The sequence below is a fragment of the Streptomyces sp. NPDC054794 genome (assembly GCF_053611585.1).
The window spans coordinates 55540-101894 of the sequence record NZ_JBSHAQ010000035.1 but is presented as its reverse complement, the minus strand read 5'-3'; the positions used below and the strand labels follow the sequence as shown (position 1 = coordinate 101894).

At 72.1% G+C, this 46355-nt stretch carries 42 protein-coding genes and 2 pseudogenes (1 of these 44 running past the window's edge); 23 read left to right on the top strand and 21 right to left on the bottom strand.

Features of this window, described 5'->3' with window-relative positions; translation table 11 throughout:
• Nucleotides 1-551 precede the first annotated feature (551 nt).
• From ACWGKT_RS31590 to ACWGKT_RS31575, 4 genes and pseudogenes are all read left to right on the top strand, one after another.
• Nucleotides 552-914, top strand: a complete 363-nt coding sequence (locus ACWGKT_RS31590) for an effector-associated constant component EACC1 (RefSeq protein ID WP_453276362.1) — start codon at nt 552-554, stop codon at nt 912-914.
• Nucleotides 914-4018 (top strand): caspase, EACC1-associated type, encoded by a 3105-nt coding sequence (locus ACWGKT_RS31585; protein WP_453276361.1) that lies wholly within the window; start codon nt 914-916, stop codon nt 4016-4018. Before ACWGKT_RS31590 ends, ACWGKT_RS31585 begins: the two co-directional genes overlap by 1 nt.
• Before the next feature lie 854 nt (nt 4019-4872).
• Nucleotides 4873-5118: pseudogene (locus tag ACWGKT_RS31580) on the top strand (ABC transporter permease); the annotation flags it as partial.
• Between the two features lie 190 nt (nt 5119-5308).
• Nucleotides 5309-5836 carry a hypothetical protein gene (locus ACWGKT_RS31575; protein WP_453276360.1) on the top strand — a complete coding sequence of 176 codons (528 nt, stop codon included), beginning with the start codon at nt 5309-5311 and terminating at the stop codon, nt 5834-5836.
• Between the two features lie 55 nt (nt 5837-5891).
• Here ACWGKT_RS31575 and hemC read toward each other — a convergent pair whose 3' ends face one another.
• From hemC to ACWGKT_RS31540, 7 genes are all read right to left on the bottom strand, one after another.
• On the bottom strand, nt 5892-6827 hold the full coding sequence (gene hemC, locus ACWGKT_RS31570; protein ID WP_453276359.1) for a hydroxymethylbilane synthase: 936 nt from the start codon (nt 6825-6827) through the stop codon (nt 5892-5894).
• A gap of 21 nt (nt 6828-6848) precedes the next feature.
• Complete coding sequence (locus tag ACWGKT_RS31565) at nt 6849-7703, bottom strand: hypothetical protein (protein ID WP_453276358.1); 855 nt, start codon at nt 7701-7703, stop codon at nt 6849-6851.
• Nucleotides 7704-7745: 42 nt separating this feature from the next.
• Entirely contained in the window at nt 7746-9203 is a 1458-nt protein-coding gene (locus tag ACWGKT_RS31560) for an MGH1-like glycoside hydrolase domain-containing protein (RefSeq protein ID WP_453276357.1), read from the bottom strand.
• Nucleotides 9204-9397: 194 nt separating this feature from the next.
• A complete protein-coding gene (locus tag ACWGKT_RS31555; protein ID WP_453276356.1) occupies nt 9398-10174 on the bottom strand; it encodes an NPP1 family protein in 777 nt (258 codons plus the stop codon).
• A gap of 163 nt (nt 10175-10337) precedes the next feature.
• A complete protein-coding gene (locus ACWGKT_RS31550) occupies nt 10338-11300 on the bottom strand; it encodes an ATP-dependent DNA ligase (RefSeq protein ID WP_453276371.1) in 963 nt (320 codons plus the stop codon).
• Between the two features lie 286 nt (nt 11301-11586).
• On the bottom strand, nt 11587-12354 hold the full coding sequence (locus tag ACWGKT_RS31545) for a DUF2690 domain-containing protein (protein ID WP_453276355.1): 768 nt from the start codon (nt 12352-12354) through the stop codon (nt 11587-11589).
• A gap of 194 nt (nt 12355-12548) precedes the next feature.
• Nucleotides 12549-13058 carry an SH3 domain-containing protein gene (locus ACWGKT_RS31540; RefSeq protein ID WP_453276354.1) on the bottom strand — a complete coding sequence of 170 codons (510 nt, stop codon included), beginning with the start codon at nt 13056-13058 and terminating at the stop codon, nt 12549-12551.
• Between the two features lie 142 nt (nt 13059-13200).
• On the opposite strand from ACWGKT_RS31540, the pseudogene ACWGKT_RS31535 reads away from it, so the two are divergent.
• The 4 genes and pseudogenes from ACWGKT_RS31535 to ACWGKT_RS31520 all read left to right on the top strand — a co-directional run.
• Nucleotides 13201-13293 (top strand): annotated as a pseudogene (locus ACWGKT_RS31535) (MarR family transcriptional regulator); the annotation flags it as partial.
• A gap of 77 nt (nt 13294-13370) precedes the next feature.
• Nucleotides 13371-13751 carry a DoxX family protein gene (locus ACWGKT_RS31530; RefSeq protein WP_356141410.1) on the top strand — a complete coding sequence of 127 codons (381 nt, stop codon included), beginning with the start codon at nt 13371-13373 and terminating at the stop codon, nt 13749-13751.
• A complete protein-coding gene (locus ACWGKT_RS31525) occupies nt 13748-14215 on the top strand; it encodes a peroxiredoxin (RefSeq protein ID WP_268835459.1) in 468 nt (155 codons plus the stop codon). Before ACWGKT_RS31530 ends, ACWGKT_RS31525 begins: the two co-directional genes overlap by 4 nt.
• Nucleotides 14216-14269: 54 nt before the next feature.
• Complete coding sequence (locus ACWGKT_RS31520) at nt 14270-16624, top strand: SpoIIE family protein phosphatase (protein ID WP_453276353.1); 2355 nt, start codon at nt 14270-14272, stop codon at nt 16622-16624.
• Here the strand turns inward: ACWGKT_RS31520 and ACWGKT_RS31515 are convergent, their stop codons facing one another.
• Both ACWGKT_RS31515 and ACWGKT_RS31510 read right to left on the bottom strand, forming a co-directional pair.
• Nucleotides 16625-17059 (bottom strand): cupin domain-containing protein, encoded by a 435-nt coding sequence (locus tag ACWGKT_RS31515; protein ID WP_356141404.1) that lies wholly within the window; start codon nt 17057-17059, stop codon nt 16625-16627.
• 136 nt (nt 17060-17195) lie between these two features.
• Nucleotides 17196-18071 (bottom strand): oxidoreductase, encoded by an 876-nt coding sequence (locus tag ACWGKT_RS31510; protein WP_356141402.1) that lies wholly within the window; start codon nt 18069-18071, stop codon nt 17196-17198.
• A gap of 159 nt (nt 18072-18230) precedes the next feature.
• On the opposite strand from ACWGKT_RS31510, the gene ACWGKT_RS31505 reads away from it, so the two are divergent.
• The gene (locus ACWGKT_RS31505) at nt 18231-19151 is read left to right on the top strand and encodes a helix-turn-helix domain-containing protein (RefSeq protein WP_453276352.1); all 921 of its coding nucleotides are present in this window, start codon (nt 18231-18233) and stop codon (nt 19149-19151) included.
• Nucleotides 19152-19233: 82 nt separating this feature from the next.
• The gene (locus tag ACWGKT_RS31500) at nt 19234-20223 is read left to right on the top strand and encodes a TauD/TfdA dioxygenase family protein (protein ID WP_453276370.1); all 990 of its coding nucleotides are present in this window, start codon (nt 19234-19236) and stop codon (nt 20221-20223) included.
• A 6-nt stretch (nt 20224-20229) separates the two neighbouring features.
• Here ACWGKT_RS31500 and ACWGKT_RS31495 read toward each other — a convergent pair whose 3' ends face one another.
• Together ACWGKT_RS31495 and ACWGKT_RS31490 are read right to left on the bottom strand one after the other, a co-directional pair.
• Nucleotides 20230-21288 (bottom strand): LLM class flavin-dependent oxidoreductase, encoded by a 1059-nt coding sequence (locus ACWGKT_RS31495; RefSeq protein ID WP_453276351.1) that lies wholly within the window; start codon nt 21286-21288, stop codon nt 20230-20232.
• 82 nt (nt 21289-21370) lie between these two features.
• On the bottom strand, nt 21371-22888 hold the full coding sequence (locus ACWGKT_RS31490; RefSeq protein WP_453276350.1) for a metallophosphoesterase family protein: 1518 nt from the start codon (nt 22886-22888) through the stop codon (nt 21371-21373).
• A gap of 316 nt (nt 22889-23204) precedes the next feature.
• Here ACWGKT_RS31490 and ACWGKT_RS31485 point away from each other — a divergent pair, with 316 nt between their 5' ends.
• Nucleotides 23205-25592, top strand: coding sequence for a M4 family metallopeptidase (locus tag ACWGKT_RS31485; protein ID WP_453276349.1), 2388 nt, complete (start codon nt 23205-23207; stop codon nt 25590-25592).
• Between the two features lie 58 nt (nt 25593-25650).
• On the opposite strand, the gene ACWGKT_RS31480 is transcribed toward ACWGKT_RS31485, so the two are convergent.
• From ACWGKT_RS31480 to ACWGKT_RS31465, 4 genes are all read right to left on the bottom strand, one after another.
• The gene (locus ACWGKT_RS31480; protein WP_453276348.1) at nt 25651-26850 is read right to left on the bottom strand and encodes a glycoside hydrolase family 64 protein; all 1200 of its coding nucleotides are present in this window, start codon (nt 26848-26850) and stop codon (nt 25651-25653) included.
• A 210-nt stretch (nt 26851-27060) separates the two neighbouring features.
• Nucleotides 27061-27816, bottom strand: a complete 756-nt coding sequence (locus ACWGKT_RS31475) for a dienelactone hydrolase family protein (protein ID WP_453276347.1) — start codon at nt 27814-27816, stop codon at nt 27061-27063.
• Nucleotides 27817-27948: 132 nt separating this feature from the next.
• The gene (locus tag ACWGKT_RS31470) at nt 27949-28569 is read right to left on the bottom strand and encodes an L-threonylcarbamoyladenylate synthase (protein ID WP_356141388.1); all 621 of its coding nucleotides are present in this window, start codon (nt 28567-28569) and stop codon (nt 27949-27951) included.
• A gap of 9 nt (nt 28570-28578) precedes the next feature.
• Entirely contained in the window at nt 28579-28728 is a 150-nt protein-coding gene (locus ACWGKT_RS31465; protein WP_356141386.1) for a hypothetical protein, read from the bottom strand.
• Nucleotides 28729-29056: 328 nt separating this feature from the next.
• Here ACWGKT_RS31465 and ACWGKT_RS31460 point away from each other — a divergent pair, with 328 nt between their 5' ends.
• The gene (locus ACWGKT_RS31460) at nt 29057-30562 is read left to right on the top strand and encodes a helix-turn-helix domain-containing protein (protein ID WP_453276369.1); all 1506 of its coding nucleotides are present in this window, start codon (nt 29057-29059) and stop codon (nt 30560-30562) included.
• Between the two features lie 150 nt (nt 30563-30712).
• Here ACWGKT_RS31460 and ACWGKT_RS31455 read toward each other — a convergent pair whose 3' ends face one another.
• From ACWGKT_RS31455 to ACWGKT_RS31430, 6 genes are read right to left on the bottom strand one after another with little or no spacing between them, the layout of a single operon-like run.
• A complete protein-coding gene (locus tag ACWGKT_RS31455; protein ID WP_453276346.1) occupies nt 30713-31945 on the bottom strand; it encodes a cytochrome P450 family protein in 1233 nt (410 codons plus the stop codon).
• Nucleotides 31942-33180 (bottom strand): cytochrome P450, encoded by a 1239-nt coding sequence (locus ACWGKT_RS31450; protein ID WP_453276345.1) that lies wholly within the window; start codon nt 33178-33180, stop codon nt 31942-31944. Before ACWGKT_RS31450 ends, ACWGKT_RS31455 begins: the two co-directional genes overlap by 4 nt.
• Nucleotides 33177-33800, bottom strand: a complete 624-nt coding sequence (locus tag ACWGKT_RS31445) for a GTP-binding protein (protein ID WP_356141378.1) — start codon at nt 33798-33800, stop codon at nt 33177-33179. The genes ACWGKT_RS31450 and ACWGKT_RS31445 overlap by 4 nt, the downstream gene beginning before the upstream one ends.
• Nucleotides 33772-34134, bottom strand: a complete 363-nt coding sequence (locus tag ACWGKT_RS31440; RefSeq protein ID WP_235458597.1) for a DUF742 domain-containing protein — start codon at nt 34132-34134, stop codon at nt 33772-33774. The genes ACWGKT_RS31445 and ACWGKT_RS31440 overlap by 29 nt, the downstream gene beginning before the upstream one ends.
• A complete protein-coding gene (locus ACWGKT_RS31435) occupies nt 34131-34553 on the bottom strand; it encodes a roadblock/LC7 domain-containing protein (protein WP_453276344.1) in 423 nt (140 codons plus the stop codon). The genes ACWGKT_RS31440 and ACWGKT_RS31435 overlap by 4 nt, the downstream gene beginning before the upstream one ends.
• Nucleotides 34550-36091, bottom strand: coding sequence for an ATP-binding protein (locus tag ACWGKT_RS31430; protein WP_453276343.1), 1542 nt, complete (start codon nt 36089-36091; stop codon nt 34550-34552). The genes ACWGKT_RS31435 and ACWGKT_RS31430 overlap by 4 nt, the downstream gene beginning before the upstream one ends.
• A 330-nt stretch (nt 36092-36421) precedes the next feature.
• On the opposite strand from ACWGKT_RS31430, the gene ACWGKT_RS31425 reads away from it, so the two are divergent.
• The 11 genes from ACWGKT_RS31425 to hypB form a co-directional block, all read left to right on the top strand.
• On the top strand, nt 36422-38119 hold the full coding sequence (locus ACWGKT_RS31425) for an enoyl-CoA hydratase-related protein (RefSeq protein WP_453276342.1): 1698 nt from the start codon (nt 36422-36424) through the stop codon (nt 38117-38119).
• 196 nt (nt 38120-38315) lie between these two features.
• Nucleotides 38316-39404, top strand: coding sequence for an NADH-quinone oxidoreductase subunit B family protein (locus tag ACWGKT_RS31420; protein ID WP_235458593.1), 1089 nt, complete (start codon nt 38316-38318; stop codon nt 39402-39404).
• Nucleotides 39405-39472: 68 nt separating this feature from the next.
• Nucleotides 39473-41257: a nickel-dependent hydrogenase large subunit gene (locus tag ACWGKT_RS31415; protein ID WP_356141372.1), complete on the top strand. Its 1785-nt coding sequence runs from the start codon at nt 39473-39475 to the stop codon at nt 41255-41257.
• On the top strand, nt 41254-41790 hold the full coding sequence (locus ACWGKT_RS31410; RefSeq protein ID WP_356141370.1) for a hypothetical protein: 537 nt from the start codon (nt 41254-41256) through the stop codon (nt 41788-41790). Before ACWGKT_RS31415 ends, ACWGKT_RS31410 begins: the two co-directional genes overlap by 4 nt.
• Nucleotides 41787-42473: a DUF5947 family protein gene (locus ACWGKT_RS31405; RefSeq protein ID WP_453276341.1), complete on the top strand. Its 687-nt coding sequence runs from the start codon at nt 41787-41789 to the stop codon at nt 42471-42473. Before ACWGKT_RS31410 ends, ACWGKT_RS31405 begins: the two co-directional genes overlap by 4 nt.
• A complete protein-coding gene (locus ACWGKT_RS31400) occupies nt 42470-43141 on the top strand; it encodes a DUF6084 family protein (protein ID WP_356141366.1) in 672 nt (223 codons plus the stop codon). The genes ACWGKT_RS31405 and ACWGKT_RS31400 overlap by 4 nt, the downstream gene beginning before the upstream one ends.
• Nucleotides 43138-44550 carry a hypothetical protein gene (locus ACWGKT_RS31395; RefSeq protein WP_453276340.1) on the top strand — a complete coding sequence of 471 codons (1413 nt, stop codon included), beginning with the start codon at nt 43138-43140 and terminating at the stop codon, nt 44548-44550. Before ACWGKT_RS31400 ends, ACWGKT_RS31395 begins: the two co-directional genes overlap by 4 nt.
• Nucleotides 44547-45086, top strand: coding sequence for a hydrogenase maturation protease (locus ACWGKT_RS31390; RefSeq protein ID WP_356141362.1), 540 nt, complete (start codon nt 44547-44549; stop codon nt 45084-45086). The genes ACWGKT_RS31395 and ACWGKT_RS31390 overlap by 4 nt, the downstream gene beginning before the upstream one ends.
• 11 nt (nt 45087-45097) lie before the next feature.
• Complete coding sequence (locus ACWGKT_RS31385; RefSeq protein ID WP_374294825.1) at nt 45098-45202, top strand: DUF6893 family small protein; 105 nt, start codon at nt 45098-45100, stop codon at nt 45200-45202.
• 142 nt (nt 45203-45344) lie between these two features.
• Nucleotides 45345-45740: a hydrogenase maturation nickel metallochaperone HypA/HybF gene (locus ACWGKT_RS31380; RefSeq protein ID WP_453276339.1), complete on the top strand. Its 396-nt coding sequence runs from the start codon at nt 45345-45347 to the stop codon at nt 45738-45740.
• Nucleotides 45741-45743: 3 nt separating this feature from the next.
• On the top strand, nt 45744-46355 hold the 5' portion of the coding sequence (hypB, locus tag ACWGKT_RS31375; RefSeq protein ID WP_453276338.1) for a hydrogenase nickel incorporation protein HypB. The gene runs 174 nt beyond the window's last position; 612 of the gene's 786 nt are visible here — the first part of the coding sequence; it begins with the start codon at nt 45744-45746; the stop codon falls past the right edge of the window.

Sequence of the window (46355 nt, the reverse complement as noted above, 5' to 3'; positions counted from 1 at the left end):
TCAGCCCCCAGCAAGGCAGTTGACTCCTACCACCGGCCTACGACCAACCCGACCTGCCGTCAACCCGCACCACGACCGGATTTAACGAACTACCGGTAACTGCTGACGTTGTGGTCCAGTTCCCACCGCGCGATGTGAGCTGCCAGAGCACCGGGCGACTTGGGGGCACCGGCATGGGGCAGGTGATCAGTTGCAGACCGGGCCGAGCATGCACGGCGAGAGACGACACGGGGTTCTACGGGATGACCCGGGCCAACCTGCTTGGCCCGCGGAGTTATTGCCGCATGAGCGAGACTTGACCGAGCCCAGCGCGAAGCCGCGAACCTCAGCAAGGCCGCAGCACTCCGCATCGGCCAGGGCGCTGGCCGTGCCAAGGCTGTGAGGATCAGCCCCTGCGTGCGAGGGGTCTGTATGGCCGTATCCAACTGCGGGTATGCGATGGTCTCAAGGCGATGACCGCATCTGATGGCACAAGTCCAGCTCCTGAGCGTCGCTTCACCTCTACTCTGGATCCTCTGTGGGCAAGTAGTGCACGTCGGAAATGGTGGGGCATGCGCATCCAGGTTTTGGCCGAGAGCGACGAGCAGGCGCTGGCAGATCTTCAGTCCTGGCTGGGGCGGGATCCTGGTACGGCCGGGCTGCGAGTCGAGCCGGTGACCGGCGACGGCCGGACGACCATGGGGGTATTGGAAGCGCTCGACGTGGTTCTCGGCAATGTCACCAGCATCGCGAACTTCGCCGTCGCCTACGCGACGTGGCGTACGACCCGGCCGACCGGGACGGCCCACGGGGCGAGGACGCTGGTGCACAGCGGCAGCGCGGTCGACATTGGTCACCTCTCGGCGGAAGAACTCGCCGAGCTGCTGCGGCGCCTGGACGGTGACGAAGACAGCACGCCTTCTGGTTCTTCCTGATGGCGCTCGAGCAGACCGGGTCCCGCGCCGTCCTGTTCGGAGTCCACGCCTACCAGCACCTGTCAGCTTTGGACGGCGTCCGCCACAACGTTCCCGCCCTACGGGACCGGCTGACCGCGCAAGAAGCGGGAGGCTTCGCCGGGGAGCACTGTGTGGCAGTACCCGCCAACAGCGCGCCACAGGCATTCCTGGACGCCGTGCAGGAAGCCGCGGATCACGCGCGTGGTCTGCTGCTGGTGTACTACGCCGGGCACGGGCACTTCGGCCGTGACGGTCGCGCCCTGCTGCTGGGAACCCAGGCTTCCCGACCGGACCGCCCGCACCACTCGGTTCCGTACGAAGAGATACGGGCGATCGTGGCCGGCTCCCGGGCCCGGCACCGCGTTGTGGTGGTCGACTGCTGCTTCAGCGGTGCCGCCCTGCACATGAACGGACAGGACGACGACCGGTCGAGACCGGAGTTCGACATCGACGGCGCATGCGTACTGACCTCTTCGGCCGAGACCGAGCGGTCACTGTGCCTGCGGGACGGCAGCGTCTTCACACGGGAGCTGGTCCTTCTCCTGCGCGACGGCCTCACCGGAGAACTTCCTGGCGGTCGCCGCGGGGAAGACCTGCCCGTGCTGACGATCGCCGACGTTTACGATGTGCTGCGCGAGCGGTTGAAGGGGCGCACCGTGGAGGGCCACCGGGTGCCGGCCCCCCGGATGAGCACCCGCGACAGCGGCCACCGCATTCCCCTCGCCGCCAACCGGGCCCACACCTCGCACGCGTCGTCCCCGCCCCTCGCGGGATCAGCCGCCCCGGTGCCCGGCTCGTCGGCCAAGGCGCACACGGCTTACGCGGCCACCCGGTATTTCACCGGCCGGGAGGACGAGCTGACGGCGCTGACCTGGGCGGCCGAGCAGCCGGCTGCGGTGTGCGTCGTGCATGGACGCGGTGGCCAGGGCAAGACCGAATTGCTGCGCTCCGCAGCCGCCCGTATGGGGCATCGCTTCCCCGGCGGCTGCCTGGAGATCGACCTGCGCGGCTGGACGCCCGGCGAACAGCCCCGCGACCCGCACATGGTTATCGCCGAGCAACTCCACCACATGGGCTACGGCCCCGAGCGCATCCCGGCAGACCTGACCGCGCGTACCGAAACCTGGCGCTTGCAGCTCGTACAGCATCCTGTACTCCTGCTGCTGGACAACGCCTACGACGCTACGCAACTGGCGCCCCTCCTGCCGTCCGCCGGCTCACCGAGCGTCGTCATGATCTCCAGCCGGTCGGAATTACCCGAGATCAGCGCACACCTGCGGTGCGAACTGCGCCCTCTGTCCACCGAAGACTGCGTCACGGTCTGGCACAAGATGGGGATCTCGCAGGACGTCGGCGATCTCGGTCAGCTGGCCGACCGCATCAACGGCAGTCCTCTCGCCCTGGGACCCGTCGGCACCCGCCTGCTGCGCGGAGCCCACCCCACAGCCATCCTCGCCTCGCTGGCCAGCCCGGACCGCTACACAGCCTTCCCCAGCCTGGACGCCGCCGAACGCGACGCCTTCAACAGCGCCTACACGGCACTCGACACCGACCTGCGCAACCTGATCCACCACTGTGCCTGGCACCCGGGCCCCGACTTCGCTCCCGACTCCCTCGCCGCCATGGCCCAACGCCCCGAACACGAGGTCGAAGTCCGACTCACCGAGATCGAACAGATTCTGATCCGCAAGAACAACCGCTACAGCCTCCACGACAGCAGCCTCGCCTACGCCCGCCAGACAGCCGCACGCCACTGCACGCAGGACGAAGAACAATCCAGCAGATCCCGGCTCTACCACCATCTGCGCACCCGGCTCCGCTATGCCCGAGACACCCTGGACACAAGCGGGTCCCAGGAGGAGCGAGAAGCGCGAATCGCACGCAAGTGGCTCGATACGCACACCCAGGAACTCCAGTCCGCCGCACACGCCTCCAACACGGACAAGTGGCAGGACGCAGCCGAGTTCCTCAATGCCGTCGGTACAGCGCTCTGCCTGGACCATCGATACATTGAGGCCGAAGGGATCTTCCGGACGGTCCTGAGCATCACAGTCCCTGGGTCTCTTGACCAAGCCAATGCCAACCGGACGGTTGGTGATATCTACCTGGTACAGGGCCGCTACGACGACGCAACCACCGGCTTCCGTGACGCCCTGGCCATCTACCAGGCTATCGGCAGCCGCCATGGCCAGGCGGACGCCACCCAGGGCCTCGGCGAAATCCACCGGCTGCAGGATCGCCATGTCGAAGCCACCACCGCCTTCCGTGGCGCCCTGACCATCTATCAAGCCCTCGGCAACCGCCATGGCCAAGCGGACGCCACCCGGGGTCTCGGCTGCATCCACGTGTCGCAGGGCCGCTACGACGACGCCACCACCGCCTTCCGTGACGCCCTGACCACCTACCAAGCCCTCGGCAACCGCCATGGCCAAGCGGACGCGATCTACAGCCTCGGCGAGGCCCACTTGCCGCAGGGTCGCTATGACGACGCAACCACTGCCTTCCGTGACGCCCTGGCCATCTGCCAAGCCCTCGGCAACCGCCATGGCCAAGCCAACGCCACCCGGGGTCTCGGCGACGTCCACCGGCTGCAGGGTCGCTACGACGACGCAACCACCGCCTTCCATGACGCCCTGGCCATCTACCAAGCCCTCGGCAACCGCCATGGCCAGGCGGACGCCATCCGGGGTCTCGGCGACGTCCACCGGCTGCAGGGTCGCTACGACGACGCAACCACCGCCTTCCGTGACGCCCTGGCCATCTACCAAGCTATCGGCAGCCGCCATGGCCAGGCGGACGCGATCTACAGCCTCGGCGAGGCCCACTTGCCGCAGGGCCGCTATGACGACGCCACCACCGCCTTCCGTGACGCCCTGGCCATCTACCAAGCCCTCGGCAGCCGCCATGGCCAGGCGGACGCCATCCGGGGTCTCGGCGACGTCCACCGGCTGCAGGGCCACTACGGCGAAGCTATCGGGGGGATTCAGAAAGCTAGAGATCTTTACATCGAGCTTGGCGTCACAGAGTGGGCCGATCGCTGCCAACTGGCTGCGATCAAGATCGAAGCCGCCAGAGTGGAGTAAGTGCGAGTCCTGGGTGAGCCGTCGGTGCGAACCTCAGGCAAGCGGAATCGACCACCGCTTAATCCACTCAACAACGGGCAAGGAGCGTTCACTCCAAACCTCCTGAGCCGGCATGCCGAACCCGGCGTGCCTCCTAGAACGATCAACCCGCTGCATACTGCGAGAGCCTCCCGTCGACTCACCAGAGCATCTAAGTTATTGCCGCATGTACCAGGCTTGACTGGGGGCAGCACGAGGCCGCGAACCTCATAAGGCCGTCCTGCTCCGCATCGGCCAGGAAGTTGGCTGTAAGGATCAGCCGCTGCGCACAGGAATGGGGCGGTTGGACCAGTCCTTGCAAAGGTCTGCCAACGCGGCTTGACATGGATCAAGCCGTCGTCCCTCAGGACCACCCGCCCGTAGCCCGTTGGGCACCGGGGTCAGGAATGGAGGGATCAAGGAGCTCATTCCAGGGGTGAGCACTCCTGGGAAAGCACTCAGGGCGTACGACGCCCTGCCCCGTTGTCATGTCCGCGCCGTGCGTCTGGCTCATCCACAGGAGCAGCGGCCTGATCCACGTCATGCGCTCCCGCTCGCACGCGGTGGGGGAGTGGCGCTGGCGCACTGAGTGTGCCGATCTCGGGGGCCCCGGAGCTGCACCAGTCGGGCAGGAGGCTCCCTGGTTCGTCTCGAACAGGTGGCTTAGCTTGGCCGTCGCCCCCCGAGCCCGCAGTACCCGTTCGGGATCTTGGCGTCCGAAAGACACTGCTGGTGGCGTCACGAGGCCGTGTGGAAGCCCACCGGCGGGAGATCTGAGCAGGTCAGCGACGGGATGCCGGCCAGGCCCGTCACCGATCAAAATAGCTTGTGGATCGGGATTGACCCAGGCGATCACCATGCCGCTGTTCTTCGGCTCCAACGCCCTCTACCCGGTCTCCGTGATGCCGGGCTGGCTGCAGGCGGTCAGCAAGGTCAACCCGCTCAGCTATCAGGTCGACGCCCTGCGCGGCCTCCTGCTCGGCACCCCCGCGCATCTCGCCGCCGATTTCGGCGTCCTGCTCGTGGCCTCTGCCCTCGGCATCACGGCCGCCTCCTGTCTGCTGGGCCGGCTCGCCCGCTGATCTTGCCGCGGACGTGATGTGCGGCACGCAACCGAAGGGTGCCCCAGGGCCCCGGAAGGGGATTCCCGCTGCGCAGCGCTTGATCAGCGATCAAAGGGGGCGAATCGCCAGGCCACAGCGCATTCCGCTCATTTGACAGTGCGCTGAGCGCACAGATAGACAGCAGCTCTCGGAGGTCGAGAGGGGCACTGTGTACGAGCCGAACGTGGTCGGGGACTGGCAGGAGTACGACGAGCATGCCGGTCTGCGGGTCCGCGTCCACAGCCTGGAGGCGGCCGAGCCGCCGCGCGGCCGTGACGACGCGGCCGTCGGGCTGACGTACTTCACGCTCCGGGTGACCGTCGAGAACCGTGGCGCCACGCACTTCGGCGTGCACCTGGAGGACGGGCAGATCGACGTCCGGGTCGGCCCCGACGGCGAGGGCGCGTTCATCGACTGGCGCAACTCGCAGTTCATCGAGGGCTTCGACGTCTACCCGCTGCGCCGTGCCACCGCCGTCCTGTTCGCGGCCGGCCCCGAGGCGTCCCTGTCCCAGGTGGACGTGCAGGTGCAGCTGCGGGTCGACGAGGAGTGGGCCGACCGGCGGCTGTGGGCGGGCGGCATCGGACTGGCGGAGGGGGCCGTGGCGCCCGCTTCCGCCGGGGCCGGGGCGGGCAGCCTGGCCCACCAGGTCAGCGTCTTCCTGAAGGAGCAGACGGAGCCGGGCGCGACGGCCTGACGGCCGCAGCACGGCCTGGCCCTCGCTCCGCTGCCCGACGGCCGCCGCCGCACGGTCAGTGCGGGATGCCGTCGATGATCTCCCGGGCGCCCTGCCGCAGCAGGGCCACGGCCACCGAGGTGCCGAGCGTGGCCGGGTCGAGGCGGCCCGCCCACTCGTGGGCGTTCAGCCGGGTCTTGCCGTCCGGGGTGAACACGCAGGCCCGCAGGGACAGGTCACCGCTGCGGTCCACGCGCGCGTAACCGGCGATCGGGCTGTTGCAGTGACCCTGCAGCACGTGCAGGAACATGCGCTCCGCGGTGGCCTCCCGGAAGGTGTCCGGGTCGCCGAGCCCGCTGACGGCGTCGATCAGTTCCGTGTCGCCCTCCCGGCACTGCAGGGCGAGGATGCCCGCGCCGATCGGCGGCATCATCACCTCCGGGGACAGCACCTCGCTGATCACGTCGCGGCGGTCGATGCGCTCCAGACCGGAGACCGCGAGCAGCAGCGCGTCCGCCTCGCCGGCCGCGAGCTTCTCCAGCCGGCGGTTGGCGTTGCCGCGGAAGGGCACGCACTCCAGGTACGGATGGGTGACGGCCAGTTGGGCGACGCGGCGCACCGAGGAGGTGCCGATCCGGGTGCCCGGCACCAGTTCGTCGAGAGTGAGCCCGCCCGGGTGGATCAGCGCGTCGCGGATGTCGTCCCGCTTGAGGAACGCGGCGAACACGGTGCCCGCGGGCAGCGGCCGGTCGGCGGGCACGTCCTTGACGCAGTGCACCGCGAGGTCCGCCTCCCCGGCGAGCAGCGCCGCGTCCACCTCCTTGGTGAACGCCCCCTTGCCCTCGACCTGGGACAGATCGCCCAGCCACTTGTCACCGGTGGTCCTGACCGGTACGACCTCGGTGCGCACCTGGGGGTGCAGGGCCGCCAACTCGGCGCGGACGCGCTCCACTTGGGCGAGCGCCATCGGTGAGTCGCGGGAGACGATACGGATGAGTTCCGGGACTGCCATGGGGACACGATAGTGCCCTCGCTACCCCTCCAAGTGCCAATCGAAGGGGAACAGATCCTCCTCCCAGCCCGGCTGTGATCCGCGTCCGGCGTGCACCGGCTCGCGCACGAGGCAGCGGTGCCGCAGCAGCGCGCGGCGCTCGGCCGGGGTGAGCAGCGCCGCGTAGGGGTCGTCCGATACGGCGTCCACGTGCTCGTCGCCGTCGATGTTCAGCCGGTCGCCCGCCGCCGTACGGACGTCGAGGCGGAACGCGGTGCGCCACTGGGAGTTGTGGCCCCAGCCGTGGGACAGGTCGACCGTGCGCCGGTACCGGCGCCGGAAGGTCCAGTACAGCGGGGAGCGGTCGGCGACCCCGCGCTCGGCGTGGCGCGCGCCCGCCCGCACCCGTACCCCGGTGCGGCCGAACAGGACGGAGCCCAGCCATAGGCCCGGCCAGAGGACCTCGGTGATCCGAACGGGCTCGTCGGGGTCGGACGCCTGCTCGACCTCCACGATCTCGTGCAGGAACGGATCGAAGCAGGAGGTCTCCTCGAACGGTGTCATGCCGAGCCGGGTGAACAGGGCGACGTACTGATCCACCGTCACGTCCGGTCCGCCCCACCCGTCGTCGTCCCCGGCCGGCTGGAAGGGAAGCAGCAGCAGGTCGCTGACCCGGCTGAGCGCGTACAGCTCCCACAGCAGGTACACGCGCCGCTCGTCCGGCCCGGACGGGGGTCGCGGCAGCGACTCGGCGGCCGTTGCCAGGTAGTCGCGGTAGTCGCCCACGGCTCGCGCGAGCCACGGTTCAACCACCGCGCCGAAAGCGTTCGGCCCTTCATGATCGAGCAGTGCCTCGTAGAGCGGCCGTGCCGCGACCGGGTCGTTCTTCTCCTCCATCCGCGGAGCGTAGCGCCGGGCGCGCGGGCCGGGCCAGGCGTTTCAGAGCGGCCCCGGGCCGTCGTCGAGCGCGAGGCGCAGGACGTGGTGGCCGGTCGCGTCGGCGGGTACGGCGGGTGGACCAGGTACGGCGTCCCGCCCGTCGACCGTGCACGCATGCACCCGGCTGCCCCCGCCGGTCAGCGTGACGTCGAGCGTCGTGCCCCGGTAGCGCAGCCCGCGCAGGCTCACCGTGCCCCACCGCGGCGGCAGACAGGGCCGCAGCCGGAGCGCGTCCGGCGTGAACGTCAGGCCGAACAGACCGTCATGCACCAGGCGCAGGAAGGCGGTTGCCGACCAGGTCTGGTCCGGCTGGGAGACGAAGTGCTCCAACCGGCCGCTGCCCCCGGTCTGCCGGCCGCCGTCGACGGCACCGCTCACCGAGTCGTACAACTCGTGGAATCCGCCGCCGCGGGTGACGAGTTCCGCGAGGGTCTCCACGGCGCGCGCGAACAGTCCGGTGCGGCCCGCCTCGGCGGCGGCCTGCCCGAACAGGCCGTGCACCATCGGCCACACCATCATGTTGTGCCGCCCCGGCCGCCGGTCGTCGAAGCGCGGGAAGTGCGGCCAGACGTTGACGACACCGCGGGGCTGCCAGTGTGCGCCGTCGAGGAGGAGGCGCGCCCGGTGCCGGTCGGCGACGCCGAGGAGGACGGCGAGGGCCAGTCCGGCGCCCTCCTGGGAGAGGTCGGGGCGGCCGTCGTCGTGCAGCAGGTACGCGTAGGTGCCGGCGTCGGCACGCCACAGGTGCCGGTCGATCGCGGCACGCAGCCGCTCGGCCTGCGTGCGTGCGGTCCCCGCTCCCGGCTCGCCCAGCGTGTCCGCCATGGCCGCCAGGGCGAGCAGGGCGCCGTGGTAGAGGCAGTTCGTGGACAGGCACATCAGTCCGGCCGCGCCCGGGTGGCCGAGCACGAAGGACGTACGCACGCCCGGGGTCTCGGGCGGACTCGGGTAACCGGAGATGCCGTCGTTCATGAAGCTCGGCCCCCGGAAGAGGCCGTGGTCGGTGTCGAAGTCGCGGGCGCGGCGGGCGGCGAGGGTGTGCGTCGCCGTCTCGTACGCCCGGACCAGGAACTCCCGGTCGCCGGTGACCAGATAGTGGTGCCAGGCGGCGGGGATCCACACGACCTGGTCCCACCACTGGTCGTCCTGCTGGACGACGAGCCCGTCGGGACCGCGGTCGACGACCGACCAGAGGGTGTTGCGGCCGAGGTCGGGAGCCAGCAGGCTCACCCCGCTCCACGCGTTCACCGCCGCGTCCCGTGTCCACCGCTGCGGGGCGGGATAGCCGCCACCGGCCCGGACGACGGTGCCCGGCGGGTAGGAGAGCAGACCGGCCCGGTCGTACACCGCCGGGTCCGCGCGCAGCGTGTTGGTGTCGAACACGTTCCTGAGCGCGGCCGCGTACAGGCCGCCGATCCGGTGCTGGGCGCCGGGATCGTCGAAGGTGAGGGAAGGCATGTCGGACCCCTTCCCCGGATGCTCAGGATTCCGCGGATTCGTCGAATTCTCTGGATTGACCGGAATCCGGGCCGCGGCGCCGAAGGCTCCCGCCGCGCTCAGCGCGGCGAGGAACCCCCGCCGGGAGAATCCGCCGTCACGTCCGCCGATCACTGTCACGCTCCGAGAACGAGCGCGCCGGTGATCGGTGGCGGTCAGGCGTTCGGGTCGAACGCGATTCCGGACGGCTTGGCCGAGGAGAGGTGCGCGGCGAAACTGCCGTCCTTCAGGCCGAAGTGGGCGCTGCCGAAGTCGTACGCGCTGAGCTTGTCGCGCAGACCGGCGGGGTAGCCGTTCCAGCCGACGAGCGGCGGGTACTGCCAGGTGTGCTTGTGGTTCTCCGGCGGTTCGTCGTGGGAGTTGGCCAGGCGGAAGCAGTGCGTGCTGATGCCGTCCTTGTGGTAGACGACCTTCGCGTGCGTGCCCTCGAACCGGACCTCGGAGACGGGGTGCACGGTGAACGAACCGTGGTTGGAGGTCGAGACGTACCGGACCTGGCCGCTCTGCACCCACACCACGACGTGTTCCCAGTCGTTGCGGTGGCCGCCAATGCTGGTGCCGGCGAGCGCCTGGTCCTTCTCGAAGTACAGGCCGTACAGGTAGCCGCACCAGCCGTTGTTGCACTTGTAGCGCGAGTAGCTGTTGGTGTTGTCGAGGTCCGAGGCGTCGTGGCACTGGCCGTTGAGGGCACCGGTCGGCTTGAGTCCGCCGTTGACGGTGCCGTCGGGGCCGATGGCCGGGGTGGGGTAGCAGCCGTCGGTGTCGTAGTCGAAGGCGGGCTGGTACGTCAGCTCCGCCTGCTCGGCGTTGACGGGCAGCGCCTGGGGCGGTGCGGCGAAGGCGACGGAGGGGAAGGCGATGACGAGGGCGGCGGCGCCGGCCAGCCCGGTGAGCCAGCGTCTGCGGTGTGCCCTGAACTCCGGTGAGGTCACTGCGTCTCCTCTTGGGCGCGGCCCAACGGCTTTGGGGGAAGGGGCAGTTCAGCTTCCCGTGGAGTCCCGGCGGCGCCAAGGGGTCGCACGCGTACCGGCGGTGAAGGCGGGCCCAACTCTTGGATCATGACGGAGTGTCAGGAGGAGAGCGGGTGGGCAGGGGTCAGCGGGCCTGGCCGGGCGGGTCGGGAAGGTCGGCCGAGGACTCCTCCGGCGTCAGGTCCGGGCGCAGCCGCAGCCAGGACGGCTGGCGCAGCAGCCCGGCCCGGGTCCGGGTGCTGTAGCTCACCTCACCGACCAGCCGGGGGAGTACCCAGTGGGCGCCCAAGACCCGCGGGGCCGGGTCGAAGGGGCACACGCCGGTCTCGGCGGCCCGCAGCAGCGCCGCCAGTTCGGCGCGCTCGGCCTCGCTCCAGCCGGTGCCCACCCCGCCGACGTACCGCAGCCGCCCGCCGGCCCGCTGGCCGACCAGCACCGCGCCCGGCAGCCCGGAGATCCGCCCCTTGCCGGGCAGCCAGCCGCCGACGATCACGTCCTCGCTGCGCAGGTTGCGGATCTTGATCCAGGCGCGGGAGCGCACTCCGGGCGTGTACCGCGAGTCCAGCCGCTTGCACACCACCCCCTCCAGACCGTGCTCACGGGTGGCTCGCAGGGCCTCGGCGCCGTGTCCGACCACGGCGGCCGGGGTCGACCAGTGCGGCCCGTCGAGGCCGAGCTCCTCCAGCCGCGTCCGCCGCCGCGCGTAGGGGTGGGCGAGCAGGGGCTGCCCCAGGTGCGGTACGTCGAAGAGCACGAGGTGGACCGGGACCTGCGCCGCCCGGCGCGCCGCGCGGGCCGGGGCGTGGGCCAGGCCCATCCGGCTCTGCAGCAACTGGAAGTCGGCGCGCCCCTGTTCGTCGAGGGCGAGGACCTCGCCGTCCAGGATCGCGGGGGTGCTCCCGAGGAGCGGGCCGAGCGGCCGCAGCTCGGGGTAGGCGGCGGTGATGTCCTCGCCGGAGCGGGCGCGCAGCAGCACGCTGCCGTCGCCAGGCAGGTAGACCAGCACCCGCTGGCCGTCCTGCTTGGTCTCGTACGCCCACCGGTCGTCCTGCGCGGTGGGCGGCAGCGTGCCGGGCGTGGCGAGCATCGGCGGGATCAGCGGCAGGGTCTCGGCGGTCACGGCTGAAGTTGTCGACCGCGCCCGGCTGCCATACGCGCGCTTCGGCGCCGGTTCCCCTGATTGGGCGCGTCCGGCGGGCCGGTGGCCCCGGAAGGCGCGCACCGGCCCGACTGGCGGGCCGCCACGACGAGTTGGGGGCGCAGATTCTCTCGTACGTGGTCGAGGTGCTCCGAACCCGACGTCCCCGCCGCCACCCGACGTCCGCGCCCCCACGCGACGCCGCGCCCACATCCGGGGCGCGGCGCAGCGCGCCTCACGGCTGGGCCGCGGACTCCTCCGCGTCCAGGCCCGTGCACGCCAGCTCCCCGTCCACCTCGGCGCAGGCCTCCACGCCCTTGGCCGACGGGACGGCGAGCATCGGGCTGGTGTACCCCGCCGCGTCGTCGGCCGGATACGTCGCCGAGAGCATCTGCTCGCCCTTGCGTACCGAGATCTCCCGGGTGTGCGGGGAGCGCATCCGCACCTCGGACCAGGCCGCGCCGCAGGCGGGGGAGTAGCGCAGTCGCACGTCGTAACCGGTGTCGGTGACCGTGCTCTCGGTCCGCGCGTCCCGCGCGCAGACCGACACGTCGGGCAACTGGCCCTGGCAGGACGGCCCGTGACAGCGCGGTGCCGCCACGACGTCCTGCGTACGGGGCGCGCCGTGCCGGGCGGACAGGGCCAGCGCCGCGGCCGCCGCGGTGGCCACGGTCAGCAGGGCGAGCAGGGGCAGTCGCCGCGACCGGGCCCGGGAGGACGGTACTTCGGCGCTCGTGCCGGACGGTGTCGCGCCCGGCGCCCCCTCGCAGGCCTCCCACAGGGCCAGCACGGGGGCGGGGTCGGCGTCCGCGATGCGGGCGAGGGCCTCCACGGCCGAGCGCGGCGGCGGCTGACCGCCGGTCAGATAGCGGTGCCAGGCGGACTTGCTGTACGGGGTGCGGGCGGCCAGGGCCGCCAGGCTGAGTCCGCTACGGTCCTTGAGCTCGCGCAGTCGCGCCGCCAACGGCTCGTCCGGCGTGGCCGGTGCTGGGGGCTGCAGCATGGTGCGTCCCTCGACTCCCAATCCACTATGGGCGTTTCGCCCCTGTTGTCGGAATGGCTGCCCAGAGAGCCCGCGGCGCAACCCGTGGTGAGGTGGCAGGAAGGTGAGACAAGGGGGGCGCGCCGAAGGCCTGTTCGAGGACGCGCGGTCCCGAACAGGCCTCGACGGTCAGGGAGCAGGGCGGGCGGGAGCTGTCAGCACCACGGCAGAGCGGCGCCGCCCCGGACGTAGTGGGCGGAGACGTAGCCCCGGTGGTGGGTGAGCCGGTACCAGACGCCGGTGCCGCGCACCCAGGACCCGTACGTCTTGCAGGCGAGCGCCACACGCCGGTTCGCGTGCCGGTACCCCACCACGCGGTAGCCGGTGCCCGGGCCGGAGCGGACGTTGAGTGCCAGACGGTGTGTGGTCACCCGCCCGATGGCGGGGGTGTGGCGGCGGTGCGTGGTCCGCCGGACGGCGCGGTGGGTCGGGCAGGCGGAGTGCCGGGTGCGGTGCACGCGGTGTACGCGGTGCGTCGTGCGGTGCGTGGCCGGTGCCCGTCGGGCGGGGGCCGGCAGCAGTGACGGTGCGCCGTACTGCGCCGTGGTGGCGGGCGCGGGGAGCGGCGCGGTGTGGCCCGCCTCGGCGGCGCCGGCCGCCGTGGGCAGGAGGGCGAACACCGCGACGGTGGCCAACAGGCCGCTCTTCAGGGTCCGTCGGATCATGGAAACCTCCGGGCAGTCGTTCTCGTGACCACGAAGCGGTGATCACGACCCCCAGCGTTTCCGCGGCGAATCTTCGGAATGCCGTCCCCGCGTCCCGTGGAACGGCGGGGACGTCCCCGGGAACGGGCGTGCCGCCCCGGCCGCCTCCCCGGAGGTCGTCGAGATCGAGCGAGCGCTCACTCGCATCACGTACCTGAGCGCCCGGGCCCGGCAGCCCGACCCGCTGACGGCGCTGAACGATTGCCTCCGGTGCGGCCCCGGGGGCGCCTACCGTCGAGTAATATCCGGCAGCAGGTCGTCAGAGGAGGAACCGTGCCACGGTCCGAACGCTCGCCCCTGCTGCTCGCCGGTCTGCTGGCCACCGCGGGGGTCGCCCACTTCGCCGCCCCGCGGCAGTTCGACGCGACGATTCCGAAGGCGCTGCCCGGCTCGCCCCGGACCTGGACGTATGCGAGCGGCGCCGTCGAACTGGCGCTCGCGGCGGGCGTGGCGCTGCCCCGTACGCGCGCCGCCGCGGCACGGGCGGCCGCGGCCTTCTTCGTCGGGGTGTTCCCGGCGAACGTCCAGATGGCCGTGGACTGGCGACACCGCCCCGCGCCGCTCAGGGCGGCCGCCCTCGCCCGGCTGCCCCTGCAGGTGCCGCTGGTGCTGTGGGCCCGCGGTGTCGCCCGGAACGAGGAGGGCCGGTCATGACGGAGCGCATCGCTGTCGGAGACAAGGTCGAGGACTTCACGCTCCCGGACGAGACCGGTGCGCCGCGCAGGCTCTCGGAGCTGCTCGCCGACGGCCCCGTCGTCCTCTTCTTCTACCCCGCGGCCCTGACCGCCGGCTGCACCGCCGAGGCCTGCCACTTCCGCGACCTCGCCGCCGAGTTCGCGGCCGTCGGGGCGCGGCCCGTCGGGATCAGCGGCGACTCCGTCGAACGCCAGCAGGAGTTCGCCGGACGCCACACGCTCGGCATGCCCCTGCTGTCCGACGCCGACGGGGCGATCCGCGAGCGGTTCGGCGTGAAGCGCGGCTTCACGCTCGCGCCCACCAAGCGGGTCACCTTCGTCATCGACCGGGATCGCACGGTCCTGGAGGTCGTCCGCAGCGAGCTGCGCATGAACACGCACGCCGACCGGGCCCTGGCCGCGCTGAGCGCCAAGCGGGGGTGAGGAGAGCCGCTCGCGCGGTTGAGGCCCCGGAACAAAGGGATCATCCTGGGGCGTATGGAGCGTGTCGCGGCCGCGGCGATCATCAATGACCTCGGTGTGGTGACGGGGTGGAGCGAGGGGGCCAGGCTGCTCACGGGCCGCTCGGCCGAGGAGGTCGTGGGTCAGCCGGCGGCCGGCCTGCTCGCGGAGGCGCTGCCGGTCCGGACCCGCGCCGCCCGCGGCGGACCCGTCGCGCTGCGCCACCGGGACGGCCACCGCGTCGAACTGACCCTGACGGCGTGCCCGGTGCTCGGCCCGGACGGCGGGCCGAACGGATACGTGATCACGGCCGAGGAGAACCGGGGGCCCGAGCCCACCCTGGCGGGCCAGGCTTTCCAGCAGGCGTCCATGGCGATGTCGGTCTTCGACACACGGCAGCACTACCTGCGCCTCAACCACGAGGCCTGCCAGGTCCTGGGCACCTCCGAAGACGCGCTGATCGGCCGGTTCCTCATGGCGGGCGTGGACGAGAACAACGAGAACTGCGAGGACAACCGCGGTTTCCTCCGGCATATGCGCCAGGTCGTCGAGACCGGCCTGCCGGTCCGCTACGAGAGCTTCACGGACGCGCCCGCCGGCAGCGGCCACGCCTGGAACATCGAGATGTGGCCCCTGCGGGACCAGCCGTCGGGCGAGGTGAGCGCGGTCGCCCTCGCGGCGTTCGACAGCTCCGACCAGTACTGGGCCCGTCTGCGCCTGGCCCTGCTGAACGAGGCGGCGACCGCCGTCGGCACCACCCTGGACGTGGTGCGCACCGCCGAGGAACTGGTGGAACTCCTGGTGCCGAAGTACGCCGACTTCGCCAGTGTCGATCTGCTCGACTGGGTCCTCGGTGCGGACGAGCCGCCGATGCTCCCCGACGGCGACATCGTCCTGCGCCGCGTCGCGCACGGCTCCACCACGGCGGGCAACCCGGGAGCGGCCGTGAGCCTGGGCGAGGCGCAGTTCTACCACCACTCCTCGCCACCGGCGCGGGCGCTGCGCGAGGGCCGCGCGGTGCTCGGCCGTCCCGGTGAGCCGGAGTTCGACCGGTGGATCGAGGAACGCAACGCGCGTTCCCCGGAGGGCCGCGCCCACCGCAGGGGCGTCCACTCGATGCTCGCGGTGCCGCTGCGCGCCCGCGGCACCACCCTGGGCGTCGCGGTGAGCGTGCGCATGGCACACCCGGACTCCTACGTCCCCGCCGACGCCGTCTTCGGCGAGGAGCTCGCCAGCCGGGCCGCCGTCTGCATCGACAACGCCCGCCGCTTCGCCCGCGAGCGGAGCACCGCGCTGGCCCTGCAGCACAGCCTTCTGCCCCGAGGGCTGCCCGGACAGGCGGCGCTGGACGTCGCGCACCGCTATCTGCCGTGCGGGTCGCTGGCGGGGATCGGCGGCGACTGGTACGACGTGATCCCGCTCTCCGGCAGCCGCGTCGGCCTGGTCGTGGGCGACGTCGTGGGGCACGGCATCCAGTCGTCGGCGACCATGGGGCGGCTGCGAACGGCCGTACGCACCCTCGCGGACGTGGATCTGCCTCCCGACGAGCTCCTCACCCACCTGGACGACCTGGTCACCCACCTCGCGGCCGAGGCGGAGAGCGACGAGGAGGTCGCCGGGCTGGGCGCGACCTGCCTGTACGCCGTCTACGACCCCATCTCGCGCCACCTCACCCTGGCCGCCGCCGGCCATCCGGCACCGGCCCTCGTGCTGCCCGGCGGCGTCGCGCAGCTCATCTCCATAGCGGCGGGGCCGCCGCTCGGCGTCGGCGGCCTCCCGTTCGAGGCGACCGAGCTCGAACTGCCCGAGGACTCGGTCGTCGCCCTCTACACGGACGGCCTCGTCGAGGACCGCGACCGTGACGTCGACCGGGCCACCCACGAGTTCCTGCGCGCCCTGAACGTGCCCGCCGACTCGCTGGAGGCCCTCGGGGACAACGTGCTCAAGGCCGTTCTGCCGGAGCAGCCCAGCGACGACGTGGCCCTGCTGATCGCCCGCACCCGGGCCCTCGGCGCCGACCGGGTCGCCGCCTGGAACGTGCCGCCCGACCCCGCCGAGGTGGCCGCCACCCGCCAGGCGGCCGTCGAACGGCTGTCCGCCTGGGGGCTGGACGAGATCGCCTTCGTCACCGAACTCGTCGTCAGCGAACTCGTCACCAACGCGATCCGCTACGGCGAACCGCCCATCCAGCTGCGGCTGATCCGCGACCGCGCGCTCATCTGCGAGGTCTCGGACGGCAGTTCCACCTCACCGCACCTGCGCCGGGCGCACGCCTTCGACGAGGGAGGCCGCGGACTGCTCCTGGTCGCCCAGCTCACCCAGCGCTGGGGCAGCCGGCAGACGGGCAAGGGCAAGACGATCTGGGCCGAACAGCCGCTGCCGGCGCACTGATCACTGGAACGGGCAGCCGGGGTTCGGCGCGTCCTCGGAGAACGGCGAGCCGTGCGGCAGGACGTACAGCACGTCGAGGACGAGCGGGGTGTCGCCCAGGTTGCGGCCGATGTGGACGTTGCCCGGCCCGGCCGGTTCCCGCAGCGCGTCGCCCGCCCGGTACAGGCCGTCCTGGGCGCAGGCGGAGTCGAAGTGGCTGAGGGTGCCCTGCTTGACGAAGCCGTACAACGGGCCGTCGTGGTAGTGCCATCCGGTGGCCTGCCCGGGCGGGATCGTTATCTCGCGCAGCACGTAGTCGGTGCCGCCGACGGTCTTCTGGCTGATCACCCGGGCGGTGACCCCCGGCCCGGCGGGTGTGGCCCGGGCGGTGCCGCACGCGAGCATGGTGGCGGCGGCCACGACCCCGGTGAGAGCGATACGGAGCGCGTTGCGCATGAGGAGCAGCCTCCTGAGACGGCGGACGTGATCGAGTACCGCCGTGAACATAGAGGCCACGCAAGCGAGTTGGGGCCGGAATCTGCTAATCCGTCAATCGTGGGGTCACACCTCGGCGCCGTCGTCCCCGACGGCCTCAGCGCTCCTCCTGCCGCCCGATGCCGTTCAGCTCGGCGAGCGCGTCGGCGGGCAGGGTCAGGTCGGCGGCGGCCAGGTTCTCGCGCAGGTGCTCGGGGGAGGAGGTGCCGGGGATGAGCGCGATGTTCGGCGAGCGCCGCAGCAGCCAGGCCAGGGCGACCTGCTGCGGGGAGGCGTCCAGGCGGGCGGCGACCTTGGTGAGCGTCTCGGACTGGAGCGGGGTGAAGCCGCCCAGCGGGAAGTACGGAACGAAGGCGATGTTCTCGGCCGCGGTGCGCTCGACCAGGGCGTCGCCCTGTCGCTGGGCCAGGTTGTAGAGGTTCTGCACGGTGACCACGGGCGCGATGGACCGTGCCTCGTCGAGCTGCCGGGCCGAGGCCGCGCTGAGGCCGAGGTGGCGGATCAGGCCCTGCTGCCGCAGTTCGGCCAGGGCGCCGAACTGGTCGGCGACCGGGTCCTCGTTCGGGGTGTCCACGTCGCCGAGGCGCAGGTTGACCACGTCGAGTGTCTCCAGCCCCAGGTGCCGGAGGTTGTCGTGGACCTGCGCCTTCAGGTCCTCGGGGTGCCGGGAGACGATCCAGCTGCCGTCGGCCCCGCGGCGGGCGCCCACCTTGGTGACGATCCGCAGGTCGGCGGGGTAGGGATACAGGGCCTCCCGGATGATCTCGTTGACCACGGCGGGGCCGTAGAAGTCGGCGGTGTCGATGTGCGTGACGCCCGCCTCCACCGCCCCGCGGAGCACCGCGACGGCCCGGTCCCGGTCCCCGGGCGGACCGAAGACGTGCGGTCCGGCCAGCTGCATGGCGCCGTAGCCCATCCGGGTCAGGGTCAGGCCGTCGGCCGGGGTCACGGTGCCGCCGAGTGTCGTAGACATGTCGTACCTCTCGTGAAGTCTCGGGGGCCACCGACGCGATCCGGTGACCCGCCCTCGTCCTCCACCCTGCGCCGCCCGCGCGCCCGGCGGCAGTGCCCCCGTGTTCCTGGGAGTGACAGGGCCAGCCACCCGTGCGGGGTCCGGCCGTACGGTGGTGGCATGGACGGTGGTACGAACGCGCTGGGGGAGTTTCTGCGCGCACGGCGGGCGCTGGTCCGGCCGCAGGACGTCGGGCTGCCCGGGGGCGGGCTGCGCAGGGTGCCGGGCCTGCGCCGCGAGGAGGTCGCGATGCTCTCCGGCATCAGTTCCGACTACTACCTCCGGCTGGAGCAGGGCCGCGACCGCAACCCGTCCCTTCAGGTGCTGGAGGCCATCGCCGGGGTGCTGGGACTGGACGCCGACGCCACCGCGTACCTGGTCGGGCTGGCCCAGGAGCGGCCCGGCGACGTACGACGCGCGCCCCGAGGCCGGTCGCCGCGCAGGCCGGAGCAGGTGCCCGCCGGCATCCTCCAGCTCATCGACGGGTGGACGCGCAACCCCGCCTATGTCCAGAACCGCTACACCGACTGCCTGGCCGCCAACGCGCTGGCACGGGCGCTGACCCCCAGCTACCGGCCCGGCGTCAACCTGCTGCGGGCCGTCTTCCTCGACCCGGCCGAGCGCGAGCTGCGCCGGGACTGGGAGGACCTCACCGAGGAGGGTGTGGCCACTCTGCGGGCCAACGCGGGGCCCGAGGCCGACGACCCCCGGCTGCGGGACCTGGTGGGCGACCTGTCGCTGCGCAGCGAACGGTTCCGGCAGCTGTGGGCCCGGCACGAGGTGCGGCCCCGGCGCGGCCGGGTGAGCCACCTGAGGCATCCGCAGGTCGGCGAGCTCGACCTGCGCTCGGAGAAGCTGTCCGTGGACGGCACGGACGGCCTCACGCTGGTGGTGTTCCACGCCGAGCCGGGCGGCCGCAGCGCCGAACTCCTCGACATCCTCGGCAGCCTCACCGCGACCCGGGACGGCCGGGACGCTTCGGACGGCCCCGATGCCGGGCGGGAGCGGGCCGAGGAGCCGCAGCGGACGCGGGACCAGTGATCCACTGTCGCCACGCGGCCGATTCGCTGACACGATCTTCGTGATCGCCGGTACGGACGACGAGACGACCATCGGAGCGCGCATGACGACGGGCAGGGGCACGGAGGACCGGGCGGCGGAGCGGACGGCGCGGCGGGTCGGCGGGATCGAGGTGCGACCTGTCGCCGGGCACATCGGCGCCGAGATCACCGGCGTCGATCTGGCCGAGGGCCTCGACGACGACGCGGTCGCCGTCGTCCGGCAGGCCGTACTGCGCTGGAAGGTGGTGTTCTTCCGCGACCAGCGGCTGGACCACGCCGGGCATGTCGCCTTCGCCCGCCGCTTCGGCGAACCGGTCGTCCTGGGCCGGCGCGGCAGCGTCTCGCCGCCGGACTTCCCCGAGGTGGAGACGACCGCGGACCGGCTGGAGCTGGGCGGCCGGTTCGGCATGGAGCACGACGAATGGCTCCAGCGGCGCCGGCACACGCTGCTGCGCGGCTGGCACTGCGACCACGGTGCCCGCGTCGACCCGCCCGCGGCGACCGTGCTGCGCGCCGAGACCGTCCCGCCGTACGGCGGCGACACCACCTGGTCGAATCTGGCGGCCGCCTACGCCGGACTGTCCGCGCCGGTGCGCGCGTTCGTCGACGGGCTGCGGGCCGAGCACCGGCTCGGCGTCGGCTACCAGCCCCGGCCGGGCGACGACTCCTACCTGCGGCATCTGCTGGACCATCAGGTGGCCTCCGTCCACCCGCTGGTGCGGGTCCACCCGGAGACGGGGGAGCGGGTGCTCTTCGTCAACGGCTACTACGTCGAGCGGATCGTCGGAGTCTCCCGGCCGGAGAGCGCGGCGCTGCTGGAGATGCTGCTGGAGCAGGCCGTTCGGCCCGAGTACACGGTCCGTTTCCGCTGGGAGCCCGGCAGCGTGGCCTTCTGGGACAACCGGGCCACCATCCACCTGGCCCCGAGCGACAACGCCCACCTGGACTTCCCGCGCGTCATGCACCGGGTGATGCTCACCGGTGACGTACCCGTGGGCGTGGACGGCACGCCGTCACAGCCGCTGGTGGGAACGCGGCCGGGCCACTGGTGACCGGCGTCAGCCCGAAGGCCGCCACCCCAGCGCCGGGCCGAGCCGCGTGGCGATGTCCGTGAGGATCTGTACGTAGTCCTCGTGCTCGAAGGTGAACGGCAGCGCGAACGCCACCTCGTCGACCTCGCGGAACGCCACGTGCGCGTGCAGCCGCTCCGCGAGCTCGGCCGAGGTGCCCACCAGATCCGGCGCGAACAGCAGCCGCGCCGGGCCCTGCGGCGCCGCCGTGCGGGGCAGGCGCCGGGCGGCGTACTCCTCGTACTTGGCGCGCTGCTCGGGCGAGGCGGAGTCGGTGGGGACGACGACGAGGCCCTGGGAGACACGGGCCGCCTCGCCGTCGGGGTGGTGGGCGCGGAACTCGCGGATGTGGGACAGCTGGATCGCGGCGAAGTCCGAGGCCCCGTCCGCCGCCTTCGTGGCCTCCGCCGCCCCTGCCTCCCGCTCCGCCTTGACGACGCTGCTGGTCAGGAAGTTCATCCCGTGCTCGCCCGCCCAGCGCGCCGAGCGCAGGCTGCCGCCGCCGTACCACAGGCGCCGGCCCAGGCCCGGGGAGTTCGGCTGCACGGTGTCCGCGAACACCTCGAACCCCTCGACGCCGCTGAAGTCACTGGCCCGCTCGCCCCGCACGAAGTCCAGCAGCCGCCGCACCCGCTCGAAGCCGAAGTCCTCCACGTCGGCCGTGTCCGGGTACAGCGCCTCCTTGACCCGCTCGTAGTGCATCGGCGGGCCGACGCTGACGCCCGGGTTGAGGCGGCCGCCGGACAGGAGGTCGACCGTCGCCAGGTCCTCGGCCAGCCGCAGCGGGTTCTCCCAGCCCAGCGGGATGACCGCGGTGCCGAGCTCGATGCGGCTGGTCCGCTGCGAGGCCGCCGCCAGGACGGCGACGGGGGACGAGATGCCGTACTGCAGATGCCGGTGCCGCACCCAGGCGCTGTCGAAGCCCAGCCGCTCGCCCAGCTCGATGATCTCCAGCGTGGACTCGTGGCCAGGCCGCGGATCCGCCCCGTCGAACAGGCCGATGGTCAGGAAGCCGAGCTTGCGCAGCGGGCGTGAGGTGGGCGGCACGGGCTCCTCCGGCGGGCGTACGGCGGTTCTGTCCCGATTGTGGCAGCCGATTGTTGCGGCCGTGTGATCAGCGGCCGTGTGATCAGCCGTGGTGTGATCGGCTCAGCGGGATCCTGACCTCGTCCTCCATCGGCGGGTCCACCTCTTGCGCGCGGTTGCCGGTCGCCGCGAAGCAGCGGATCCGCAGCTCCTCGGGGCCGACGTCGAGGCGCAGGAAGCACTTGAAGAACGGCGGGCTGTAGGTCGTCGAGCTCGGTGAGAAGAGCCGCGTGTAGAGCTTGCGCACGGGCAGCCGGAACCGCGAGGTGCGGTCGGGGCGGCCGCCGGCGCCGAGCAGGGTGGCGACCAGCCGGGTCCGCCGGGTGACCCGCACGTCCGGGCCGGGGGACCGGACGGGCTTGATCCCGAGCCGCTCGGCGACGACCGCCGTCCCCTCGGCCTCGCTCAGGGGGAAGAGGCGGCGCAGGAGCAGACGGCGGGCGTACAGCTTGCTGTAGAAGGCCAGGGAGTCGCCGCGCAGCGGATAGCAGCGGAAGTCCTCCTCGGTGACGCCGGCGATCGACACCCGGGGGATGGTGTGCGTGGCGTGCATGAAGGCCCCGCCGCCGCCCGCGACCACGTACTGGATGGTGCGCCCGTCCACGTCGACCGGATAGCGCTGGTAGTTGTGGATGTCGCCGCCGATCGCCGCCACGTAGTGGTGGTCCGGGTCGCGGACGATGTCGTCGACGGTGCCGCCGCCCTCGATGGCGCACGGGTGGTGCTCGCCGTCGACGTACAGGGGCGAGCCGGTGACCAGGATCTTCGGGCGCGGCCCCCGGGACACCTCCCGCAACCACGCGCCCTGCTCGGCGTCGATGGTGCCGAGCAGTCCGGTGTCGATGCCGACGATCCGCACCGGTCCGGCGTCGATGGCCCAGTACGGGCCCGGCTGTACGGCGCGTTGCTCCGGCGCCGAGCGCAACGCCCGTGCCGCGGCCAGGCGTTGCTCGTCCGCCGGGCGCGCCTTGTGCCACAGCAGCGCGCGCCACCAGGCGCGGCTGAGCGGGCGTGGGGCCGGCTCGGGGTCCAGCGGAGGGGCGTCGTCGCAGAAGACGCGCATGAACCCGCCGAGGTCCTCGTACCAGTCGTGGTTGCCGGGTATCGCGTAGATCGGCGCCCGGTAGTCCCGGTACGGGCGGAAGAACTTGGTGCCGTAGTCGTCGGTGCTGCCGACCGGGTAGATCACGTCGCTCGCGATCACCGCGAAGTCCGTCCCCCGACTTGCCCTCAAGAAGCCCGGTACGACGGCATATTGGGAGTCGTCGCCCTCTCCGGTGTCCCCGATGACCATGAACGAGAACCGCTCCGGCACCTCCCGTCGGATCACCTTGTCGGCCCGGGCCCCGGCGGCGGCCCGCTGCGCCACCCAACGGCCGCGGGTACGGCCCGTCGGATCGCCGAACCAGGACGCCACCGTCCCGTTGCGGGCGGCCCACAGCGTCTTCGGGTTGAGCCAGGAGAGTTTCTCCACGTGCTCCGGCATCAACGTCTTGTAGCCACCGGGTTCGGCGGCGCCCCAGCCGGCGCCTTCCGCGGTGTCGCGTGAGGAGTCAGACACCGGTTCACCGTAGCAACGATCAACACGACGGCGGTCGGTGGGGACGCGCCGGATCCGTCAATCCGTCAACTCCCCGTGTGCGTCGGGGGTGTTACCGGGGCGGGTGGCCGGCTGCGTAGGGAAAACCCTTGACTGTTACCGAGGATAGTGACATGGACGGGACAAGTCTGAAACCCTCCCCCCGACCCCCCACAGGTTCTCCATGGTCCACACACGGAGCATGCTCCCGCACAGCTCAGCTCATTCCGGTCAGCACACCCGTCTGGCCGGTCTGTCACCGGCCGCAACCCCGGCGGCCGCAGCAGGAGGAGTACGAGTGAGACGCCTTCCCCACAGACGTTCCGCGGTCGGAGCCGCCCTGGTCTCCACCGCGGCCTTCCTCGCCGTCGGTATCCAGGCGGTTCCGGCGAACGCCAAGCCCGCGGCCCCCCACCCCGGTCCGCTGCGCACCGGCGGCCTGGAGGCCAAGCTGACCCCGGCCCAGCACGGCGCGCTGATCAGGAGCGCCCAGCAGCGGACGGCCACGACCGCCCGCACCCTGGGCCTCGGCGCCAAGGAGAAGCTGGTCGTCAAGGACGTCGCCAAGGACAACGACGGCACCCTGCACACCCGTTACGAGCGCACCTACGACGGCCTGCCCGTCCTCGGCGGTGACCTCGTCGTGCACACGCCGCCCGCCTCCGTGGCCGCCGGCACGGTGAGCGCCACCTTCAACAACAAGCACACCATCAAGGTGGCCTCGACCGCCGCGACCTTCACCAAGTCGGCCGCCCAGACCAAGGCCCTCAAGGCCCTCGACGCGAAGAAGGCCACCACCGACAGTGCCCGCAAGGTGATCTGGGCCGGCACCGGCACCCCGAAGCTCGCCTGGGAGACCGTGATCGGCGGCTTCCAGGACGACGGCACGCCCAGCCGGCTGCACGTCATCACCGACGCCACCACAGGCAAGGAACTCCACCGCTACCAGGCGATCGACACCGGTATCGGCAACACCCAGTACAGCGGCCAGGTCACGCTGACGACGACCCAGTCGGGGTCGAACTACACGCTGACCGACGGGACGCGTGGCGGCCACAAGACCTACAACCTGAACCACGGCACCTCGGGGACCGGCACGCTGTTCTCCCAGACCAGCGACACCTGGGGCAACGGGACCACGTCCAACGCGGCCACCGCGGGCGCGGACGCCCACTACGGCGCGCAGGAGACCTGGGACTTCTACAAGAACACCTTCGGCCGCAGCGGCATCAAGAACGACGGCGTCGCCGCCTACTCCCGCGTGCACTACGGCAACGCGTACGTGAACGCGTTCTGGGACGACGGCTGCTTCTGCATGACCTACGGCGACGGCTCCGGCAACGCCGACCCGCTGACCTCGCTCGACGTGGCCGGTCACGAGATGAGCCACGGCGTCACCTCCAACACCGCGGGACTGGAGTACACCGGTGAGTCCGGCGGCCTGAACGAGGCCACCTCCGACATCTTCGGCACCGGCGTCGAGTTCTACGCCAACAACAGCACCGATGTCGGCGACTACCTCATCGGCGAGAAGATCGACATCAACGGCAACGGCACCCCGCTGCGTTACATGGACAAGCCCAGCAAGGACGGCGGATCCGCCGACAGCTGGTACTCCGGCGTCGGCAACCTCGACGTGCACTACTCCTCGGGCCCCGCGAACCACATGTTCTACCTGCTCTCCGAGGGCAGCGGCACCAAGGTCATCAACGGCGTGACCTACAACAGCCCGACCTCGGACGGCGTCGCGGTCACCGGCATCGGCCGGGCCGCCGCTCTGCAGATCTGGTACAAGGCGCTGACGACGTACATGACGTCGAGCACCAACTACGCCGGGGCCCGCACCGCCGCGCTCAACGCGGCCGCGGCGCTGTACGGCACGAACTCGACCCAGTACGCCGGGGTCGGCAACGCCTTCGCCGGTATCAACGTGGGCAGCCACATCACCCCGCCCAGCAGCGGTGTGACGGTCACCAACCCGGGCAGCCAGTCCTCCACCGTCGGCACCGCGGTGAGCCTGCAGGTCTCGGCGAGCAGCACCAACAGCGGCGCCCTGAGCTACGCCGCGAGCGGACTGCCGACCGGCCTGTCGATCAACAGCTCGACCGGCCTGATCACCGGCACGCCCACCGCCGCGGGCACCTACAGCACCACCGTCACGGTGACCGACTCGACCGGCGCGACCGGCACGGCCTCCTTCTCCTGGACCGTGAGCTCCGGTGGCGGCGGCACCTGCACCTCGGCCCAACTGCTCGGCAACCCGGGCTTCGAGTCGGGCAACACGAAGTGGACCGCCACCAGCGGTGTGATCACGACCGACTCCGGTGAGGCGGCGCGCACCGGCTCCTACAAGGCCTGGCTCGACGGCTACGGCTCGACGCACACCGACTCGCTGTCCCAGTCGGTGACGATCCCGAGCGGCTGCAAGGCCTCGCTCACCTACTACCTGCACATCGACACCGCCGAGACCACCGGCAGCACGCAGTACGACAAGCTGACGGTCACCGCCGGTTCGACGACCCTGGCGACGTACTCGAACCTCAACGCCGCCTCCGGCTACAGCCTGAAGACCTTCGACCTGTCCTCGTTCGCGGGCTCGACGGTCACGATCAAGTTCAACGGAGTCGAGGACTCCTCGCTGCAGACCAGCTTCGTCGTGGACGACACCGCCCTGACGACCAGCTGACGCCCCGCCCCTGAGCGTCCCGCACGCGGAGTCCGTCCGCGTGCGGGACGCGCGCGTGTCAGCGATACGGATCCAGCGTCAGATACGCCTGCCGGGGGCCGCCGTCGTGCACGAGCGACTCCTGGTTGCCGACGTCGTCGAAGGCGAAGGCGTACGCCTTGCCGTCGGCCATCTGCCCGTGGACGATCCGGGCGTAGTGGTTGGTCACCGGGTCCTTGTAGAAGTCGGCCGGGTTGGTGTCCGGCTGGTTCGTGCTGGTCAGCAGCATGGACCGGTGGAAGCCCGCGCACAGCGTGCGGGAGATCGGCCCGCGCACCGCGTCGTTGGGCGCGTCGAGCCGCTTGTGGCAGCCGAACACGCTGTCCGCGTCCGGCTTCTGGAAGGCGGTGACGACCGCGCCGGAGGAGTCGGTGAAGTTCATGACGTTCCCGGAGACCCGGCCGTAGTACCGGGTGCCGGGCCGGTCGGCGAACGGCGTGACGGTCAGCGTCGTCGAGGTGTACTTCTGCCAGACCCGGTTGACGTAGTCGTCCAGGACGGTGGCCGGCAGGGCCCCGGTCTCCACCCCGTACAGCGGTGACAGGGCCCGCAGGACGGTCCCGTCGGACCGCGTCTGGACCAGCCCGCCCCAGCCGCCAGGCTGCCCGCGCAGGGCCGTGAACACCCCGTTGTAGCCACCCGGCTTGAGATGTCCGGTACTGCTGACGCTCCCGTCGGCCCGCTGCACCCCGACCGCGTACGGCGCGGAGAACATGTCCACCTGGGTGCTGTTGAGCCACAGCCCGGAGTCGTTGAGCGTGTACTCGGACCAGTTGAACAGGATGTTCCGGTTGGGGTCGCTCGGATTCTGCACGGCGGGCTGCACCAGCCCGCCGGTGGTCAGCTTGAACACCAGCTTCTGGCCGTAGGAGAAGTAGATCCGGCCGGAGAACTTCGGGATCCGGATCGTCTTCGACTGCCCGGCGGCGGGCCCGGGGATCGAGGCGTCCGGCGCGGGCGTCGGCGGGTTCCCGCCCGCGGGCCAGGCGTGGAAGGCGCCGTTCGCGTCGGCCCAGCCCTGCCGTCCCGTGGAGAGCTGGGTGCCGAGGTCGTAGAGGTACAGCGGTTCGCCGCGGCCGGAATTGTTCGTGACCTTCAGGTCGATCGTGTCCGGCACCGCGGCGCCGGCCGGTTGCGGTGTGCCCAGCGCGAGCAGCGCGCCGACCAGGGCCGAGGCGGCCGCCAGGGGCAGCGCGGGGCGTGTGAATCGTGGGAGCACTCTCCACCTCCGTGTGGGGGTCGGGGTCGTACGGACATTGGTCCGTACCTGTTCTGAGAGCGCTCTCAGCGTTGCGCCGGGTTGCGTTCATGTCAACAAGTGGAACGCGGGAGAAACAAAGGTGCCCGTGGCCGACGCGCCGCGGGCACCCTGTGTTTGAGAAGTCGCGCGCCGGGACGGGCGGTTGGGGCGCGACCGGGACGACCTGCTTCAGAAGGTGCGGTCCAGCAGGTCCAGCAGCGCCGTCCAGTGCCGCTCGTCGCCCTCCTTCTGGTACGCGGCCGTGTCGGCCTGCGTGAAACCGTGCGGCGCCTGCGGGTAGACCTCGCAGCGGTGCCGGACCCCCGCCGCGGTCAGCGCGTCCTCCAGGCGCCGCATCTGCTCCTCGGGCATCCCCGAGTCCCCGTCCGCGTGCGCGAAGTACAGCTCGGCGGTGATGCGTTCGGCCAGCAGGTGCGGGCTGTCCGGGGCGTCGGTGGCCAGCCACCCGCCGTGGAAGCCGGCGGCCGCCGCGACCCGGTCCGGATAGGTGCCGGCCGTCAGCAGGGACAGCCGGGCGCCCATGCAGTAGCCGGTCACCGCGACCGGGCCGTCGGCCACGAAGGGGGAGTCGGCGAGCCAGTGCAGGTAGGCGCCGGCGTCCCGCATGGCGAGTTCGGAAGTGAGGGACTGGATCAGCGGGCCGAGCTTCTCGAAGAGGTCGGGACGCACCGAGGGGTCGATGAAATCGGGCAACTCGACCAGGGGTGCCCGCCCGTGACGGTAGAACACATGGGGCACGAGGACCGTGTGGCCGGCCTCGGCGATCCGGTCGGCCATGGACCACAGATGCGGACGCGGGCCGAAGGCGTCCTGATAGACGAGGACGGCCGGACGGGGGCGCCCGTCGACGGGGTGGACCAGGTAGGCGTCGGCGGTACCGTCCACGGTCGGGATGTCCACGGCGTTTCCCTGTACGGCGGTCATGGCGAGAGAGCCTCCCTGAGGAATCGTCAAGGGGGGTCCGGTCGCCCCCTCGACGCTGCGTGTGCGGCAATGCTGTCACGCGAGTTCCGGCTCCGGCCTGCTCGACGTCTCCGGAATCCGGCGTTCCTCAGGTCACTCGAAACGCGTGGTGTCGCCCGCGCCACGCCGGATGATCTCCGTCTCGCCGCCGGAGAAGTCGATCACCGTGGTCGGCTCGGTGCCGCAGTCCCCGGAGTCGACCACCGCGTCCACCGCGTGGTCGAGGCGGTCCTTGATCTCCCAGCCCTGGGTCATCGGCTCGTCCTCGTCGGGCAGCAGCAGCGTGCTGGACAGCAGAGGCTCGTCGAGCTCGGCCAGCAGGGCCTGGGTGACGACGTGGTCGGGGATGCGCACGCCGACGGTCTTCTTCTTGGGGTGCAGCAGCTTGCGCGGCACCTCCCGGGTCGCCGGGAGGATGAAGGTGTAGCTGCCGGGAGTCGACGCCTTCACGGCCCGGAATACGTCGTTGTCGACCTGCACGAACTGGCCGAGCTGCGCGAAGTCCCGGCACATCAGTGTGAAGTGGTGCCGGTCGTCGAGGTGGCGGATCGAACGGATCCGGTCCATCCCGTCGCGGCTGCCGAGCTGGCAGCCCAGGGCGTAGCAGGAGTCGGTGGGGTACGCGATCAGCGAGCCCGCGCGCACGGCGTCGGCGACCTGGGCGATGCTGCGCGGCTGCGGATTGTCGGGGTGCACGTCGAAGTACTTCGCCATTCATCGAGCTTATGCCGTCGCCCCGCGCTCGCCGCGCAGGCGGGGGCCGAGACCCGCGCCGAGCGTCCGTCCCGTGCCCCCTGGCGTGCCCTTTTTGCGCCCCGACTCCGGCGCGGCCGGATTGTTGCCGTCCTCCGTTTCGGCTCCGTTCGTCGTCATGCCGGCCTTGAGACTCCGCCGTGGCCGACCCCGAGGATCGGCGCCGTGCCGATCCGGGTGAATCGGCGCGGCAACTCCCGTGTGTACGCGGCCGGTCGCGGGGAACCCGTCCATGGACGCCCGGGGACCTCCCCCGGCCCCGGGCCACCCCGTCTCCGCCGGCGGTCCGTCCCCCGAGACCGCCGGCGGAGCCGTATCCCGCAGCCCGCCCGTCCGGCCCGTGCACGTGAGTCCCGCCCCGTACCCTCCGTCGGGTAACGTCCACCTCCGAATGCCGAGGTCAACGCGATGGACCGCGAGGACCGCGATGGACAAGGAGAAGGAAGCCGTGGCCGGCCGAGCCGACGAGGGCCCGTACACCGAGACGCCGTACGGTGCGGGCGCGACCTGGGCCGAGGAACTCCTCGACCACCTGCGTCCCGCCGGGCGCGACCTGCGCCGGGTCGTCGCCTGGCTCGCGCACGCCGTGCGGGGAACGGCCTGCCTCCAGGACGGCGACGGCGCCGTGCTCGCCGGGGAGCCGATGGCCCTCGACGCCGCGCTCGTCGCGGACCTCGTCGCCGGCCGCATCTCCTCCGCCGCGCTGGAGGACCGGGGCCGCCAGGTCCGTCTGGTCGCGTTGCGCCACCCCGTCCCGCACCCGGCGGCGACCTGCGTCCTGGCCGTCGCCCGCGCGACCCCGTTCGACCGGCGCGCCGCCGAGATCGTGACCCGCACCGCCTCAGTCCTCGAACTGCTCCTGCGCGACCGCGAGCTGACGGCCGCCGGACGCCGGCTCCGCCGCGCCACCTCCGACCTGCGCCTGGCGATCCTGCAACTGCTGATGGTGCAGGACACGGTCTCCGCCCGCCGGGTCGCCGCGGGCCTGTGGCCCGGACTGCTGGACACCGACACGGCCAGCGTGTACGTCGTCGAGGTCTGCGCCGAGGAACGCGACCGCCTCGCCGAGGAGTGCCTGGAGGCGACCGGCGGTCAGGCCCTGGTCGTGCGGTGCCCCGCGATGGACGGGCACGTGATCGTCGTCAGCCCGGCGGCCGCGGCGGGGGAGCGGCTGCGCGCGCTCGTCGAGGGGCGCCCCGGCACGTTCCTCGGCGGCAGCGTCCGGCAGAACCTCGCTCAGACCGCCGGCGCCTACGGCCAGGCCATCAGCGCCCTGGCCGTCGCCCGCTTCCGCCCCGACCACGCGGCCGTCTACGCCGAACGGACCCACCCGGAGCGGCTCATGGACCCGGCCGCGCTGCACACCTGGTCCGCCGACGTCCTGCGCCCCCTCGACACCCTGCCGCACCACACGCGGGCCGAACTCCTCGCCACCACCCGGCTGGGCCTGGAGTTCACCGCCGTGAGCGCGGCCAAGGTCCTCGGCGTCAGCCGCAACACCGTCCGCGCCCGCATGGACCGCGTCGAGGGCCTGCTGCACACCGACTTCTCCGACCTCACCGTCCGCGCCGCCGCCCACCTCGCCCTGAACACGCAGGCCGGCTGCGTGGAGGTGGTCCCCGAGCGCACGGCGACCGGGTCGGCCCCCCTCCGGCTCGGCGACCTGCTCGCCGGCACCCCGATCCGCACCTGGGCGCACGACCTCCTCGCCCGCCTCACCCGGGACGGCCGGGACCTGCGCGGCACCCTGCGCGCCTGGATCGCCGCCGGCGGCAACGCCGAACGCGCGGCCCAGGACCTCGGCGTCCACGCCCAGACCGTGCGCGAGCACGTCCGCAGCGCCGAACCGGTCCTGGAACGCCAGCTGCTGGCCGCCGGCAGCGATCTCTACGAGGTGGTCCTCGCCCATCTGGCCGTCGGCGACCTCGCGGAACCCGCCCTCTGCCGAACATAACCGGGCCAACCGGACTCACCTGTGCACGGGTGAGTGCCCCACGCGGCCCGTCGGGCATCGGCGCGATACCCAACGGCCCGGCTCACACGTAACTTCGACCTCCGCGGGGGCACGACCGGAACGGGGGACCGGTCGGGCCCCCACCACACGTCAGCCCCGCAGCAGGACCGGCACCTCCTGCCAGCCGTGGGCGATGAACGAGGGAACCTGCCGCAACTCGTCGTCCGCGACGGCCAGCCGCAGCTCAGGGAAGCGCTCGAAGAGCGCGGGCAGCGCGGTCAGGGCCTCCAGCCGGGCGAGTGGCGCCCCGATGCAGCGGTGCACCCCGATGCCGAACGCCATGTGGTCGTCCGCCCCGCGCGCCGCGTCGAAGTCACCCGCCTGCGGCCCGTAGCGCTCCGGGTCCAGCCCCGCGGCGGCGTACGTCGTGATGATCGCGTCCCCGGCCGGGATGGTGACGTCCCCGACCGACAGGTCGCTCACCGCGAAGCGCAACGGCAGCGCGGCGATGGAGGGGTGCACCCGCAGCGTCTCGTCGATCACCGCGCCCCAGGAGACCGCGCCGGAACGCACGGCCGCCAGCTGTGCGGGGTCGCGCAGCAGCGCGACGACCGCGTTGCCGATGAGGTTGACCGTGGTCTCGAAGCCCGCGCCTATGACCAGCAGCAGCGTGTGCAGCAGCTCCTGGTCGCTCAGCCGGTCGCCGTCCTCGTCGCGCACCCGGATCAGCTCCGTGGCCATGTCGTCGCCCGGGTGCTCGACCTTGTACGCGATCAGCGCGCCCAGCACCGCCCCGATCCGCTCCTGCACGAACGCGGCCTGCTCCGGGCTCGGGTCGGTGGTGTCCATGAGGGACGCGATGAGCCGCGCGGTGTCCTCCCGCATCTCCTCGGGCACGCCGAACAGATCGCAGATCAGCGTCATCGGCAGCGGGTGCGCGAGCCCCTGCCGGAGGTCGACCGGCCGCCCGTCGCCGCCGGCCGTCTCCAGCGCGTCGAGCAGCTCCGTGGTGATCGCCTCGACGCGCGGGCGCAGCGCGTCGGTGCGCCGGCTGGTGAAGCTGGGGGCCACCAGCTTGCGCAGCCGCGTGTGGTGGGGGCCGTAGGTGGAGAGCATGTTGACCACGCCGACCCAGCCCAGGATCCAGGCCCAGGACGGGTTGTCGCCGATCTCCGGGAACAGTCGCCAGTGCAGCCGGGGATCCTTGCTGACCTGCGGATCGAGGATCAGTTCCTTCAGGACCTCGTAACGGGTGGGCGCCCACGCGGGGATGCCGCCGGGCAGCTCGACGGGCACGATCGGGCCGAGGGCGCGCAACCGGGCGCTCTCGGCGGGGATGTCGGCGCCGAACGGGTCGAGCGCGATGCGGTCGGTGACGGTCACGACAACTCTCCTGGCTGGTCGGGGGAGCGGGGGCTGAACCGTACGGGCAGGGAAGTCAGCGAACGGTGGAACGGGCCGGGCCGCCAGCTGAGGCGCTCGCGGGACACGACGGGGTCGAGGTCCGGCAGCCACTGGGTGAGCTGCTCGATCGCCTCGGTCACCAGGAGCAGGGTCTGTTGCCGGACCGGACAGGCGTGCGGGCCGGCGCCCCAGGACAGGTGCGAGGCGTCCGCCGGGTGCCCGCCGTCGGCCGGCTCCCGCTCGGCGAACAGCCCGACCGCCCCGAACGAGACCACCACCGGCACCGCCGCCCGGACCCACACTTCGTGGAAGGACACCGGCCGACGGGCGTAGTAGATGCCGTAGTTGGCCAGCGGTGTCTCGTGGTGCAGCACCTCCAGCACGGCGTCCGTCACCGGCCGGGCACCGCTGGTGAGGGTCGAGTAGTAGGCCGGGTTGCCGAGGATCCTGGACAGCGCGTTGGACAGCAGGTTCGCGGTCGGCTCGTAGCCGGCGCCGAGCGTGAGGAACACCTGCCAGGTGACCTCCTCGGGGGTCAGCCCGGCGGGATGGTCGAGCAGCCGGCTCGGCAGGTCGTCGCCGCGCCGCTTGGCCTTGGCGGCGATGAGCCTGAGGACGTACTCGGTGTACTCCGCCTCGCCCTCGGCGGACTGGGCGCCGCCCTCCATCATCTTGCCGAGGCCCTCGTTCAGCCGGTCGCCCTGGCTGTCCGGCAGCCCGAACAGGTTGTTGAAGATCAGCGCCATCAGCGGGCGCGTGAACTCGGTCACCAGGTCCGCCTCGCCCCGGGGACCGAAGCGGTTCACCAGCAGCCGCACCGCCCGGTGCACCCGCGCCCGCAGATCGTGCGGCTCCACCAGGTCGAAGACGTCGATGAGTGTGGTGCGGTAGCGGACATGGGCGCCGCCGTCGGAGAACAGCGCGTTGGGCCGCCAGCGCATCATGGCGAGCACCGGGGAGTCGTCGGGGACCGTGGCCTCCCACGCGCGCGGGTCGTGCGAGAAGGTCTCCGCGTCGCGCAGTACGTCCAGGGCCGCCCGCCGGTCCGTGACGACGTACGCCGGCACACCCGGCGCGAGTTCCGCCCAGCCCACCGGGCCCTGGGCGCGCAGGGCGGCGTAGTAGCCGTGCGGATCGCGTGCGAAGCCCTCCTCCCACAGCCGCACGGGCGCCGAGACGGTGAAGGACTGCCGGTCGGTTGGCTGGGTGGTCACCGGTTCTCCGCTGGGTGGTCGTCGATCAGGTGCTGGACCAGGGCGAGCAGCGCGTCGATCGAGGAGTGCGGCTCCCGGGCGTCGCACACCACCATCGGCGTGGCCGGCTCCAGGTCCAGGGCTGCGCGCAACTGCTCGTCCGTGTAGTGGTTCGGGGCGTCGGGGAAGGCGTTGAACGCGACCGCGTACGGCAGCCCGGTCTCCTCGACCAGGCCGAGCACGTCGAAGGACGCGTCGATACGGCGGCTGTCGACCAGCACGAGCGCGCCGAGCGCCCCGTAGGCGATGTCGTCCCACAGCGGCCGGAACCGCTCCTGGCCGGGCGTGCCGAACAGATAGAGCACGACCCCGCCCGGCAGGCTGATCCGGCCGAAGTCGATGGCGACGGTCGTCGTCGCCTTGTCCCGCACCCCGTCGAGGTCGTCCACCTGCGCGGAGGCCTGAGTGAGGTGCTCCTCGGTGTGCAGGGCCCGGATCTCCGAAACGGAGTCGATCAGGGTCGTCTTGCCGACTCCGAAGGGACCCGTGACCAGGATCTTGACCAGGTGACGGGCGGAGTCGGGCAGATGTATGCCGCCAGTGGCGCGCAGGTCACTGGTGCTTGAGGGCGCGGAGGCCATCGGCCACTCTCTTCAGCAGGTCGGGGTCGAACCGTTCGGCGGGCGGGATCGGCGGGCGGGCCAGGACCAGGTTCCGGTCGACGAGTTCGGCGGCCAGCACGCGTACGGCGGAGACCGGCAGCTTCAGCAGGGCCGCGGCCTCCAGCACCGTCAGCGACCCGCCCTCCAGGAGGTCCAGGAGGGCGAGTTGGGCGGCGGGCAGCCCCGCGGGCACGGGGCGGCCGTCGGCGCTGAGCACCGACAGCCGCTCCAGCTGCGGACGGCTGGGCCGGGTCACGCCGCCGGTGGACAGATACGCGGGAACCAGGGGACGGCCGCCACGGCGGCCGGTCATGCCGGCGCGCCGCCGTCGGCGACTCTGGGCGCGGCCGCCATCGCCTTCTGGCCCAGCCGGGCCACCTGTGAGTGGACCCGGTGGGCCAGCAGGTCGAGGCGCACCTCGGGGTCGCCGTACGCGGCGACACAGGTGCCGTGGTCGGTCGGCACGATCAGCACGTACCCGTGGTCCGACTCGATGACGACCTGCCGCACCTCGGCCCGGTCCCGGTCCGCGAACGCGGCCGCGGCGGTACGGCAGGCGCCCTGCACGGTGCTGGTGATGGCGGCCACCCGCTCGGCCGAGGGCTGCGAGAGCCCGTCGGTGTAGCCGGTGACGAGTCCGTCCCGGGTGAGCAGGACGGCGGCGACGACATGCGGTACTTGCAGGATCGGTTCGAGCACCCACGCCGTGTCGCCCGTATCGCGGCTGGTCATCGAGCCGCTCCCCCTTCGTGTTCGGTGTGTTCGGTGTCGTCGGCCCGCGGTCCGCGCGCCGGTTCGGACTCGCTGTCGGCCGCGTCCGCCGACCGGGGAGCGCGTGCCGCCGCGGTGCCGTACTGCAGGGCCGCGAGCGCGGCGGCGGCGTCTTCCGGGCGGCGTGCCGGACGGTTCGGCTCGGGCGCGGCCGGAGCGGCGGCCCGGCCGCGGCGCCGCCGCTGCGGCAGACCGCTCGCGTCGCCCGGCACCTGGTGCCCGGACGCCGGACCGGGGCCGTCGTGCTCGCTGCCGTATCCGTGCGCCATGTCCCGGGCGGGCGCGGCGGCCGACGCGTTGTGCCCGGCGCCGCTCAGGTCCGGTACGGCAGCGGTGGCGTCGTGCGCGGCGCCGGTCCTGTCGGGCACGGCCGCCGTCGCGTCGGGCGCGGCCGGCGTCACGTCCGGTGCGGCCGTCGGCGTGCCCGTGCGGGTCGAGCGCGGGGCGCTGGCCGCCGGTGGCCGTTCGGCCGGGTCCACGTGGCTGATGAGGTGGCTCGCCACCCGCAGCACCGCGCGCACGCCGCCGTACGGCGAGGGCGAGGACACGTCGACCCCCAGGTCGAACTGCCGGGTCAGCTGGCCGATCGCGGCCAGCCCCATCCGCGGCGGGTCACCGAGGTCGGTCAGCAGGATCGGGTCGCTGCCGGCCACCAGCCGCTGGGCGCGGGCTCGTTCGTCCTGGTTCATGCCCACGCCCGCGTCGTCGACGGTGACGCAGACGCCGTGGTGGACGTGCTCCAGGTTGACCATGACGTCCGTGTCCGGCGCGGAGTGCCGCAGCGCGTTGTCCAGCAGCTCGGCGATGATGATGGCCACCGGCTCGACTGCGTGCGAGACCAGCGCGGTGCCCGGCTCCAGGTGGTTGTGGACCCTGACCCGGTGGTAGCCGGCGAGCCGGGCCTGACCGCCCGTCACCGCGTCCACCACGTGGGACTCCTCGCGGGCGAGACCCACCCAGGCCCCGCACACCACCGCGGCCACCTGGGCCCGGCGCAGCGACTGCTCGTTCTCGTGGTCCAGCGCGAACAGCGTCTGGGCCAACTCCGGATCGTCGTAGCGCTGTTCAAGACCGCGCAGGGCGTCCTGCAGCCGGTACAGGGCCGCCTGGATCTCCCGGGTGGCCCCGCGCAGGCCCGCTCGCGCCGCCGCGTCGATCCGGGTGCGCTGGGCGGTCAGCTCGCCGCGCAGGGCGGTCAGTACGTGTTCGAGCGCGATCCCCGCGGGCGTGCCGGCGGTCTCCGGCCGCACCGGGCCGGGGACCACGACGTGGGGATGGGTCAGTTGCCGGGCGGCAGCCGTGACCCGCCGGGCGGCCAGATGCTCGATCTCGGCGGTGAAGGCGCCCTGAGCGCTTTCGAGTCGACCGCGAAGCGTCCTCGACTCGTCCTCAAGCACGGTCCGTTGACGCCGGGACCGGATCAGACCGCCGCCGAGTATGAGTGCGGACAACGTACCGGCGGCGAGACCGCCGGCGACCAGGTCCGGTAGTTCGATCATCGAAACGGTTTCCCAAGGGGGTCGGGCGGGGGTGGGCAGGGCTGGGCAGGGGGGAGTCCATGGCCCTCGCAGGAGGCGCTCGCAGCACAGTACACACCGTCATCGATCGATCTCGCACGGTTGGCGGAGAGTTCCCTTCGAATCGGCCCGGAGTCTGTTCACTTCTGTGTGGACTGTCTGAATTGCCATGTGCAGGCGGCCGGGTGGCGGCGCGCGCCCCGCTTTCGGGTGACGCTGCTGCCTGTCGGCTGCGGGGCGGGCCCCGGTTGACGGACCATCTCAGTCGGGCCGGGCACAAGTGTCCGGCGCGTCGTCCGCCGGGAGTACGCCGTGCACATCCTGCTCGTCGCCAGCGCCTTCAACAGCCTCACCCAGCGCGTCCACGCCGAACTGCGCGACCGTGGCCACACCGTGGCGCTGGAGCTCGCCCTGCCCGGCCGCGATCTGGAGGAGGCCGTCCGGCGGCACGACCCCGGCCTCGTCGTCGCGCCGATGCTGAGGACGGCGATCCCCCGGGAGGTGTGGGCCACGTGGCCCTGCTTCGTCGTGCACCCCGGCCCGGTCGGGGACCGGGGGCCGTCCGCGCTCGACTGGGCAGTCCAGGAGGGCGCCGAGCACTGGGGCGTGACGGTGCTGCAGGCGGTGGAGGAGATGGACGCGGGCGACGTGTGGTCGTCCGTCGCCTGCCCGGTCCCGCCGGTGTCCAAGAGCGACCTGTACCGGGGCGAGATCGCCGACGCCGCGCTGGCGGCCGTCCTGCTCGCCGTCGACCGCTTCGCCGGCGGGTCCCACACCCCGCGGCGGCAGGACGTGGCACGCACCCGCCCGTATCTCCACCAAGGTGTACGGCGGATCGACTGGACCGCGGACAGCACGGAGACCGTCGTCCGCAAACTCCGCGCCGCGGACTCGCAGCCCGGCGTCCTCGACACCCTCTACGGCGCCGAGTGGTACCTGCACGGCGGCCACCCCGAGCCCGGCCTGCACGGTGCCCCGGGCGCCGTGCTGGCCACCCGCACCGGGGCGGTGTGCCGCGCCACGAAGGACGGCGCCGTGTGGATCCCGGAACTGAGGCGCCGGCGCGGCCCCGGGCAGCCGCCCACGTTCAAACTGCCCGCAGTGACGGCGCTCGGCGACCGGCTGCCGCCCGTGCCGGAGTTCGCCGCGCCCGCGCGTCCCGACGCGCAGACCTGGGCGGACATCCGCTACCGGGAGGAGGGCGCCGTCGGCATCCTCTCCTTCGCCTTCCCCGGCGGCGCCATGAGCACCGACCGGTGCCGGCGCCTGCTCGCCGCCTACCGCAAGGCATGCGCCCGCCCGACCGGCGTGCTGGTCCTCGGCGGACAGCGGGACTTCTTCTCCAACGGCATCCACCTGGGCGTCATCGAGGCCGCCGCCGACCCCGCCGCGGAGTCCTGGGCCAACATCAACGCCCTCGACGACCTGGTCGAGGCGGTACTGACGACCACGGACCGGCTGGTGGTCGCCGCCCTCGGCGGCAACGCCGCGGCCGGCGGCGTGATGCTCGCCCTGGCGGCCGACGAGGTGTGGTGCCGCACCGGCGCGGTGCTGAACCCGCACTACCGGCTGATGGGCCTGTACGGCTCCGAGTACTGGACGTACACCCTGCCCCGGCGGGTGGGCGAGGCCACCGCCGACCGGCTCATGCGCGAGGCCCTGCCGATGAGCGCCGTGAGCGCCGCCGGCCTGGGGCTCGTCGACCGGGTGGTCGAGTGCGGCCCCGGGGACTTCGCCGCCGAGGTGGGCGGCCTCGCGGCCCGGCTGGCCGCGCTGCCGGGAACGCCGTCCCGGATCGCGGCGAAGAAGGCGCGGCTGGACCGCCAGGAGAGCGTCGAGCCGCTGTCCGCCTTCCGGGATCGGGAGCTGGCCCGGATGCGCGGGGCCTTCGACGACCCCAACGCCCCCTATCACGCGCTGCGCCGCGCCTTCGTGCGCAAGGAGCGGCCCCCGGGCGCGCCCCCCGCATCCGGCTACCGCGCCGAGCCACCGGACGGCCACCGGGCCTGACCCGTCCGGGGCCCGTGTCACTGGAACGGCCCGCGATGGCGTCACATCCCGGCCGGACGCCTGATAGCAAGAGAGCTGGCAGTCGAAAAGGTTCGAAAAGTCTGAATAGGCCAAAAAGCATCGAAAGATGTTGAAGAAACGTTGAAACACGCCTGACAAGCGCCTTCGTCCCATACCTCCCCGAGGAGGCGGTCCCATGAAAGCGGCGACACCCGACACGGCGGCCACGCCGGGCACCAGCGGTGCGGCCGACGGCGAGACTCCGACGATCCACATCCTCTGGATCAACGCCGGGCTCAGCTGCGACGGCGACTCGGTCGCGCTGACGGCCGCGATGCAGCCGAGCATCGAGCAGATCGCGCTCGGCGAACTGCCCGGCCTGCCCAAGATCGCCGTGCACTGGCCCCTCATCGACTTCGAGTGCGGACCGGTTCAGGGCGCCGACACGTTCATCGAGTGGTTCTTCAAGGCGGAACGCGGCGAGCTCGACCCCTTCGTGCTGGTCGTCGAGGGATCCATCCCCAACGAGAAGATCAAGCGCGAGGGCTACTGGTGCGGCTTCGGTGACAACCCGGAGACGGGCCAGCCCATCACCACCAGCGAGTGGATCGACCGCCTCGCACCCAAGGCCCTCGCCGTCGTCTGCGCCGGCACCTGCGCCACGTACGGCGGCATCCACGCGATGGAGGGCAACCCGACCGGTGCCATGGGCGTGCCCGACTACCTCGGCTGGGACTGGAAGTCCAAGGCCGAGATCCCCATCGTGTGCGTCCCCGGCTGTCCGGTCCAGCCCGACAACTTCGCCGAGACGCTCACCTATCTGCTCTACCAGGCGGCCGGTTCGGCTCCGATGATCCCCCTGGACGACAAGCTCCGCCCGGCCTGGCTGTTCGGCAGCACCGTGCACGAGGGCTGCGACCGCGCCGGCTACTACGAGCAGGGCGAGTTCGCCGAGTCGTACGACTCGCCCGCCTGCCTCGTCAAGCTCGGCTGCTGGGGCCCGGTCGTCAAGTGCAACGTGCCCAAGCGGGGCTGGATGAACGGCATCGGTGGCTGCCCGAACGTCGGCGGCATCTGCATCGCCTGCACCATGCCCGGCTTCCCCGACAAGTTCATGCCCTTCATGGACCAGCCCCCCGGCGCGACCCTCTCCACCAAGGCCAGCGGCGCTTACGGCACGGTGATCCGCCGACTGCGCTCCCTCACGCTGCACACCGTGGACAAGGAGCCGAAGTGGCGCCACAAGGGCCGCAAGCTCACCACGGGCTACCACAAACCCTGGTGAGCCCGCACCCTGCCTGACCCCCCACCCCGCCCGTCCCCCCTCGCCAGCAGAAGGGCACCACACAGACCATGACCCCCACGACCAAGCGGGCCGGCGACGGCAGCGGCCTGATGGAGATGTCCTGGGATCCGATCACCCGGATCGTGGGCAGCCTCGGCATCCACACGAAGATCGACTTCAAGCAGAAGCGGGTCGCCGAGTGCTACAGCACCTCGTCGGTCTTCCGCGGCTACAGCGTCTTCATGCGCGGCAAGGACCCGCGCGACGCCCACTTCATCACCAGCCGGATCTGCGGGATCTGCGGCGACAACCACGCCACCTGCTCCGTGTACACGCAGAACATGGCCTACGGGGTGAAGCCGCCGTACCTGGGCGAGTGGGTCATCAACCTCGGCGAGGCCGCCGAGTACATGTTCGACCACAACATCTTCCAGGAGAACCTGGTCGGGGTCGACTACTGCGAGAAGATGGTCAAGGAGACCAACCCCGGCGTCCTCGAACTCGCCGAGCGCACCGAGGCCCCGCACGCCGCCGAGCACGGCTACCGGACCATCGCCGACATCATGCGGTCCCTCAACCCCCTCGAGGGCGAGTTCTACCGCGAGGCGCTCCAGGTCAGCCGCTACACCCGGGAGATGTTCTGCCTGATGGAGGGGCGCCACGTGCACCCCTCCACGCTCTACCCGGGCGGTGTCGGCACCGTGGCCTCGGTCCAGCTGTTCACGGACTACCTCAGCCGGCTGATGAAGTACGTGGAGTTCATGAAGCGGGTCGTCCCGCTCCACGACGACCTGTTCGACTTCTTCTACGAGGCGCTGCCCGGCTACGAGGAAGTGGGCCGGCGCCGCATCATGCTCGGCTGCTGGGGAGCGCTCAACGACCCCGAGTACTGCGACTTCACCTACGCCAACATGACGGACTGGGGCCGGCGCATGTTCGTCACCCCCGGCATCGTCGTCGACAACAAACTGGTCACCACCGACCTCACCGAGATCAACCTCGGCATCCGCATCCTGCTGGGCAGCTCCTACTACGAGGACTGGGAGGGCCGGGAGCAGTTCGTCACCCACGACCCGCTCGGCAACCCGGTCGACCCGCGCCACCCGTGGAACCAGCACACCATCCCGGCCCCGCAGAAGCGGGACTTCGACGACAAGTACAGCTGGGTCATGTCGCCGCGCTGGTTCGACGGCAAGGACCACCTCGCCCTGGACACCGGCGGCGGCCCCATCGCCCGCCTGTGGACCACCGCCCTCGCCGGGCTCGTCGACGTCGGCGGGGTGAAGGCCACCGGCCACAGCGTGCTGATCAACCTGCCCCGCACGATGACCAAGCCCGAGACCACGTTCGAGTGGAAGATCCCGAAGTGGAGCAACGCCCTCGAACGCAACCGGGCGCGCAGCTACTTCCAGGCGTACACGGCCGCGCTCGCCCTGCACTTCGCGGAGCAGGGCCTGCAGGAGGTCCGCGCCGGACGCACCCAGACCTGGGAGAAGTTCGAGGTCCCGGACGAGAGCATCGGCGTCGGATTCACCGAGGCGGTCCGCGGCGTCCTCTCCCACCACATGGTGATCCGCGACGGCAAGATCGCCAACTACCACCCCTACCCGCCCACACCCTGGAACGCCAGCGTCCGGGACTCCTTCGGCACGCCCGGCCCGTACGAGGACGCGGTGCAGAACACCCCGATCTTCGAGGAGAACACGCCGGAGAACTTCAAGGGCATCGACATCATGCGCGCGGTGCGCAGCTTCGACCCCTGCCTGCCGTGCGGTGTCCACATGTACGTCGGCGGCGGCCGGACCGTACAGAAGATGCACGTGCCCACCGGCCTGAGCGGGCTGGGCGGATGAGCGGGACGACGACCGCCGCCCGGCGGCCGGCGAACGCGGAACAGGCCGGCCGCCGGATCGAGGAGGTCCTCGACCGGCTGGCCGCCGCCGGCGACCCCGCCGTGGCCGAGGCGGCGGAGGAACTGGTGCGCTGCCTCATGGACTTCTACGGCGCCGGGCTCGCCCGGGTCCTCGAACTGCTGCCCCCGGACGGCCCCGGGGCGGCCCTGCTCGGCGACGAACTCGTCGCCGGCCTGCTGGTGCTGCACGAACTGCACCCCGAGGACCGGGCGACCCGCATCGGTCGTGCCCTGGCCACCGTCCGCGACCAGAACCTGAAGGTCGAGGAGTTCGACGAGCCCAGCGGCACGCTCCGGCTGCGCGCGGCGGGCGGCTCGGGCTGCGGCTGCGCCGCCACCGCGGACGCGGTGCGGCAGGCCGCCGAGGACGCGCTCACCTGCTTCGTGCCCGAGGTCACGGCGGTCGAGCTGCGGGCCGGTGCCAAGGAGCCCGCGCTGCTCCAGATCGGCACCCGGCCCGGGGCCGGCGGATGAACGCGCCCCCGGCCCCGGTGTCCGGCGCGGCTGCTCTCCACCCGAACGAAGTGACCCGACCCGGTGGCGGCCTGCGCCGGTTCCTGACCGAGCGTCCGCCCCGCCCCGAGCGGTGCGGACTGTGCGCGGCGGTGGTGGACGAGGCCCGCCACCGCCACCTCGTGGACATCGAGCGGCGGTCACTGGTGTGCGCCTGCACCGCCTGCTTCCTGCTCATGGACCAGCCGGGCGCCGACAGGGGCCGCTTCCGGGCGGTCCCGGGCCGGTACCTCACCGACCCGGACCACCGCCTCGCCGATGCCGCCTGGGACGCGCTGCGCATCCCGGTCGGTGTCGCGTTCTTCTTCCGCAACACCGTGCTCGACCGGCTGGTGGCCCTCTACCCCAGCCCCGCCGGTGCCACCGAGAGTGAACTCGAACCCGAGGCGTGGGCCTCGGTCCTCGACGCCACCGGACTCGCCGCACTGCTGAGCCCGGACGTCGAGGCACTCCTGCTGCGCCGCACCGCCGCCGGGATCTCCTGCCACCTCGTACCGATCGACATCTGCTACGAACTGGTCGGCCGCATGCGCCAGTTGTGGCAGGGCTTCGACGGCGGCGCCGAGGCCCGCGCCGCCCTGGACGCGTTCTTCGCCCGGGTCGAGAGCCTCGCCCGGCCCGTCGGCGGGGGAGACCGGCCGTGACCGACCTCTCCTTCACCTGCACCGGCGTACGCGCCGACCGGTACGCGGCCGGACCCACCCTGGTCTTCCGGCTGCGCATCACCGCGCCCGGCGACGAACCCGTGCACGCCCTCGCGCTGCGCTGCCAGATCCGTATCGAGCCCGCCCGGCGCGGCTACGACGGCGCCGAGGCCGACGGGCTCCTCGACCTCTTCGGGGAGCGCTCCCGCTGGGGCAGCACCCTCCAGCCCGTGCAGTTCGCGCAGGTCTCCCTCATGGTCACCGGCTTCACCGGACAGACCGAGGCGGACCTGGTCGTGCCCTGCACCTACGACATGGACATCGCCGCGACCCGCTACCTCGACGCCCTCGGCGGCGGCGAGGTGCCGCTGCTGATGCTCTTCTCCGGCACGGCCTTCACCGGGGCCGGCGGCTTCCGCGTCGCACCCGTCCCCTGGGACCGGGAGGCGCAGTTCCGGATGCCGGTCGCCACCTGGCGCGAGATGGTCGACCAGCACTTCCCCGGCTGCGGCTGGATCAGACTGCCCCGCGCCACCATGGACGCCCTGCTGGCCCACCGCTCCCGCCGGGCGCTGCCCTCCTGGGAGGCCACCGTCCACGACCTGCTCGGGGACGCGCCGGGCGCGTCCCTCACCGGCGCCACCACGACAGGAGGAACCGCTCCGTGAGCGTGACCGCGTTCGCGCCTCAGACCGAGGCGCGCCTCGCCCTCGCCCGGCAGGTCGCCGACGCCGTCCTCTTCGAGGGCTACGTGCTCTACCCCTACCGCGCCTCCGCGGCCAAGAACCGGCTGCGCTGGCAGTTCGGCGTACTGGTCCCGCCGGCCTGGGGCGCCGAGTGCGAGGAGCACGCCTTCCAGCACACCGAGTGCCTCATGGAACCGAGGGCGGGCGCCGCCCTGGCCGTCGAACTGCGCTTCCTGCGCGCCCGCCGCCGCACGGTCCAACGGGTGCTGCCGGACGGCCGGTTCGAGACCGTGCCCGAACTCCGGCTGGAGGACCGGGTACTGGTCCCCTGGGACGAAGGCGTCGAGGAACGCGTCGAGGCGGTCGTCCCGGTGGACGAACTCCTCGCCGGCGACGTCGTGATCCCCTTCGACCGGCCCGCGGGCGAGGAGACCGAACCCGTCCTCGACGAGATCGGCCGCGAGATCGGCCGTACGATCCGCCGCTACGAGGAACTGGACGGCGTCCTGCGCCTGTCGGCGCGCGAACTCGACGGCCCCTACCGGGTGATGCGGCTGACCGCCGTCGTCGAGAACACCAGCACCTGGCTCCCGCCGGCCGGCCACGCGGCCGACCGGGACGCGGCACTCCCGCGCTCCCTGATGGCCGCCCACCTCCTCATGGCGCTGAGCAAGGGCGCGTTCCTGTCCATGACGGATCCGCCCGAGTGGGCCAGGGCAGCGATCGGCTCCTGCCGCAACCTGCACACCTGGCCGGTGCTCGCGGCCGAGCCCGGCCGCGCGGACGTGATGCTGTCCTCACCGATCATCCTGGAGGACCATCCGGCCATCGCCCCCGAGAGCCCCGGCGCCCTGTACGACGCCACCGAGATCGACGAGATCCTCGCCCTGCGCACCGCCGCCCTCACCGACGAGGAGAAGCGCGAGGCACGGGGCACCGACGAGCGTGCCGCCGCCGCCATCGACCTGGCGGACTCGCTGCCACCGGACGTGTGGGAACGCCTGCACGGCGCGGTGCGCGGCCTGCGCGAGGTGACCGGGCCCCCGGCCATGGCCGACGCGCCCGGCCCGCGATCGCCGGACACCCCGTGGTGGGATCCGGCCGCCGACGCCGGCTTCGATCCGGAACGCGACCAAGTCCTGGTCGACGGCCGGTCGGTGGGCGCCGGCAGCAGGGTCGTCCTCAACCCCGGCCTGCGCCGCACCGACGCCCAGGACCTGTTCCTGCGCGGGCGCACCGCGACGGTCGAGGCCGTCCTGCACGACGTGGACGGCGGAGTGCACCTGGCGGTGACGGTCGACGGCGACCCGGGCGCCGACCTGCGCCGCGAACAGGGCCGTTACCTGTACTTCCAGCCCGACGAACTGACCCTGGCACAGGAGGACGCATGAGCCGCCCCACACCCCGGGGCAGCGTCCTCGTCGCGGGCATCGGGAACATCTTCCTCGGCGACGACGGCTTCGGCGTCGAGACGGTCCGCGCACTCGCCGGGCGCCCGCTGCCGGACCACGTGGAGGTCGCGGACATCGGCGTCCGGGGCGTCCACCTCGCATACCAACTCCTCGACGGGTACGACACGTTGATCCTCGTGGACGCCACCGCCCGCGGCGAGGCCCCCGGCACCCTCTACGTGATCGAGCACGAGGACGTCGGCGCGGACGAGCCGGGGCACGCCCCGCTCGACGGCCACCGGATGACCCCCGACGCCGTCCTGGCCCTGCTGGGCACCCTCTGCGCCACAGCCGGCGGCCGGCCACCGCGCCGCACGCTCGTCGTGGGCTGCGAACCGGCCTGCGTCGAGGAGCGGATGGGCCTGAGCGCCCCCGTGTCCGAGGCCGTACCGCAGGCGGTCCGGCTGATCGAGGAACTGCTGGACACACCCCCCGAGTCCGTCCGGCGGCCGCTGGCCGGCGAAGCCGCGAAATGAGGAGAGACAGAATGAAGAAGAACGTCGCGCTCGGAGTACTGGCCGCGGCCGTGGCCGCGCTGGTCGTGCAGTCGCTGCCCGACCTCAAGCGCTATGTGCACATCGCCAGGATGTGAGGCGCGGCCCGGACCCCGCGTTGCGGCGAACGGCGTACCCGCCCGGTCCGTCACGGCGTGCCGGTCCACCGGTCCATGAGGAGGCGCCTCTAATGGGATCCGGTGACCGGCGCGCGTACGTCCCGCGCCAGGACGGAGACCGATGCACGAGATGTCCATCGCACTGGCGGTGATCGGACAGGTGGAGGAAGCGGCCCGGCGGGCCGGTGACGTCACCGCGGTGCATGCGGTGTGCCTGGAGGTGGGCGAACTCGCCGGGGTCGTCCCCGATTCCCTCTCCTTCTGCTTCGAACTCGCCTGCGCCGGAACCGTGTTGGAGGGCGCCGAACTCGTCGCCGACACGGTGCCGGGCCGGGCGCGCTGCGCTCCGTGCGCACACGAATGGGCCGTCGGCATGCCGCCCTCGCTGAGCTGCCCGAACTGCGGCGGCGGGACCTCCGACCTGCTGTCGGGCCGCGAACTGCGCATCACCAGCGTGCGGTGGGAGGACGGCGGGACGCACGCACCCACCCGCGAACCGATCGTCGAGGAGCGCTGAACCATGTGCCGTGTGGTCGACCTGCAGCAGGCCGTCCTCGCCCGGAACGACGAGACCGCGCACGCCCTGCGCGCCGGACTCGCGGCCCGCGGCACCACCGTCGTCAACCTGCTGTCCAGCCCCGGCAGCGGCAAGACCGCGCTGCTGGAACACGAGTTGGCGCTGGCGCGCGAGCGGGGTGTGCCGGTCGCGGCGCTCACCGCGGACCTCGCCACCGAGAACGACGCGGACCGGCTGGCGCGTTCGGGAGTCCCGGTCAAGCAGGTCCTCACCGACGGGCTGTGCCATCTGGAGGCCGGGATGCTCGCCCGCCACCTGGAGCGCTGGCTGCCCGATCCGACCCGGCTGCTGTTCGTGGAGAACGTCGGCAACCTCGTGTGCCCGGCCTCCTACGACCTGGGGGAGACCCTGCGGGTCGTCCTGGCCTCCGTGACGGAGGGCGAGGACAAGCCGCTGAAGTACCCCACCGCCTTCGGACTCGCCCACCTGGTGGTGGTCACCAAGACCGACATCGCGGAGGCGGTCGCGTTCGACGAGGCCGCGTTCCGCGCCAACGTCGAACGGGTCAACCCCGGAGTGGACGTACTGCTGACCTCGGTCCGCGCGCGGCAGGGG

Coding starts and splice junctions, on each gene's coding strand:
- ACWGKT_RS31390 (WP_356141362.1), top strand. CDS start 44,547: ATGAGCCGCCCCACACCCCGGGGCAGCGTCCTCGTCGCGGGCATCGGG.
- ACWGKT_RS31520 (WP_453276353.1), top strand. CDS start 14,270: ATGGAGCGTGTCGCGGCCGCGGCGATCATCAATGACCTCGGTGTGGTG.
- ACWGKT_RS31505 (WP_453276352.1), top strand. CDS start 18,231: ATGGACGGTGGTACGAACGCGCTGGGGGAGTTTCTGCGCGCACGGCGG.
- ACWGKT_RS31440 (WP_235458597.1), bottom strand. CDS start 34,134: ATGACCGGCCGCCGTGGCGGCCGTCCCCTGGTTCCCGCGTATCTGTCC.
- ACWGKT_RS31560 (WP_453276357.1), bottom strand. CDS start 9,203: ATGCCTTCCCTCACCTTCGACGATCCCGGCGCCCAGCACCGGATCGGC.
- ACWGKT_RS31445 (WP_356141378.1), bottom strand. CDS start 33,800: ATGGCCTCCGCGCCCTCAAGCACCAGTGACCTGCGCGCCACTGGCGGC.
- ACWGKT_RS31385 (WP_374294825.1), top strand. CDS start 45,098: ATGAAGAAGAACGTCGCGCTCGGAGTACTGGCCGCGGCCGTGGCCGCG.
- ACWGKT_RS31410 (WP_356141370.1), top strand. CDS start 41,254: ATGAGCGGGACGACGACCGCCGCCCGGCGGCCGGCGAACGCGGAACAG.
- ACWGKT_RS31510 (WP_356141402.1), bottom strand. CDS start 18,071: ATGTCTACGACACTCGGCGGCACCGTGACCCCGGCCGACGGCCTGACC.
- ACWGKT_RS31525 (WP_268835459.1), top strand. CDS start 13,748: ATGACGGAGCGCATCGCTGTCGGAGACAAGGTCGAGGACTTCACGCTC.
- ACWGKT_RS31380 (WP_453276339.1), top strand. CDS start 45,345: ATGCACGAGATGTCCATCGCACTGGCGGTGATCGGACAGGTGGAGGAA.
- ACWGKT_RS31515 (WP_356141404.1), bottom strand. CDS start 17,059: ATGCGCAACGCGCTCCGTATCGCTCTCACCGGGGTCGTGGCCGCCGCC.
- ACWGKT_RS31415 (WP_356141372.1), top strand. CDS start 39,473: ATGACCCCCACGACCAAGCGGGCCGGCGACGGCAGCGGCCTGATGGAG.
- ACWGKT_RS31550 (WP_453276371.1), bottom strand. CDS start 11,300: ATGCTCGCCACGCCCGGCACGCTGCCGCCCACCGCGCAGGACGACCGG.
- ACWGKT_RS31590 (WP_453276362.1), top strand. CDS start 552: ATGCGCATCCAGGTTTTGGCCGAGAGCGACGAGCAGGCGCTGGCAGAT.
- ACWGKT_RS31585 (WP_453276361.1), top strand. CDS start 914: ATGGCGCTCGAGCAGACCGGGTCCCGCGCCGTCCTGTTCGGAGTCCAC.
- ACWGKT_RS31430 (WP_453276343.1), bottom strand. CDS start 36,091: ATGATCGAACTACCGGACCTGGTCGCCGGCGGTCTCGCCGCCGGTACG.
- ACWGKT_RS31435 (WP_453276344.1), bottom strand. CDS start 34,553: ATGACCAGCCGCGATACGGGCGACACGGCGTGGGTGCTCGAACCGATC.
- ACWGKT_RS31545 (WP_453276355.1), bottom strand. CDS start 12,354: ATGCTGCAGCCCCCAGCACCGGCCACGCCGGACGAGCCGTTGGCGGCG.
- ACWGKT_RS31405 (WP_453276341.1), top strand. CDS start 41,787: ATGAACGCGCCCCCGGCCCCGGTGTCCGGCGCGGCTGCTCTCCACCCG.
- ACWGKT_RS31465 (WP_356141386.1), bottom strand. CDS start 28,728: ATGACGACGAACGGAGCCGAAACGGAGGACGGCAACAATCCGGCCGCG.
- ACWGKT_RS31475 (WP_453276347.1), bottom strand. CDS start 27,816: ATGACCGCCGTACAGGGAAACGCCGTGGACATCCCGACCGTGGACGGT.
- ACWGKT_RS31500 (WP_453276370.1), top strand. CDS start 19,234: ATGACGACGGGCAGGGGCACGGAGGACCGGGCGGCGGAGCGGACGGCG.
- hemC (WP_453276359.1), bottom strand. CDS start 6,827: ATGGCAGTCCCGGAACTCATCCGTATCGTCTCCCGCGACTCACCGATG.
- ACWGKT_RS31470 (WP_356141388.1), bottom strand. CDS start 28,569: ATGGCGAAGTACTTCGACGTGCACCCCGACAATCCGCAGCCGCGCAGC.
- ACWGKT_RS31420 (WP_235458593.1), top strand. CDS start 38,316: ATGAAAGCGGCGACACCCGACACGGCGGCCACGCCGGGCACCAGCGGT.
- ACWGKT_RS31565 (WP_453276358.1), bottom strand. CDS start 7,703: ATGGAGGAGAAGAACGACCCGGTCGCGGCACGGCCGCTCTACGAGGCA.
- ACWGKT_RS31540 (WP_453276354.1), bottom strand. CDS start 13,058: ATGATCCGACGGACCCTGAAGAGCGGCCTGTTGGCCACCGTCGCGGTG.